Source organism: Solitalea longa (assembly GCF_002920915.1).
GTDB lineage: Bacteria > Bacteroidota > Bacteroidia > Sphingobacteriales > Sphingobacteriaceae > Solitalea > Solitalea longa.
Genome location: NZ_PQVF01000004.1, coordinates 288,357 through 346,027 on the forward strand (window position 1 = coordinate 288,357; position 57,671 = coordinate 346,027).

54 protein-coding genes (2 of these 54 cut by a window edge) are annotated in these 57,671 nt (G+C 37.1%); 31 read left to right on the forward strand and 23 right to left on the reverse strand.

Features of this window, described 5'->3' with window-relative positions; all coding sequences use genetic code 11:
• Positions 1 to 115, forward strand: the 3' portion of a protein-coding gene (locus tag C3K47_RS06995; protein WP_103788410.1) for a methionine aminotransferase. Its footprint begins 1,031 nt before the window's first position; the window shows 115 of its 1,146 coding nt (coding positions 1,032-1,146); its start codon lies off the left edge, out of view; the stop codon is at positions 113 to 115.
• A 72-nt stretch (positions 116 to 187) separates the two neighbouring features.
• Positions 188 to 973 (forward strand): amidohydrolase, encoded by a 786-nt coding sequence (locus C3K47_RS07000; protein WP_103788411.1) that lies wholly within the window; start codon positions 188 to 190, stop codon positions 971 to 973.
• Between the two features lie 76 nt (positions 974 to 1,049).
• Here C3K47_RS07000 and C3K47_RS07005 read toward each other — a convergent pair whose 3' ends face one another.
• Complete coding sequence (locus tag C3K47_RS07005; RefSeq protein ID WP_103788412.1) at positions 1,050 to 1,487, reverse strand: acyl-CoA thioesterase; 438 nt, start codon at positions 1,485 to 1,487, stop codon at positions 1,050 to 1,052.
• Between the two features lie 221 nt (positions 1,488 to 1,708).
• Here C3K47_RS07005 and C3K47_RS07010 point away from each other — a divergent pair, with 221 nt between their 5' ends.
• Positions 1,709 to 2,890, forward strand: coding sequence for an esterase-like activity of phytase family protein (locus C3K47_RS07010; protein ID WP_103788413.1), 1,182 nt, complete (start codon positions 1,709 to 1,711; stop codon positions 2,888 to 2,890).
• A 38-nt stretch (positions 2,891 to 2,928) separates the two neighbouring features.
• On the opposite strand, the gene msrA is transcribed toward C3K47_RS07010, so the two are convergent.
• Entirely contained in the window at positions 2,929 to 3,618 is a 690-nt protein-coding gene (msrA, locus tag C3K47_RS07015) for a peptide-methionine (S)-S-oxide reductase MsrA (RefSeq protein ID WP_103788414.1), read from the reverse strand.
• A gap of 277 nt (positions 3,619 to 3,895) precedes the next feature.
• Here msrA and C3K47_RS07020 point away from each other — a divergent pair, with 277 nt between their 5' ends.
• The 3 genes from C3K47_RS07020 (at position 3,896) to pafA (ending at position 11,164) form a co-directional block, all read left to right on the forward strand.
• Positions 3,896 to 6,238: a penicillin-binding protein 1A gene (locus C3K47_RS07020; protein ID WP_103788415.1), complete on the forward strand. Its 2,343-nt coding sequence runs from the start codon at positions 3,896 to 3,898 to the stop codon at positions 6,236 to 6,238.
• A 119-nt stretch (positions 6,239 to 6,357) separates the two neighbouring features.
• Positions 6,358 to 9,444, forward strand: coding sequence for a PD40 domain-containing protein (locus tag C3K47_RS07025; protein ID WP_103788416.1), 3,087 nt, complete (start codon positions 6,358 to 6,360; stop codon positions 9,442 to 9,444).
• 91 nt (positions 9,445 to 9,535) lie between these two features.
• Entirely contained in the window at positions 9,536 to 11,164 is a 1,629-nt protein-coding gene (gene pafA, locus C3K47_RS07030) for an alkaline phosphatase PafA (protein WP_103788417.1), read from the forward strand.
• A gap of 88 nt (positions 11,165 to 11,252) precedes the next feature.
• Here the strand turns inward: pafA and C3K47_RS07035 are convergent, their stop codons facing one another.
• The 10 genes from C3K47_RS07035 to C3K47_RS07080 all read right to left on the reverse strand — a co-directional run bounded on the left by C3K47_RS07035 (position 11,253) and on the right by C3K47_RS07080 (position 21,314).
• Positions 11,253 to 11,954, reverse strand: coding sequence for a sulfite exporter TauE/SafE family protein (locus C3K47_RS07035; RefSeq protein WP_103788418.1), 702 nt, complete (start codon positions 11,952 to 11,954; stop codon positions 11,253 to 11,255).
• Between the two features lie 12 nt (positions 11,955 to 11,966).
• Positions 11,967 to 12,410 (reverse strand): FixH family protein, encoded by a 444-nt coding sequence (locus C3K47_RS07040; RefSeq protein WP_103788419.1) that lies wholly within the window; start codon positions 12,408 to 12,410, stop codon positions 11,967 to 11,969.
• A 10-nt stretch (positions 12,411 to 12,420) separates the two neighbouring features.
• Complete coding sequence (gene ccoG, locus C3K47_RS07045) at positions 12,421 to 13,827, reverse strand: cytochrome c oxidase accessory protein CcoG (RefSeq protein WP_103788420.1); 1,407 nt, start codon at positions 13,825 to 13,827, stop codon at positions 12,421 to 12,423.
• Between the two features lie 22 nt (positions 13,828 to 13,849).
• The gene (locus C3K47_RS07050) at positions 13,850 to 14,869 is read right to left on the reverse strand and encodes a cbb3-type cytochrome c oxidase N-terminal domain-containing protein (RefSeq protein WP_207765248.1); all 1,020 of its coding nucleotides are present in this window, start codon (positions 14,867 to 14,869) and stop codon (positions 13,850 to 13,852) included.
• An 11-nt stretch (positions 14,870 to 14,880) separates the two neighbouring features.
• Entirely contained in the window at positions 14,881 to 15,069 is a 189-nt protein-coding gene (locus tag C3K47_RS07055; RefSeq protein WP_103788421.1) for a CcoQ/FixQ family Cbb3-type cytochrome c oxidase assembly chaperone, read from the reverse strand.
• A 4-nt stretch (positions 15,070 to 15,073) separates the two neighbouring features.
• Positions 15,074 to 17,209, reverse strand: coding sequence for a cytochrome-c oxidase, cbb3-type subunit I (gene ccoN / locus C3K47_RS07060; protein ID WP_103788422.1), 2,136 nt, complete (start codon positions 17,207 to 17,209; stop codon positions 15,074 to 15,076).
• A 34-nt stretch (positions 17,210 to 17,243) separates the two neighbouring features.
• Entirely contained in the window at positions 17,244 to 17,408 is a 165-nt protein-coding gene (gene ccoS / locus C3K47_RS07065) for a cbb3-type cytochrome oxidase assembly protein CcoS (protein WP_103788423.1), read from the reverse strand.
• Between the two features lie 213 nt (positions 17,409 to 17,621).
• Positions 17,622 to 20,021 carry a heavy metal translocating P-type ATPase gene (locus C3K47_RS07070; RefSeq protein WP_103788424.1) on the reverse strand — a complete coding sequence of 800 codons (2,400 nt, stop codon included), beginning with the start codon at positions 20,019 to 20,021 and terminating at the stop codon, positions 17,622 to 17,624.
• Between the two features lie 90 nt (positions 20,022 to 20,111).
• Complete coding sequence (locus C3K47_RS07075; protein WP_243392506.1) at positions 20,112 to 20,738, reverse strand: Crp/Fnr family transcriptional regulator; 627 nt, start codon at positions 20,736 to 20,738, stop codon at positions 20,112 to 20,114.
• 180 nt (positions 20,739 to 20,918) lie between these two features.
• Entirely contained in the window at positions 20,919 to 21,314 is a 396-nt protein-coding gene (locus tag C3K47_RS07080) for a GIY-YIG nuclease family protein (protein WP_103788426.1), read from the reverse strand.
• Between the two features lie 130 nt (positions 21,315 to 21,444).
• On the opposite strand from C3K47_RS07080, the gene C3K47_RS07085 reads away from it, so the two are divergent.
• The 8 genes from C3K47_RS07085 to C3K47_RS07120 all read left to right on the forward strand — a co-directional run bounded on the left by C3K47_RS07085 (position 21,445) and on the right by C3K47_RS07120 (position 30,002).
• Complete coding sequence (locus C3K47_RS07085; RefSeq protein WP_103788427.1) at positions 21,445 to 22,242, forward strand: XRE family transcriptional regulator; 798 nt, start codon at positions 21,445 to 21,447, stop codon at positions 22,240 to 22,242.
• A 25-nt stretch (positions 22,243 to 22,267) separates the two neighbouring features.
• Positions 22,268 to 22,822, forward strand: a complete 555-nt coding sequence (locus C3K47_RS07090; RefSeq protein WP_103788428.1) for a GNAT family N-acetyltransferase — start codon at positions 22,268 to 22,270, stop codon at positions 22,820 to 22,822.
• Positions 22,823 to 22,890: 68 nt separating this feature from the next.
• The gene (locus C3K47_RS07095; protein WP_103788429.1) at positions 22,891 to 23,298 is read left to right on the forward strand and encodes a hypothetical protein; all 408 of its coding nucleotides are present in this window, start codon (positions 22,891 to 22,893) and stop codon (positions 23,296 to 23,298) included.
• 80 nt (positions 23,299 to 23,378) lie between these two features.
• The gene (locus tag C3K47_RS07100; RefSeq protein ID WP_103788430.1) at positions 23,379 to 24,503 is read left to right on the forward strand and encodes an aminotransferase class I/II-fold pyridoxal phosphate-dependent enzyme; all 1,125 of its coding nucleotides are present in this window, start codon (positions 23,379 to 23,381) and stop codon (positions 24,501 to 24,503) included.
• A gap of 74 nt (positions 24,504 to 24,577) precedes the next feature.
• A complete protein-coding gene (gene nagA / locus C3K47_RS07105) occupies positions 24,578 to 25,699 on the forward strand; it encodes an N-acetylglucosamine-6-phosphate deacetylase (protein ID WP_103788431.1) in 1,122 nt (373 codons plus the stop codon).
• A gap of 62 nt (positions 25,700 to 25,761) precedes the next feature.
• Entirely contained in the window at positions 25,762 to 26,385 is a 624-nt protein-coding gene (gene bioD / locus C3K47_RS07110; protein WP_103788432.1) for a dethiobiotin synthase, read from the forward strand.
• 38 nt (positions 26,386 to 26,423) lie between these two features.
• The gene (locus tag C3K47_RS19735) at positions 26,424 to 27,707 is read left to right on the forward strand and encodes a M20/M25/M40 family metallo-hydrolase (protein ID WP_103788433.1); all 1,284 of its coding nucleotides are present in this window, start codon (positions 26,424 to 26,426) and stop codon (positions 27,705 to 27,707) included.
• Between the two features lie 108 nt (positions 27,708 to 27,815).
• A complete protein-coding gene (locus C3K47_RS07120; protein ID WP_103788434.1) occupies positions 27,816 to 30,002 on the forward strand; it encodes a S9 family peptidase in 2,187 nt (728 codons plus the stop codon).
• Between the two features lie 62 nt (positions 30,003 to 30,064).
• Here C3K47_RS07120 and C3K47_RS07125 read toward each other — a convergent pair whose 3' ends face one another.
• The 4 genes from C3K47_RS07125 to C3K47_RS07140 form a co-directional block, all read right to left on the reverse strand.
• The gene (locus C3K47_RS07125; RefSeq protein WP_103788435.1) at positions 30,065 to 30,715 is read right to left on the reverse strand and encodes an outer membrane beta-barrel protein; all 651 of its coding nucleotides are present in this window, start codon (positions 30,713 to 30,715) and stop codon (positions 30,065 to 30,067) included.
• Between the two features lie 149 nt (positions 30,716 to 30,864).
• The gene (locus C3K47_RS07130) at positions 30,865 to 33,003 is read right to left on the reverse strand and encodes a S46 family peptidase (RefSeq protein ID WP_103788436.1); all 2,139 of its coding nucleotides are present in this window, start codon (positions 33,001 to 33,003) and stop codon (positions 30,865 to 30,867) included.
• Positions 33,004 to 33,136: 133 nt separating this feature from the next.
• Entirely contained in the window at positions 33,137 to 33,580 is a 444-nt protein-coding gene (locus C3K47_RS07135; protein WP_103788437.1) for a DoxX family protein, read from the reverse strand.
• 63 nt (positions 33,581 to 33,643) lie between these two features.
• Entirely contained in the window at positions 33,644 to 33,874 is a 231-nt protein-coding gene (locus tag C3K47_RS07140; RefSeq protein ID WP_133159344.1) for a hypothetical protein, read from the reverse strand.
• Between the two features lie 174 nt (positions 33,875 to 34,048).
• On the opposite strand from C3K47_RS07140, the gene lpdA reads away from it, so the two are divergent.
• From lpdA to C3K47_RS07165, 5 genes are all read left to right on the forward strand, one after another.
• Positions 34,049 to 35,437: a dihydrolipoyl dehydrogenase gene (gene lpdA, locus C3K47_RS07145; RefSeq protein WP_103788439.1), complete on the forward strand. Its 1,389-nt coding sequence runs from the start codon at positions 34,049 to 34,051 to the stop codon at positions 35,435 to 35,437.
• Between the two features lie 120 nt (positions 35,438 to 35,557).
• Entirely contained in the window at positions 35,558 to 36,082 is a 525-nt protein-coding gene (locus tag C3K47_RS07150; RefSeq protein ID WP_103788440.1) for a hypothetical protein, read from the forward strand.
• 106 nt (positions 36,083 to 36,188) lie between these two features.
• Positions 36,189 to 37,028 (forward strand): MBL fold metallo-hydrolase, encoded by an 840-nt coding sequence (locus C3K47_RS07155; protein WP_103788441.1) that lies wholly within the window; start codon positions 36,189 to 36,191, stop codon positions 37,026 to 37,028.
• 360 nt (positions 37,029 to 37,388) lie between these two features.
• Positions 37,389 to 38,252: a sigma-70 family RNA polymerase sigma factor gene (locus C3K47_RS07160; protein ID WP_103788442.1), complete on the forward strand. Its 864-nt coding sequence runs from the start codon at positions 37,389 to 37,391 to the stop codon at positions 38,250 to 38,252.
• A gap of 93 nt (positions 38,253 to 38,345) precedes the next feature.
• Positions 38,346 to 39,791: a glyceraldehyde-3-phosphate dehydrogenase gene (locus tag C3K47_RS07165; RefSeq protein ID WP_103788443.1), complete on the forward strand. Its 1,446-nt coding sequence runs from the start codon at positions 38,346 to 38,348 to the stop codon at positions 39,789 to 39,791.
• 86 nt (positions 39,792 to 39,877) lie between these two features.
• Here the strand turns inward: C3K47_RS07165 and C3K47_RS07170 are convergent, their stop codons facing one another.
• Both C3K47_RS07170 and C3K47_RS07175 read right to left on the reverse strand, forming a co-directional pair.
• Positions 39,878 to 40,327, reverse strand: coding sequence for an SRPBCC family protein (locus C3K47_RS07170; RefSeq protein WP_103788444.1), 450 nt, complete (start codon positions 40,325 to 40,327; stop codon positions 39,878 to 39,880).
• A 116-nt stretch (positions 40,328 to 40,443) separates the two neighbouring features.
• A complete protein-coding gene (locus C3K47_RS07175) occupies positions 40,444 to 41,427 on the reverse strand; it encodes a potassium channel beta subunit family protein (RefSeq protein WP_103788445.1) in 984 nt (327 codons plus the stop codon).
• 163 nt (positions 41,428 to 41,590) lie between these two features.
• On the opposite strand from C3K47_RS07175, the gene C3K47_RS07180 reads away from it, so the two are divergent.
• On the forward strand, positions 41,591 to 42,784 hold the full coding sequence (locus C3K47_RS07180; protein WP_103788446.1) for a multidrug effflux MFS transporter: 1,194 nt from the start codon (positions 41,591 to 41,593) through the stop codon (positions 42,782 to 42,784).
• Here the strand turns inward: C3K47_RS07180 and C3K47_RS07185 are convergent.
• Positions 42,781 to 43,353, reverse strand: a complete 573-nt coding sequence (locus C3K47_RS07185; RefSeq protein ID WP_103788447.1) for a hypothetical protein — start codon at positions 43,351 to 43,353, stop codon at positions 42,781 to 42,783. The genes C3K47_RS07180 and C3K47_RS07185 overlap by 4 nt on opposite strands.
• A gap of 176 nt (positions 43,354 to 43,529) precedes the next feature.
• Between C3K47_RS07185 and smc the strand changes: the two genes are divergently transcribed.
• The 7 genes from smc to C3K47_RS07220 all read left to right on the forward strand — a co-directional run bounded on the left by smc (position 43,530) and on the right by C3K47_RS07220 (position 50,752).
• Entirely contained in the window at positions 43,530 to 47,072 is a 3,543-nt protein-coding gene (gene smc, locus C3K47_RS07190) for a chromosome segregation protein SMC (protein WP_103788507.1), read from the forward strand.
• Between the two features lie 110 nt (positions 47,073 to 47,182).
• Entirely contained in the window at positions 47,183 to 47,737 is a 555-nt protein-coding gene (locus C3K47_RS07195) for a YdeI/OmpD-associated family protein (RefSeq protein WP_103788448.1), read from the forward strand.
• A gap of 117 nt (positions 47,738 to 47,854) precedes the next feature.
• Complete coding sequence (locus tag C3K47_RS07200) at positions 47,855 to 48,340, forward strand: heme-binding domain-containing protein (RefSeq protein ID WP_103788449.1); 486 nt, start codon at positions 47,855 to 47,857, stop codon at positions 48,338 to 48,340.
• Between the two features lie 141 nt (positions 48,341 to 48,481).
• The gene (locus C3K47_RS07205) at positions 48,482 to 49,747 is read left to right on the forward strand and encodes a peptidase U32 family protein (RefSeq protein ID WP_243392507.1); all 1,266 of its coding nucleotides are present in this window, start codon (positions 48,482 to 48,484) and stop codon (positions 49,745 to 49,747) included.
• Positions 49,748 to 49,837: 90 nt separating this feature from the next.
• Positions 49,838 to 50,068: a ferredoxin gene (locus C3K47_RS07210; RefSeq protein ID WP_103788451.1), complete on the forward strand. Its 231-nt coding sequence runs from the start codon at positions 49,838 to 49,840 to the stop codon at positions 50,066 to 50,068.
• Positions 50,069 to 50,090: 22 nt separating this feature from the next.
• Positions 50,091 to 50,477: a hypothetical protein gene (locus C3K47_RS07215; protein WP_103788452.1), complete on the forward strand. Its 387-nt coding sequence runs from the start codon at positions 50,091 to 50,093 to the stop codon at positions 50,475 to 50,477.
• Positions 50,478 to 50,554: 77 nt separating this feature from the next.
• Complete coding sequence (locus C3K47_RS07220; protein ID WP_103788453.1) at positions 50,555 to 50,752, forward strand: hypothetical protein; 198 nt, start codon at positions 50,555 to 50,557, stop codon at positions 50,750 to 50,752.
• 36 nt (positions 50,753 to 50,788) lie between these two features.
• Here C3K47_RS07220 and C3K47_RS07225 read toward each other — a convergent pair whose 3' ends face one another.
• From C3K47_RS07225 to C3K47_RS07240, 4 genes are read right to left on the reverse strand one after another with little or no spacing between them, the layout of a single operon-like run.
• Positions 50,789 to 51,397, reverse strand: coding sequence for an HAD family hydrolase (locus C3K47_RS07225; RefSeq protein WP_103788454.1), 609 nt, complete (start codon positions 51,395 to 51,397; stop codon positions 50,789 to 50,791).
• 1 nt (position 51,398) lies between these two features.
• Positions 51,399 to 52,271: an ATP-grasp domain-containing protein gene (locus C3K47_RS07230; protein ID WP_103788455.1), complete on the reverse strand. Its 873-nt coding sequence runs from the start codon at positions 52,269 to 52,271 to the stop codon at positions 51,399 to 51,401.
• Between the two features lie 6 nt (positions 52,272 to 52,277).
• Positions 52,278 to 52,961, reverse strand: coding sequence for an ABC transporter ATP-binding protein (locus C3K47_RS07235; protein ID WP_103788456.1), 684 nt, complete (start codon positions 52,959 to 52,961; stop codon positions 52,278 to 52,280).
• A gap of 32 nt (positions 52,962 to 52,993) precedes the next feature.
• A complete protein-coding gene (locus C3K47_RS07240) occupies positions 52,994 to 53,326 on the reverse strand; it encodes a DUF3817 domain-containing protein (RefSeq protein ID WP_103788457.1) in 333 nt (110 codons plus the stop codon).
• A 164-nt stretch (positions 53,327 to 53,490) separates the two neighbouring features.
• On the opposite strand from C3K47_RS07240, the gene C3K47_RS07245 reads away from it, so the two are divergent.
• From C3K47_RS07245 to C3K47_RS07260, 4 genes are all read left to right on the forward strand, one after another.
• Positions 53,491 to 54,303: a hypothetical protein gene (locus C3K47_RS07245; RefSeq protein ID WP_133159345.1), complete on the forward strand. Its 813-nt coding sequence runs from the start codon at positions 53,491 to 53,493 to the stop codon at positions 54,301 to 54,303.
• 131 nt (positions 54,304 to 54,434) lie between these two features.
• Positions 54,435 to 55,625 (forward strand): ADP-forming succinate--CoA ligase subunit beta, encoded by a 1,191-nt coding sequence (gene sucC / locus C3K47_RS07250; RefSeq protein ID WP_103788459.1) that lies wholly within the window; start codon positions 54,435 to 54,437, stop codon positions 55,623 to 55,625.
• 101 nt (positions 55,626 to 55,726) lie between these two features.
• A complete protein-coding gene (gene asnS, locus C3K47_RS07255) occupies positions 55,727 to 57,163 on the forward strand; it encodes an asparagine--tRNA ligase (protein ID WP_103788460.1) in 1,437 nt (478 codons plus the stop codon).
• A 196-nt stretch (positions 57,164 to 57,359) separates the two neighbouring features.
• Positions 57,360 to 57,671, forward strand: partial view of a GNAT family N-acetyltransferase gene (locus tag C3K47_RS07260; protein ID WP_103788461.1) — the 5' portion only. The gene runs 213 nt beyond the window's last position; the window shows 312 of its 525 coding nt (coding positions 1-312); the start codon lies at positions 57,360 to 57,362; its stop codon lies beyond the right edge, outside the window.

Consider the following 57,671-nt stretch of genomic DNA (forward strand, 5'->3'; position numbering starts at 1 on the left):
CATTCCTACCTCAGTATTTTATACCAGCAATGCTGATCATAAGGTAATACGCTTTTGCTTTGCCAAAACTGAAGACACATTGCATCGGGCGGTTGACCGTTTGATGAAGATATAGAAAGTCTATAGTTCGTAGTTCATAGCCTACAAACCGACTATGAACTATGAACTAAGAACTATTTACTACAAAATGAAGAATAACCTCACCATAACCACTATACAAACTACCCTTCACTGGGAAAACATTGACGCTAACCTTTCGATGCTTGGGCAAAAAATGCTGGGCATTAAAGAAAAGACCGATTTAATTGTATTGCCTGAAATGTTTAGTACAGGTTTTACCATGAACGCGGCTATGTTGGCTGAACAAACCAAAGGCAAAACCGTAAGATGGATGGCAGAAATGGCGGGTCACATGAATGCAGTGATTACCGGAAGTATTGTTGTTGAAGATCAAAACCGTTTTTATAATCGATTGATTTGGATGCGACCTGACGGTAGTTTTGAAACCTATGACAAGCGACATCTTTTTGGCTTGGGTAAAGAGGACGATACTTATTCGGCTGGTGCTAAAAAACTAATGGTTGAATTGAATGGTTGGAAAATTTGTCCGATGATTTGTTATGATCTTCGTTTCCCTGTTTGGGCACGCAATTTAAAAGACGATCCATATGATTTATACCTGGTAGTTGCCAATTGGCCTGAAAGACGTTCATTGCATTGGCGAACTTTATTACCAGCCAGAGCGGTTGAAAATCAAAGTTATGTTGTTGGACTGAACAGGGTTGGAAACGATGGTAATGAAATTTATCACAGTGGCGACAGTATGGTTATAGCCCCTGATGGAACCGTTTTATATGAGAAATCTCATGAGGAGGATATTCAGACGCTTGAACTTTCGGGAGAAACATTAGAATTTGTGAGAAGAGCCTTCCCTTTTCTTAAAGATCAGGACGGGTTTGAAGTACAAAGTTAAAAGTACAAAGTACAATTATGACTTACGATTTTAGATTGTAGACTGAAGACTGCGTACTGGAGACTGAGGACTCTCTTCAATCAATCCATTCAAAGTTTTCATCTTTTGGCATTTCTACCAACATATCAATCGCAATTTGCGGAGGCAATGTGAGTTTGCGAATGTGAGTGTCCATCCATGCTCCGTCAACTGTTATTTTAGCGCAAAGGGTTCCATCTTCTCTAATGATCTCATGAGCAATTGAAAAGCGGGAATGATCTTTTTTAAGCTTCAAAACTTTAACATTAATACTCAATTTATCACCAAACTTAAGCTCTCTTCTAAAAACTGCTTCTTCTCTGAAAAGTACCGGGCCGAAATGATGTTTGGCTAACACTTCAGAAGTCAAACCTTTTTCAACAAAAAAATTAATCCGTATCTGCGCCGCAAAGTCATAATAAGCCGAATGACGAACGTGAAAATTCGGATCTAAATCAGCCCAACGAATGCTTACCGGAATTGAATATTCTTTCATATAAACCTATTTCAAATTATTTAAAGACAAGGTAGAAATAATTTACAAAATGAACGAACATTCATTTTAGGTCATTTAATTTTAAGTAAGGTCTTAGAGTGGACTATTAATTGCAACAATGCTAAGACATTTAACAATTTTATAAAAGTCAGGGTCCATTTACTGCATTGTAATGTTGTACTTTTACTATATCCGAAAAACATTCTTATCCAAGTAAGTTCATGAATAAAACAAAAAAGGCCGCTTTTATATTTACCATAATTACAGCATCTGTTCTTGCCATTATATTTATTTCCTGCCGGAAGAACCTTTATATAAATGATAATTCTTTAAAAGATACCACACAAACTACAGGATGGCGTTTTATTGGTGAACAGGTTTTGGCAAACGATATGACATTTCAAAATACCCCAGTAGGAGGTCTATCAGGAATTGATTATGATCCTGCTTCAAATGTATATTATATCATTAGTGACGATCGCTCTGAAAAGCAGCCGGCTCGATTTTACACGGCCAAAATTTATTTTAAACCTAATTCATTCGATAGTGTTAAAATAACTGCTGTATCCAATTTAAAACAGCCGGATGGAAATTTTTTTCCAAATAAATATGAAGACGAAACAAAAGTATGCGACCCAGAATCAATACGGTTTGTAAAATCAACAGGAACCTTACTTTGGAGCAGCGAAGGAGAACGAAAACCAAGCAGAGGGGACACGATCCTGATCGATCCGTTTTTACGTGAGATGAAAACTGATGGAACATTCGAACAAGAATATCCGATTCCTTCTGTTTATAAAATGTACAAGAAAGAGTATGGTATGCGTCAGAATTCGGCATTAGAAAGTATCGCGCTTTCTCCGGATGAAAAATACATTTTCATAGCCAATGAGGAACCTCTATATCAGGATGGACCGCCTGCCGATACAGAGGAAACGAAATCGTTTATACGTATCACAAAAATAGACCGCTTGACCAAAGAAATTGTAGCCCAATATGCCTATAAGCTGGATAAAATTCATTCCTCTCCATTAATTCCTGGTGGATTTAAAATGAATGGAGTGGATGAAATTTTATCAATTACTGAAAATAAACTGTATGTAATGGAAAGGTCCTTTGCGGTTGGGGCACTTCCTTCTAATTCAATCCGTATATATGAGGTTGATCTACAAACAGCAACCAATGTAAAAGATGTAGGTGCTTTGACCGGACAACAATTTACCCCTGCAACAAAGAAACTTGCCTACAATCTTTCAAGTTTAAATACAAGCATTGATAATGTAGAAGGAATTACGTTTGGACCCAAATTGCCAAATGGCCATAGCACCATCGTTTTTGTTTCAGACAATAACTTCTCTGTCATTCAAAAAACCCAGTTCCTTGTTTTTGAACTTTTAAGATAAAGAATCAGGTCATTACCATCTGATAATGACCTGCCTTTTTATTTTATCCTGTCCTTAAATACCTTCTTAAATTTTTCGAGTTTAGGCGCTATAACAAATTGACAATACGGAGCATCGCCGTTTAAATTATAATAGTTCTGATGATAGTCCTCGGCTTTATAAAATTTAGAAAATGGTGCTATCTCGGTTACTATAGCTGCTCTAAACGCCCCTGAAGCATCCAACTCCTTTTTATATTTTTCAGCAAGTTCCTTTTGTTCCTGATCATGATAAAAAATAACTGAACGGTACTGGGTTCCCTGGTCGGCACCCTGGCGATTTAATGTTGTTGGATCATGGCTACCCCAAAAAGCTTCCAATAGCTCTGGAAACGATATAACGTTAGGGTCATAAATGATCTGAGTTACTTCAGCATGGCCCGTTTCTCCGGTACATACTTCTTTATAGGTTGGATTATCGGTAGTTCCACCTGAGTACCCCGATTCGACTGATTTCACACCTTTAAGCTGTTGAAATACTGCTTCTACACACCAAAAGCATCCAGCACCAAAAGTAGCCGTATCTGTAGTTTTGTGAACATTTACAGTCATATTACTTAGTTCGTTTTTTGTTTCCATGGGTTTAATTCGTTTATTTTCTACATTATGACCACAAGCGCTAAGACTTAGCAATAAGCTCCATAACCCAATTAAGCTAATTCTACCATAATTTAAAACTGAATAATTCATTTTACAAGAGTTTAGTTAAAGAACGTAGTTTGGCCACACAGGGTTTTTCTATTATAAATCTGTTACATTCTTTTAAATTAAGGACCGAAACATCAACGGTAATCAACATCATAATTAACAAAATTGAAATATAAAGACCGAGGCTTAATAATCGATATTTTATTAAATTAAAAGTCTATTAAAGCAAAAAAGTAGTTTTCATTTAACACAAATTGTTTTTTGTAAATTAAAAGAAAGCCTTACTTTGTAACTCAAATCAATTAAACATAACCAACTGATGTTCAATAAGATTATTTCTTCAATTAAGAATTTCTTTAAGAAAATCAACAGTTTTCTACCTAAAAATAAGTTTGTAAAAGGGTTTATCTATTTAATTACAATAATAATCGTCTTTTTTATTGCGGTTGATTTTAATCTTTTTTGGCTGTTTGGTTACTCACCTGGCTTTAAAGATTTAAAAAATCCTCCTTTGGCTACAGCTTCGGAGCTGTACAGTGCCGACAGTGTGTTAATAGGAAGATACTATACCGAAAATCGTACGCCGGTTCAATTTAAAGACTTACCTGACAATCTTAAATATGCATTGATCGATACAGAAGATGCTCGTTTTTATAAACATTCTGGCATTGATCTTCGTTCATTATTCTCCAGTATATTTTCTACTTTAAGCGGAGATCGTCGCGGAGCCAGCACCATTACCCAGCAGCTTTCAAAGAACCTGTATCAAACGCGCAGGCAAAAATCTTTTGGTTTGTTAACTCATATTCCGGTTATAAAAACCCTTATCTACAAAACCAAGGAATGGATCACAGCGGTTAAACTCGAAATGGTTTATTCAAAAGACGAAATTCTCACCTTATATCTAAATACGGTTCCATTTGGCAACAACTCATTCGGTATTAAGGTGGCCGCTAATAAGTATTTCAACAAACAGGTAAACCAATTAACCCCGGAGGAATCGGCTGTATTAGTGGGTATGCTCAAAGCTACTTCAACTTATAATCCGATAACAAATCCGGTAAAATCAAGAGAAAGAAGAAATATAGTTCTTTCTCAGATGGTTAAGTACAATCACTTACCAAGACCCGAATATGAAAAACTACTGTTAACTCCTATTGTTCTTGATCTTTCTTACAAAGAAGATAATCAGCAGGAAAAAGATTCTTATGTACGAAATGCCGTTGCTAATTGGATTAAAGACTGGGCAAAGGAAAATGACTATGATATTTACGCTGATGGTTTGAAGATTTACACAACCATTGATTCGCGTATGCAAAAATACGCCGAAGAAGCGGTAGAGGATCGAATGGCGGCTTTACAACGCAGGTTTTATGGATATTGGCAAAACAGAAATCCATGGACCGATGAAAATGGTGATGAGATTCCAAATTACATGGAAACCATGGTGGAGCGATTGCCTGTTTATAAACAATTAACTAAAAAATATAAGGGGAATATCGACTCGATAGACAATGCCCTAAACCAAAAGAAGAGAATGACCGTATTTACCTGGAAAGGTGAAAAGGATACAACCTTCTCGACGGTTGATTCGATGCGTTATTACTCTCAGATACTTCAAACTGGATTAATTACCATCGAACCTTCAACATCAAGGATCAGAGCCTGGGTTGGTGGTATTAACTATGATTACTTTAAGTTCGACCACGTTATTCAATCTAAGCGTCAGGCGGGTTCAACCTTTAAACCATTTGTTTACTTAACGGCTATCGACTATAAAAAAATGTCGCCTTGCGATAAAATCAAAGACCAGCCAGTAACCATTAACTATGTTGAAAACGGAGAAAAGAAAAGTTGGTCACCCAAAAACGCCGATTGGCATTTTACCGGTTATGACATGACCTTACGCTGGGCCTTGGGCAAATCTTGTAATTCAGTTACTGCTCAGCTTACACAAATAGTTGGATGGGATAATGTGGTTAAATACGCACATACCTGTGGAATTGAAAGTCCATTAAAATCTGTTCCTTCAGTTGGTTTAGGATCAAATGATGTTTCATTGTTTGAAATGGCTACGGCTTATAGTGTTTTTTTAAACAAAGGAATGTATGCCAAGCCGCTATTGGTTACCAGAATTTATGATAAAGATGGAAAGCTCATTAAAGAGTTTAAGCCTGAACCCAAAAGAGTATTAAGTGAAGAAACAGCCTGGTTAATGGTGTATATGCTGCAGGGGGGTATGCAGGAACCCGGAGGAACTTCGCAAGCATTATGGGAATATGACCTCTTTAAGAAAGGCAATGAAATTGGTGGTAAAACAGGTACAACTTCAAATTATTCTGATGGTTGGTACATGGGAGTAACCAAAGATTTGATTACAGGTACCTGGGTTGGCTGTGAAGACAGAAACATACACTTTATGTCGGGCGAATATGGTGAAGGTTCAAAAACTGCACTTCCAATTTTTGGAAAATACATGGAGAAGATTTATTCTGATCCAACTTTGGGTATAACTATGGGTAAATTTCCTAAACCAGATATTAAAATTCAAACGAAATATTATTGCCCAAATTCCGTTCCTAGGAGAGACACAACATCTGGCATAGATAGTGTGAACGTTGAAGAAGAAACTTTGCCAGACAGTATAGATACTGGGTTTTAAGTTTCACTTTAAACGTTTTTTTTCGTATATATGTTTAAACGCTGGGTTAAGTTTGAAGTCTAATTTCAACTTAACTTATAGTTTAAGTTTTACGGTTAATATATAAACTTCCCTATAACATGCATCGGCTTTTTAAACTTCGGTTACTCACTCTTATCTTTTCGATAATATTTCTTTCGACCGGCTACTCCGTTCAAGCCCAATACTTTGGAAGAAACAAGGTTCAATATGAAAAATACAAGTTTAAAGTCTTAAAAACACCCCATTTCGACATTTACAATTACATGGACAATGATACCGTGATAAGGAAATTTGCCGACATGAGTGAGCGTTGGTATAATAGACATCGGAACGTTCTAGATCATCGATTTGATAATAAGAACCCGATCATGATCTATAATAACCACTCTGACTTTTCACAAACCACGCTATCAAGTGAAAACATTGGACAAGGCACAGGTGGTGTTACCGAGGGTTACCGCGGCCGTGTATTTATGCCATTTTTTGAGGCTGCCGCTCAAACCGACCACGTCCTCGGTCACGAGTTGGTTCACGCCTTTCAATACGATATTCTTAAAAGTGCCGACTCACTAAGTCTTTATAGTATTCAAAACCTCCCATTATGGATGGTAGAAGGTATGGCTGAGTATTTATCGATAGGCCGCAAGGATTCTCATACAGCCATGTGGATGCGCGATGCCGTGGTTAGTAAAGATTTCCCAAGTTTACGTGACCTAACTGTTACCAATAAGTATTTCCCATATCGATATGGACAGGCCTTTTGGGCTTTTGTAGCAGGGGTTTGGGGCGATACCGTTGTAAAACCATTGTTTGTTAATACAGCCAAATTTGGTTATCAAATGGCAGTTGACAGTACATTAGGTTACGAAGAGAAAGTTCTCTCTAACATGTGGAAAACCCGAACCATCGAAAATTATAAACCCTACATGAAAGATACCATTGCATTGGTAGGAAAGAAATTGGTTCGACAAGAGGATTTGGGAGAAATGAACATCTCCCCTGTTTTGAGTCCGGATGGTAATTTTGTTACTTTCTTTAGTGAGAAAAACCTCTTCTCAATAGATTTATTCCTAGCAGATGTGAGAACAGGTAGAGTGATCAGAAAACTGTCATCACAAGCCGAAAAATTACATGTGGATGATTATAACTACATTCAAGACGCTGGAACCTGGTCACCGGATGGATCAAAATACGCCTACATTGTAATGATTAAGGGTAAAAGTGTTTTGATTATTGTTGATGTAAGAACAGGACGAACCCTGGATGAGATTAAAATTCATGGTCTCCCCTATTTCTCGAACCCTTCCTGGGGGCCTGATGGCAAACAAATGTTGTTAACGGCTATGATCGAAGGTAAATCAGATCTGTTCATTTACAATCTTCAAACTAAAAAAACTCAACGATTAACAACCGATTTCAATTCAGAATTCCACGGTAGCTGGTCTAATAACGGCAAAACCATCGTATTTTCTTCAGATAGAGGCAGTGATACTAATTTACGTGAACTGAAATATGGTTCATATAAAATTTGTTTGCTCGATGTTGCTAGCGGCAAAATTGAAGTTCTTGACTTTTTCCCTGGAGCCAACAACTTTAACGCCCAGTTTTCACATGACGACAAGAAAGTATTCTTCCTTTCAAATGCTGATGGCTTAAGAAATTTGTATGAATACAACATTGAAACAAAGGAAATTAACAAACTCACCAAATACTTTACAGGTATTAGTGGTATAACTGAAGACGCTCCAGCATTTAGTGTTAGGGGAAAAAATGATATGATTGCTTATTGTTTGTTCCGTCATGGTGATTACAACTTATACAAAGCCGAAGCTTCTGACTTCCCTAGATTTAAAGTAGATCCACAGGCAACCGACTTTACAGCATCCTTACTTCCCCCGTTCGATATTCCGAAAGAGAGTGTGCTTACCAAAAACCTCGAAAACATTAGTATCCCATACTCAGAAGCGGATTATTTGAAGGTTCCATATCGTCCTAAATTCAGCTTGGTTACGGTTTCACAATCAGGTGTTGGTATTGGCTATAACTCACAATACGGAACCGGAGTTGCAGGTGGTATAGGCTTTTTATTTGGAGATATCTTAGATAGGAATCAGCTATATGCTGTTGCTCAGGTAAACGGAGAAATATATGATATTGGAGGTGGCGTTACTTATATAAACCGGGCAGGACGCGTAAACTGGGGTCTGGGTGTTTCACACACTCCTTACTTCAGCTCTTATTATGGTAATTTAACCTATGATCAGGAGCTAAATCTTGTTGAAAGCCCTTTTTATAAACAGCGAACTTTTGTGGAAGAATTGGCTTTATACAGTTATTATCCAATTTCACAAACGTTACGTTGGGAGTTAAATACTACATTAAGCCATTATAGTTATCGGATTGACAAATACAGTGACTATTATACTGCAGAGCAGGATAACCAAGGTAATATTTACCCAGGTTATTACGTGGGCCAGGAAAGATCTAAAGTTAATGCTAAGGCCTTAGGTTTTACCCCATTCAATTTAGTAGCTTTCCAGGGAGCTTATGTTGGTGATAATTCACAATTTGGATTAACAGCGCCTGTAAAGGGTCAACGATTCAGATTACAACTGTCACAAACTCTTGGAAATTATAACTTCACATCAGTTACCACCGATTATAGAAGATACCTTTATTCAAAACCCTGGACATTTGCTTTCAGAGGTATGTATTATGGTCGTTTTGGAAATACTCAGGATTTAAGAGCCTTGTACCCTATTTATTTAGGTTATGATCAATTAATACATGGTTATAATAGTAATTCACTTTACGAAAATTATAGCCCGGATGGCAAAACAGGAGTTGACCCATATGACTTATTAGGTGATCATATGGCTGTTGCGAATTTCGAAATCCGTTTCCCGTTAACTGGTCCTGAAAAACTTTCGAAGATCAAATCTGGATTCTTATTTTCTGATTTGGCATTTTTCACTGATGCTGGTTTAGCATGGGCCAAAGGACAGCCAGTTGAATTTACCTGGAAACATGTTCCAGGCCAGGCTTCTCCAATTGTAAGTACAGGTGTTACATTGCGTATTAATCTATTTGGTTATGCCGTAATAGAACCCTATTTAGCTATACCTTTCCAACGCTACAATCCTAAACCTTATTTTGGTTTATTCCTCTCAGGCGGCGGATGGTAATGTTTTTGTTAAGAAAACAATAAGAATAAGAGATTGCTCCTTTAACGGAGCAATCTTTTTTATTTTTGAATCACAACTATTCAATTAAAAAATGAGAAAGTATTTTACGTTTACCCTGGCATTTTTGGTTACCGTTTGCTTGCCATCATTTGCTCAAAAAGCAGCAAAAACAATTCCTTCCAAACCTAAACTCATTGTAGGTATTGTGGTTGATCAAATGCGTTACGATTATTTGTATCGCTATTATTCTAAATATTTGGATGGAGGATTTAAACGATTGATGAACGAAGGTTTTAACTGTAAGAATAATCATTATAGCTACGTTCCAACTTATACCGGCCCAGGTCATGCCTCCATTTACACGGGTAGCGTGCCCTCTATAAATGGCATTGCCGGTAATGATTGGTACGATCGCGTTTCACAAAAAAGCATGTATTGCGCCGAAGACACTTCTGTTACAACTGTTGGAAGTAACTCAAAAGCTGGCTTAATGTCGCCTAATAACCTGTTGGTAACTACAATTACGGATCAATTACGCTTGTCAAACAATTTTGGATCAAGAGTAATAGGCATTTCTCAAAAGGACCGTGGTTCTATTTTACCAGCGGGACATACCGCAAATGCTTCTTACTGGTTTGACTCATCGGCAGGAAATTGGATCACCAGTTCATTTTATATGAAAGAACTACCAAAATGGGTTCAAACTATAAATGAAAAACGCCCGGCTGATGAATATCTGAAACGCAACTGGACAACCTTACTACCTATTGAAGACTATAAAGAAAGTACCGCAGACGATCAACCCTATGAACGTCCACTTCCTGGTGAAGAAAAGCCAGTTTTCCCGCATAAACCGGCTAATTACGAAGTGATACGGACAACTCCCTGGGGTAATACCCTAACAAAAGATTTCGCCATTGAAACCTTAAAAAATGAACAACTTGGAAAAGGAAGCTTTACTGATTTTCTGGCTATAAGCTTTTCTTCTACTGATTACGTCGGCCACTCTTTTGGACCTAATTCTATTGAAGCTGAGGACACTTATTTGAGATTAGACAAGGATATTGCAGAATTATTGACTTATTTGGATAACTACCTAGGAAAAGACAATGTACTGGTGTTTTTAACAGCCGACCATGGCGTTGCCAATATTGCTGCCTTTAATAAGAGTTTTAAGATTCCTGCAGGAGTTTCAGACGATAGAAAAGCAATTAAAGCATTAGGCACTTTTTTAAACGAAAAACTTGGCGAGGGTAAATGGATTGAATATGCCATAAATGATCAGCTATATGTTAACATGAACTTGCTAAAACAAAAAAATGTTAAATATGATGATGTATTTAATCTTTGTAAGGAGTTTATTATGCAGATGGATGGCGTAGCAAATGTTATTGACCTGCACAATTTATCAGATGCGCTAATACCTGATTATCAACTCTCAGTAATTAAAAACGGGATGAATGCAAAAAGATCAGGTGATATTTATGTATTGGAGCGGCCAAACTGGATGTCGGGAACAAAAATGCAAGGAACAACCCATGGTAGCATTTATACAAGTGATACGCATGTACCTCTATTATGGTACGGATGGAATATACAAGCAAAATCAACAACTCAACGGACACAGATTGTAGACATATCGGCTACACTTGCTGCTTTGCTCGAAATTTTGGAGCCAAATGGATGTATTGGAACCCCAATTCAAGGATTAACTAAATAAATTCTAGAAGAATTATCAATTGTATCAAGGATAGATTGAATAGCAAAAAAGCTTCGAACTTAGTTCGAAGCTTTTTTGTTGCTCTGCATTAATGACATTCGGTAGGTGCTATAGTTTCTGATCTAGTTTCTAAGTGTGGACTTAAATAAGGTATACCCAGATTTAGCCCCCTTATAATTAGCAAACAACCCATTAAAAGCATAAAGGCTGGTATGGCCCTTTTAATTTTATTTCTCAGTTTAAGATCGATTATATTACCCATTAAACCAACTCCTAACATTGCTGGAATAGTGCCTAACCCGAAGAAAACCATAAATAAGGCTCCTTGATATGCACTTCCAAGCGAAGTGGTCCAAATAATACCCAAATAAACAAAACCACATGGCAACAAACCATTCAACAAACCAATTGAAAATAAAGAACTGAGTTGTGGTTTACTGAACAGTTTCGCTATGGCATTTTTAATCAAACCTATAGGTTTAAATAAGATATAACTGGTATTGAGTCTGAACTTACTGAAATAGGGAAAAATGGCTATCATTAAAATTAAAATACCTAAAGCAATGGAAAGGCTTTGTTGAAATCCGGCCAATTTAAACCCTAAACCCAGTAATCCAAATAGCAACCCAATTAGCGAATAAGAGATTACCCGGCCCAAATTGTAAATAAGAACTGAAACAACTCGATTTATCAGTAAATCATTCTTTACGGGTAATGACAGCGCTATCGGGCCACACATACCAATACAATGAAAACTACCTACAAAACCAAAAATTAATGCTTCAATCATCGATTGATCTTATTACAAAAAAATATTTTGTTCTAAATAATAATCTTTGCCTTCACATTTCCAATCTATCCGCAATATGTACAAACCCTTTACAAAACTGGAAGAATTTATTACCTGTACACCATTATTATCAGCTTCTAACGCAACTTTTAAGTCTTTACTCTCATCCGAAGGCCGAATTAAGGCAATAGTTCCCTCAACTTTTTTGCCGTCAAAATCTTTTGGCAGGTCAATTGAGACTTGTTTCGCTGATAGTTCAACTTTGGTTTGCTCACTCAGTTTTGCCACATTCTCTTTACCATCTATTTTATGCTGATACTTCAGTTCTTCGGCATAATAATTAGGGGTAATCAATTCAAATTTTTCATGCATGGCCTTGTAAGCCAACCACACAATAAAAACCACAAAACTCAAATAAAATATGGCTGCAATATAACTCCAACTCAATTTAAACATCTTATAAGTATTAATCGCTTACCGGCCCCATAAATGAGGTCTTAATGGTTTGCATCTTTATATTACCATTATACACGCCAATCTTAAGATTAGTTTTGCGTGAATTGATTTCTTTTTTCGGCAGTATAATGAAGAAAGTACCATTCGCTGACTCTTCTCCGTTAACAATAATATTTTTGCCTATAATTTTAACATCCGCAATAGCGTTCTCTACTTTAATAGTAATTGGTATCTTCTCCTGGCTTTTATTCAGAATTTTAATATTATAAAGATTACTGATGCTATCGTTACCCTGTTTTTGGTAAAGCATACCTCCTACCCTTGTAACCGTCGTATCCAGGTCTTTACGTGATGCCAGTAAAAACACCATAACACCAATTAAAACAAACAATACAGCTGAATAACCTTTTATACGTGAAGTAAATTTAAACTTCTCTTTTCTAATAATGTTATTCTCCGATGCAAATCGAATTAAACCACGAGACAGGCCTACTCTATCCATCATATGATCGCAAGCATCAATACAGGCTGTACAGTTAACACATTCCAATTGAGTACCGTTGCGAATATCAATTCCTGTTGGACAAACTTTTACACACTGATAACAGTCAATACAATCACCAATAGTTCGTGTTTCATTTTTCCTGAATTTCCCGCGACTTTCACCTCTCACTCTATCGTAGGCAACAACTATTGAATCTTTATCCAACAGTACGCCTTGCAATCTTCCATAAGGGCAAATTGCTATACATACCTGCTCTCGCAGGTGAGCAAAAACTCCATAGAAACATAAAGTAAAGGCTAAAAGGGCAATGAAACCAGTCAAATGCAGACCAATAGGTTCCATTATTATTTTAATGAGATCATCAAGACCTATAACATACGCTAAAAAAGTATTGGCTATCAAAAAAGAAACAGCAAAAAAAACAGTATGCTTAGCTGTCTTTTTAAAGATCTTATCCTTCGTCCAGGGGCCATTATTTAAAGCCCGCTGTTGGTTATGGTTACCCTCAATCCAATATTCAATTTTACGAAAAACCATTTCCATAAAAATGGTTTGAGGGCAAGCCCAACCACAAAAAACCCTTCCGAATATTACGGTAAAAAGAACAATGAAAACTAAGAAAGTGATCATCCCCAGCCCGAAGATAAAGAAGTCCTGAGGCCAAAAAGTAACTCCAAAAAGGGTAAACTTTCTATCTAAAATATTAAACTGAAACAGCTGATGTCCATTAATCTTTATAAAAGGAAGAGCAAAAAAGATCACAAGGTAAACCAAACTTAAAACTGTCCGTACATTGTAATACCAGCCTTCCGGCTTTTGAGCATAAACCCATTTACGTTTACCTTTTTCGTCAACAGTTGCTAAATGATCCCTAAAACCATCCTCTTCATATAAAACATCGTCTTGCGCCATTTCAATCTTCTCTTGTTTCGAGTTACATTTTAGCGGTTGTTACCGAATCTTTTTTTACTTGTGTATCAGTTGAATCTGCTGGCTTAGAATTAGCATCCGCAGTTGCTCCTTCTTTATACAATTCACCTTGCTTTTCTTTTGCATTAGGAGGATTTGTACCATGAAGTGTTTGAATATAGCTTGCAACTTCTTGTATTTGAACCGGAGATAAATCCTGCTGCCATGATCTCATCCCTTTTTCAACAACACCATATTTTATTGTTTTGAAAATGTTCTTAATACCGCCTCCGTGTAACCAATAATCGTCGGTAAGATTAGGGCCAACACCTCCTTCTCCTTTGGCTCCGTGACAAGCCACACAGTTGGTTTTAAAAACATCGGCACCTTTACTAACCTGGGCAGCCTCGGTTAAAAGTACTACGCTGTTTTCATCAACCAGGTTGGCAGATTTCTTTTGATATTCTTCCATGTGTTTTTCTGCCACGGCTAGCTCATTTTTGTATTCATCAATTTGCAATGGAGCAGCTTTTATAACGTGGAAAACAAGCAAATAAATAACTGATATACCTATAGTTACATTAAATAACCAAATGAACCATGGTGGCATTTTGTTATCTAGTTCATGGATCCCATCATAGTCATGTTCCATCAACAACTCTCCCTCTTTTTCAATAGGTACTGTGCTGTTAATACGTTCAAAAGAATACCATTTTTTCTTTGGAGTAGCAGCTAAGACTGCTTCTTTTTTACCAGTAATAAGTGTTTTAAGCTCAATGCCAAAATACACTCTAATGATCTTCATTATTGAAAATGCCAAAAGTATAATGACAATCAATTCAATAACAGCTGCAGCAGCCAGTGAATAAAAGATCAAATCTGTACTTCCAACTGCACCTCCGGCCGACTTAGCTGGTGTTCCGGCACCCGACCCAAATTGTCCAAGTTCTTGAACAGCAAACGCTGCATTATTCAATAACAAAAGAAATAGTAAAACCAGTAACGGTTTTAGTTTATTTTTTATATCTGTAGTTCGAAATTTCATTCTCAAACTGATTAAAGGTTAGTTAAACTATTAGTTTCTGTTCCATCCAATGGAATATGACTCGCTTCATCGATGTATTTCTTTGGTGCTTTGATCACATATAGCGTAAGCAAAACAAAAAAGATAAAAAAGACCAACAATGAGATCAAAGGGTAAATACCTACTCCTGCTATCGTTTCGAGATAATTAATAAATTTCATTGCTCTATTTTTTAATTACTTCAGCGGTTTTGTTTTGGGCTTTTATATCAGTTCCCATTCTTTGCAGGTAGGCAATAAGCGCAACAATCTCTCGATCGCTTTTTGTTTCAATTCCATCTTTTTTAAGTCTTTCAACAATCTCGCTTGCCTGTTTCTTTAAATCATCATTTGCTATCTGATCATAACCCTGAGGATATGGAACACCAAGTGTTTGCATTGCTCTGATCTTAGCAGAAGTTGAAGATACATCCAACTGTTTATCAAGCAAGAACGGATACGCAGGCATAATTGATCCAGGAGACATAGATGATGGATCAAACATATGATTATAATGCCATGAATCAGGGTATTTACCACCTATACGATGTAAATCAGGACCGGTACGTTTAGACCCCCACTGAAATGGGTGATCATAAACAAATTCGCCTGCTTTTGAGTATTCACCGTATCGAACTGTTTCATCCCTGAAAGGACGGATCATTTGAGAGTGACAGTTGTAACAACCCTCACGTAAGTAAATATCACGTCCCTGAAGCTCTAATGGAGTATATGGTTTTACACTGGCAATGGTTGGAATATTTGATTTAACCAAAAATGTTGGAATCATTTCAACCAATCCGCCAATTAAAATTACAATCAAGCTACCCACCAACATTAAAGTAGGTTTGCGCTCTAAAACACGGTGCCAGTGCTCGCCGGCATGAGACTCATGTTTTGTTAAAGCAGCAGCCTCAGCGGCTTCGTCAGCAACAAATGAACCTGCTTTAGCAGTTTTTACAAGATTGTAGGTCATCATTATTACCCCAGCCAAATAAAGTACACCTCCTAATGCCCGCATTGCGTACATTGGAAGAATTTGCTGTACCGTTTCAAGGAAGTTTGGATATTTTAAAATGCCCTCTTCTGTAAACTCTTTCCACATTAAGCTTTGGGTAAAGCCGGCAAAGTATAAAGGAACAGCATAGAAAATGATACCTAATGTGCCGATCCAGAAATGCCAGTTAGCCAGTTTTTTAGAGTATAGCTGCGTTTTGAACATTTTAGGGAACAACCAGTATAAAACAGCAAAGGTTAAGAATCCATTCCATCCTAATGCCCCAACGTGAACGTGAGCAACAGTCCAGTCGGTAAAGTGACTAATTGCATTAATATTTTTCAACGACAGCATTGGGCCTTCAAATGTGGCCATACCGTAAGCGGTTAATGCTACGACAAAAAACTTAAGTACTGGTTCTTCTCTTACCTTATCCCAGGCACCTCTTAAAGTTAATAGACCATTAAGCATACCACCCCATGATGGAGCAATAAGCATGATAGAAAATACAGTTCCAAGAGATTGGGCCCAATCAGGTAAAGCTGTATATAACAAATGGTGAGGACCTGCCCATATGTAAAGGAAAATCAGGGCCCAGAAGTGAACGATAGATAGTTTATATGAATAAACTGGTCGATTGGCTGCCTTAGGTAGGAAATAATACATTAAACCTAAATAAGGTGTTGTTAAGAAAAATGCCACTGCATTATGACCATACCACCATTGCACCAACGCATCCTGAACACCCGCATACATAGAGTAGCTTTTTAAAGCGCTAACAGGAATTTCCATTGAGTTTACGATATGTAAAACGGCAATGGTAATCAGCGTTGCAATGTAAAACCAAATAGCTACATAAATATGTTTCTCGCGACGTTTGATAATCGTTCCAAACATATTGATACCAAAAACTACCCACACAAGAGTAATTGCAATATCAATAGGCCATTCTAGTTCAGCGTATTCTTTACCGGTGGTGTATCCCAATAACAACGATACAGCAGCAGCTACAATAATTAATTGCCAGCCCCAAAAATGAATCTTGCTCAATGCATCACTAAACATTCGAGCTTTACAAAGTCGTTGAAGGGAGTAATAAACACCCATGAAAATACCATTTCCAACGAAGGCAAAAATTACAGCGTTCGTATGCACGGGTCTAACCCTGCCAAATGTGCTGTACTCCAAACCCAGATTTAATTGTGGGAACACCAATTGCAAGGCGGCGAAAAGTCCGGCTGTCATACCCACAATGCCCCAAAAAATCGTTGCATTCGCAAATTGCTTTACAATCCGGTTGTCATAATAGAATTTTTCTATTTCCATATATACTCAGTAAGTTGCTTTTTTTGATTTGATTTTATATTCTATCTTCTGATTCAGGGTCTTTATCGTCGAACAAAATTCTTATTGAAGGTGTATAATCATCGTCGAATTGTCCGTTCCGAACTGAAAAAATAAAGGCTAGCAGAAAGCCTCCCGCTACCAATAAACTGATAATTAACAGAATGATTATTGCGCTCATATTGTCAACAAATTGTCACAAAAGTATAGTCGTCAGCTATCATAAAACATGATAAATATCATGTTTGAAAGGTTCTTAACTAATAGTTATGAGCTTGGGTCGCTGATTTTGGTAAGAAAAATAGTTTTGATTTGATTAGTAACCAACTTACTATTACCTATTTAAATTAAGAAATTTTAAGCTAAATCTAAATTTAAAATGATTAAAAGTTGATTATTTCATTTGCCAAATTTTGGCAATAAAACTACTAATACTGGTAGTAAATAAAATAATAGTTAAGGAACTTGCTGGCATGAGTATGGCCGCTATCACAGGTGAAAGTGTTCCCTGCATTGCGAATGATAAGCCAATAAAGTTGTATAAGATACTTATAACGAAGCTGGCCATTACAATTACCTTTGTTGCTTTAGCATATCGGATAAAAGTTGGTAGATTTTTTAATTCATCTCCAGCCAAAATTGCATCACAAGCGGGCGAAAAGTTATTTATCTCGTCAGAAACGGCGATACCAATATTGCTTTGCTTTAAAGCACCAGCATCATTCAAGCCATCCCCGATCATCATAACTTTCTTGCCTTTTGCTTGATAGTTTTTTATAAAGTCCAGCTTGGTTTCAGGTGTTTGATTGAAATTAAGAACTGATTCATCACTGAAAACACTCGACAAATAGTTTTTTTCTGCTTCATTATCTCCCGAAAGCAATAAAAGTGAATAATGATTTTTAAGCTTTTGAATAAGCTTATCGATACCTGACCTGTATTGATTAGTAATAGTAAAACAACCTAATACTTGCTCGTTTATGGCTATGTATACTTTACCAGCGGTATTCACCGAATCATCATTTACACCCAAATAATTTGCAGAACCTATTCTAATTAATGTAGAATCAACTTTAGCCTCGAGACCAAAGCCTGGCACCTCCGTTAAACTGTTTATTGCAAGGCTATTTACTTTTGGCAAATAAGCTGAAATTGCTGTGCTGTATGGATGAACTGATTGGTTTGTTACTGTCCGGATCTGTTGTTTTTCAACTTCTAAAAGAGCCTTACCAATATAATGCACTTTCGTTTCACCGGTTTGAGTAATGGTACCTGTTTTATCAAAAATTATAGTATCGGCCTCTGCAATTGATTCAATAACAGTGGCATTTTTCAAATAGAAGTTATTACGACTAAAAATGCGCAAAACATTTCCATTCGTAAAAGTTGAAGATAGTAACAGTGTACAAGGACAAGCAATGATCAGCATAGCCGAAACAGCGTTTAGTATACGTGAGGAATCATAAATACCCCAGTAAATAGCTGTTAGGCCTGCAAGACTAAACAAAACCACAGTAAAATAGCGGCTAATAGCATGAACATAGGATTGTTTTTTGTCCTCATGGTCATTAAAAACATCTTTATTCCACAACTGGGTGAGGTAACTATTAGACACCTCCTTAACCACCTCCATCTCCAATGCACTACCAACCTGTTTACCCCCTGCATATATAATTTCACCCGGCATAACCCTTACAGGAACCGATTCGCCGGTAACAAAGCTATAATCAATATTAGCCTGCCCAGTAAACAAAATTGAATCTGCCGGTATCATTTCATGATTTTTTATAACAATCCGGTCACCAACCTTTACATCTGTAATAGGAAGATTTTCTTCTTCATTAGAAGCAGTTTTAACTGTAACAGCTATAGGGAAATATGATCTATAATCTCGTTCAAATGACAATTTTCTATACGTTCTATCCTGAAGATAACGGCCCACAAGCATGAAAAACACGATACCACTCATCGAATCAAGAAAGCCTGCGCCTGTACCGCTTACTATTTCATAAACACTACGTAGAAAGGTGATCACCACTGCCAGCACAATTGGTGCATCGATGTTTAAAAATTTGCGTTTTAAACCTGCCCAGGCAGATCGATAGAATAAGGAAGCGCTATAAAAGAATACGGGTAAGGATAACCCTAAGTTCAGGTAGTTGAAAATAGTTTTAAGTTGATGGTCAACTGTTCCATCTGAGAAATACTCAGGGAAGCTTAACATCATTATATTAGCAAAACAAAACCCAGCGATACCTAATTTGTAGATCAAACCTCTTTCAACCGTATCAGTCTTTTTTGAAGCTATATCATTAAAATTAAGATAAGGTTCATAACCAACGCTGGCCAGTAATTCGGCTATTTGCTGAAGATTCGTTTTGCTTTCGTCATAAATAATTGAAATTTCTTTTATGGTAAAATCAACACGAGAACTTAAGACACCCGCATTTAACCTGTTTAGGTTTTCTAACAACCAAACACATGAACTGCAGTGAATTTGTGGTAAAAAGAAGGCTATATGTGTTTCTGTACCATTGGTAAACCGAACAAGTTTCGATTTAATTTCAGGTTTATCTAAAATTGAAAACTTTGCAGATGATTTATGTTTAGACTTTTGAGACTGTCCAGGAAACTTGGTGATGTCGTAATATTCGCAGAGTTGATTTTCGGAAAGTATTTCATAAACTACTTTGCAGCCATTACAGCAAAAAGCCCTATTATCAAACTCGATTTGTTCTTCTTCACATTCCAGGCCGCAATGATAGCAAGTAATTTTAGTATCAGTTAGTTGCATATGTCCACAATTACATTACCGGCCATAGTACCGGTAAGGACAAAACTATTCCCGAAAAATCAAGAAAAACATGATATAAATCATGCCTTTCTAATTATAAATATTGGCTCTTTTGAGCAGTTCTTTAGCGTTTAGAATTTTGATCTTTTTACCGACGAATTCAATAAGCCTATCAGTTTTCAATTCTGAAAGCAGTCGAATAGCCGTTTCTGTAGCAGTACCGGTTAAATTGGCAATTTCTTCTCTGCTTAAAATAATTTTGATACATCCAGAGTCTTCATCTTCTCCAAATGTTTCTTTTAGAACCAACAAATTCTCGGCTATACGCTCTCTAACAGGTTTTTGAGCAATATCGGTTAATTTATTTTCCGCTCGTTTTAGATCAGAGGATAAAAGTTTCACTAAATTCAGTGATAAAGATGGACTATTATCAAAAATCTGAAAGAAATCCTTTTTAGGAATAAAACAAACCTCTGTAGCTTCTAAAGCTATAGCACTACAGTCGTAAACTTCATTTCCAAGTAAAGCACGGTAACCTAACACATCACTTTCCTTAGCGAATCGGACAATTTGTTCTTTACCTGATTCACCATGTTTCGAAAGTTTAATCTTTCCTTTATGAATACAATAAATGCCAAAAGGTCTATCACCTTCAACAAAAATCTCTTCGCCTTTATTGAAAGTTATGTGCCCTTTATGAGAGTCAATTACTTCCAATTCATTATCCCTTAGCCCACAAAAAACCGAATTATCGCGAAATTCACAGTTTTTACAGCTAAAAGCATCATCATGTTTTTTTGACATAACAAACAGTATAATATATATTTAAAGCGTTTCCAAAAATAGCATTAAACTTTATTTGTTACTACATAAGTATGTCAAAATAATATTTTAATCCTATTGAGCTGAAATCATACGATAATTTGAACGCGAATAAGTATAGTTATTATCAAGAATATTTTCAAAATCTACAGCTAAAGAAAGGTCTATCCAATCGGCATTAATAGACCTAATGATCTTTTCTTTTTGAGCCTTTGTCAAATACTGCAATTCTGCAAAGCGCTTTTGTAAAAGCGATTCATTCTCAAATTGCTCGAAATAAACCAAGCGTGAATAATGATCATTTATGCCAAAATGCAAATTAGGGATCGACCTGAACTTATTAATAGTATTGATCAAATTATCACTCGTCCCAACAACAATACTTGAACGATTCCGATCAGTCATAAAATAGATGTAACGTTTTCCAACTTTACTATTATTCTCTTTTGCGAAACTGTTAAAAAGTGCCATAACCAGGTTTATAAGGTGTTTTAGTATTAGTTTTTTTTATTATTTCTTGACAATACCAAAATTGTCACTAACTTTATTAGCAAATATATGCTATTATTTTTAGTATAATAAAATTTTTGGCAAAAAATTTATGGGAATAATTTCACAAAACTTAAAATACCTTCGAAAACGAAAGGGCATCACTCAGCAGCAATTAGCTGATAATTTAGAGGTTAAAAGGGCCGTAATTGGTGCTTATGAAGAAGACCGGGCTGAACCTAAGACCGAACTCCTTATTAAAATGGCTAATTTATTTAGCATATCAGTTGATGAGTTTATTTCAGAACGCATAAATGATAAATGGTTCGCTAAAAAAGAAAAAACTGCGGAGGAGGAAAAAAACAATGCTGCATCAGGTTTACGGATTTTAAGCATTACGGTTGATTCTGAGCAAAACGAAAACATCGAATTAATTCCAGCCAAGGCCAGCGCGGGCTACCTTAATGGTTATGCCGATCCACAATATGTTGCTGAATTACCTAAATTCCATCTTCCTTTTTTAAAAGGAGGAACCTTTAGGGCTTTTGAATTAAAGGGAGATTCTATGCTTCCATTGGAACCCGGAACCATTGTGGTTGGGGAATACATAGAAAACTATGGCGAAATTAAATCGGGAGACACCTATGTTGTTTTAAGTAAAGATGAAGGAATTGTGTACAAACGTGTGACCAATAAAATTAAAGAAAACAAAAAGCTGTTTTTGGCTTCTGATAATAAGCAGTATGAAACTTATAGCATAAACGCGGAGGATATTCTTGAAGTTTGGAGAGCCAAAGCCTTTATCAGCACCGCCTTCCCTACCCCTTCTACTGAACCATCTTTAGAAAAGTTAACTGAAATGGTTGAACAATTGCAAAAAACAGTAACAAAGCTTAAAACAAATGATTAACCGCTAAACTGTTGAAAATAAAAACATGCTGGATCTAAACTTTGGTGAATTTCCAATTTTAACCACGAAAAGGCTCAGGTTACGACAGGCTCAAACTAAAGACACAGATAAACTTTTTGAGCTCAGAAGTCATCCGTATGTATTAAAATACCTCGACAGAGTTCCACCTAAATCAACTGATGAAATAAGAGAATTAATCAAACAGATTAAAAAAATATATTCATCAAATGATGGGATAAACTGGGTAATAACCATCATTGGAAACGATGAAATAGTCGGAACAATCGGATTTTGGAAAATTCAGAAGGAACACCATCGGGCAGAAATTGGCTATATGCTTCACCCTGATTTTTGGAGGACGGGAATAATGTCGGAAGCTTTAGATTGTGTTTTGGCATATGGTTTTAACCAACTGAATTTTCATTCTGTTGAAGCTAATGTAAATCCTGCTAACAACGCCTCTATAAATCTTCTTAAAAAATTGAACTTTATTCAGGAGGCTTATTTCAAAGAAAACTATTATGCAAATGGTAAATTTCTTGATTCAGTAATTCTCTCATTATTAACACCTAATAAATAAAGACAGTTTTTTAAGCAGTGCTTTAAACCTTTCTCAATCAGTTTCATCAAAAAGTAAAATTTATTAAGATGAAAAAACTGATTATGGCTGTTGCAGCCTTGTTAATAACGGTTGCAGCCTATTCACAAGAAAGAACTCCTCGTGGTGCAGAAGAAAGGGCTTCTATGCAAACACAAAAAATGACAAAAAGCTTGTCATTGACTGATGACCAGCAAAAGAAAGTGCAGGACATTAACTTAATGTATGCCAAAAAAGTAGACGAATTGAGGGAAGCCAATGCCGGTGACCGGGAAGCGATGTTTAATGGCCTGAAAAAAATTGATGGAGAAAAAGATGCGGCATTAAAGGTTGTGCTTTCTGAAAAACAAATGGCCGATTATGAAACTCTAAAAAAAGAGCGAATGGATAAAATGAAAGACCAAATGAAAGAAAGAAAAGGATATAAAAATACCCCTAATAAAAAAGATACAGTTTAATAATTCATCCATTTTGTTTTAGTGAAAAAGACATCCAGCGGATGTCTTTTTTTATAACTTGCAGTTCCCAAAACAAACGCATGTCTTCAATTGAGAAATTTTTAACTAGTCAAATTAATAAGCTTAAAGACAACCATTTATTCCGAACCCTAAGTGCAAATTCGGATTTGGTTGATTTCTCTTCAAACGATTACCTTGGGTTTTCCCGGTCAAATCTACTGAAGAATGCAATTGAAGAGGAACTTGCCAAACAGGCCAGTTGGATGATTGGATCAACGGGCTCCCGGTTGATCTCAGGTAATACACAATATGCTATCGATCTTGAAAATGATTTGGCAAAGTTTCATAATGCAGAAGCGGGCTTATTGTTTAACTCTGGATATGATGCCAACCTGGGTATATTTTCATGCCTCCCGCAAAAAGGAGACACTATAATTTTAGATGAAAAAATACATGCCTGTATAATTGATGGTTCTCGCTTAAGCTATGCTAACAGATATAAATTCAGACATAATGACCTAGGCAGTTTAGAACAAAAGTTAAAAATTGCAAAGGGAAATATTTTCATTGGAATTGAAAGCGTGTATTCGATGGATGGCGATTCTCCTGATCTAGTTGGCATGGTTGAATTAGCAGAAAAATATGAGGCGAACATTGTTATTGATGAAGCTCATGGAGCTGGCGTTTTTGGACCAAATGGAAAAGGCTTGGTTAGTGAACTAGGACTTGAAAAAAAAATTTTTGCACGCATTCATACTTTTGGTAAAGCAATTGGTGCTCACGGCGCTATAGCTATGGGTTCAAAAGCACTACGTGACTTTTTAATTAATCATTCCAGAAGTTTTATATATACTACAGCTGCTCCTTTTCATAGTTTGGCTGCAATTAAACTAGCATACAAAGAGTTAAACAAACAGCCTCAATTGCAAACTGATTTGCAGAATAAGATCTTACTTTTCAAATCAAATCTTGTAAAAAACAACCGTTTAATTGAGAGCTATTCCCCCATTCAATCGGTGGTATTTTCAGGTAATGAAAACGTATTGAAAGTATACGAAGCGCTTAAAAATAAAGGATTTAACGTGGGAGCGGTTAGATCTCCAACTGTTGCAAAAGGAATGGAGCGAATTAGGGTTTGCCTGCACCTGTTTAATTCAGATGATGAAATTTACAGATTGGTAAATGAATTCAATCAATACTTATAAAAAATAACTAATGGTAGTTGGTAATCAGGATTCTATTTACTCTATTTATCCCCCATAAAACCAAACCATTAAGTATGTATGCGCTAAGAAATTCTACTATTTACACCGGAACCAGCATTGAGCAACGAAAGGCCATTTTAATTGACGAAAGCAACATTATTGATATCATTAACGAAAAAGATCTTCCTTCTGATATAAAGTGTTATAATTTAAATGGATTAAATCTGGCGCCGGGCTTTATTGATCTACAAGTTTATGGAGGAGGAAAGGCTTTACTATCAGTTAATCCCACTGTTGAAGCTCTTCATACGATCAATGAAAGTTTTCAAAAATCAGGAACCACACGCTTCCTGATTACCATTCCAACAAGTTCACCAGAAATCATTTCGGCTTGCATTAAGGCCACCAAACAGTATTTAGACGAAGGTGGTTCAGGGCTAATAGGGCTCCATCTGGAAGGACCTTTTATTAACTCTGAGAAAAAAGGTGCTCATAATGAACATTACATTCAATCTGTTTCATTAGCTGATTTAAAAAAATTAGTAGAAGAAGCCCAGGGTGTTGTAAAAATGATCACTCTTGCCCCTGAACAGTGCAATGCTGAATGTATTGAATTTTTACAGGACAATAATATTATCATTTCAGCAGGCCATAGCAATGCAACCTACCAACAAGCTAAAGATGCATTTGATTTGGGAGTGAATACCTGTACGCATTTATTCAATGCCATGTCGGGTTTTTCACACCGTGAACCAGGCCTTGTTGGTGCCATTTATGACTCAGATAATGTATATGCCAGCATCATTCCAGACGGTTTTCATTCCGATTTTGCAGCAGTAAGAATCAGTAAGAAGATCATGAACAATCGTTTATTTATTATCACCGACGCAGTGGTTGAAAACCTTAAAGGTGATTTTATTTACAGAGCTGAATCAGGAAGATTTGTTGATGGGAAAGGTACTCTTGCCGGATCGTCATTAACAATGATGCAAGCAGTGAAAAATTGTATTGAAAAAGCAGACATTGATGTAGACGAAGCCATTCGGATGGCAAGTACTTATCCTGCAAAAGTTATAGGGCTTCAGCATCATCTTGGAAAAATTGCCCCTGGCTTTGCTGCTGACTTTGTAGTTTTTGATGACAGTTATCATGTTCATAATATTGTTTCAGAAGGCAGGTTCATTGCCATTGATTAACTAATAATTTGACAAGTAAATCATACCTTTGGCTTCCTTCTATGCAGAGGAGGAAGCTAAGTATGATTACGCAACCTAAACCTTATTTTATTACCGGAATTGGAACCGGAATTGGGAAAACGCTGGTTTCGACAATATTGATTGAAAAGTTTGGTTGGGATTACTGGAAACCGATACAGTCCGGTGATCTCGAAAACTCCGACACGCTTTCCGTTCAAACGCTATTAAGCAATAACACAACAAATTTTCATCCCGAAACATATAGGTTAACTCAACCTTATTCCCCTCATAAATCAGCACGAATTGACGGTATTACTATTGACTTAAATAATTTCAAACTACCTCAAACTGATAACCAACTTTTAATTGAAGGCGCAGGAGGCTTGATGGTACCATTAAATGAACACTCACTAATTATCGATCTGATCCAACAGCTTAATGCCGATGTTATCTTGGTTTCGCAAAATTACCTTGGAAGTATCAATCACACGCTCCTTTCATTCGAGATCTTGAAAAAAAGAAATATCCCCGTAAAAGGCATCATATTTAATGGAGCAGCTGACCCAAGTACCGAAGAATTTATTTTGAACTACACCAACACACCCTGTTTAGGAAAAATACCAATACTCGAACCGGTCAATAAAGAATCTATCCAATCGGCCGGAAAATTTATTATCGAATTTTAAAAATCAATATAAAACCTAATTAATTAATATAAAGCCAAATGAAAAAGCTGCTAATTTCCTGCTTACTAATCGCAGTAAATACATTTGTATTTGCACAAAAAGTTTCTCCAAAATTTAATCAGAAAGAGGTAGAACGTATTATTTCCACTCTTGCCTCCGACAAAATGCAAGGTCGGGCTTCCTTTACACCTTATATTGACAAGGCAGCTAATTTTATCAGCACTGAATTTAAAAAAATAGGCCTCAAAACTTTCAACAACAGTGGAAGCTATCTTCAGTCATTTAAAATGGTTCAACCTAAAACTATTAAAACGATTGCGACATGGAATCAGCAACCACTTAATGAAAATCATATAATTGCATTTACGTCAAGGCCTGAGCTTAAAATCAATGAAACCTCGGGATATGAAAAGGTATTTATTAAGGCCTCTGATAATTTTTTCACTGTTGCGCGTCAATTAATACCCGGCAAAAAAAATTGCCTGGTAATGGTAGATTCAGAGCATGCGAAAAAATTTGACCGTTTAAACTATCTGAAGGAGTACCTATTTAAAAGTGAAAACAGTGTAGTTTTTGTACTTACTAACGAAGAACCAAAAACGTTTTCAATAGAAATCTCTCATGAAATTAAAGAACTTAAGCTGGCTAATGTGGTGGGCGTTCTTCCAGGTAAAAAGCTAAAAAATGAATATGTGATCTTTTCAGGTCATTATGACCACTTGGGCATAGAAAAACCGATTAATGGAGATTCGATTTACAATGGAGCAAATGATGATGCTTCTGGTATTACCGCCATTATTTCGTTGGCAAAATATTATAAAGAGCTAAACAACAATGAACGAAGCATCATATTTGTTGCTTTTACGGCCGAAGAAATTGGCGGCTTTGGTTCTCAATATTTTTCAAACCAGTTAGATCCCCAAAAAGTAGCGGCAATGTTCAATATTGAAATGATTGGAACTGAAAGCAAATGGGGAACAAACTCAGCCTACATTACCGGTTACGAGAAAACCAACATGGGCGAGATCTTACAAAAGAATTTAAAAGGAACAAACTTCACTTTTTACCCCGACCCATACACTGAGCAACAATTGTTTTATCGTAGTGATAATGCAACCCTCGCACGTAAAGGTGTTCCGGCACATACCATTTCTACTTCCAAAATGGATAATGAACCGAATTACCACAAATCAAGTGATGAAGTTAAAACACTGGATTTAACCAATATGAATAACATCATTAAATCAATTGCAATTAGTGCCGGTACAATTATTAGCGGAAAAGACACGCCTACTCGGGTAGATGCTTCGCAATTGAAATAATATTACTGTGGTGGATAAGTCACGAATAAAATACAAGCAGAACGTTAAAAATTGATAGTTAAGCCAATAGAATGAATATTTTTGGCTAGAAGTTTAATAAACCTTTCAATGAAGTTTAGTTATAAAATTATTGCCATTGCTTTCCTATTAACATCGGGAGCAATAACCAGCTTTGCACAGCAAAAAGAAATTTCATTACAAGATGCCATTCTTGGTCGTCAGTCAAAATTTGGAGAAGAACGCTTACGGGGTTTACAATGGGTAAAAAACAGTAGCAGTTATTCTTATTTTGATGGAAAAAATCTGATGATAGGATCTGTAGCCAATACCAAAGCAAATCCGATTTTATCATTGGATGAATTGTCAACTATTTCGGGAGAATCATTTAGAAGCTGGCCACAATTAATGTGGGTTGATGCAGATCATTTCAAACTTACAGTAAATGGAAAATTCATCTTAGTTGATCTGAAATCAAAATCGGCTCAAACACTAAATTCATTTACTAAGGTAGCTGAAAATCTAGACATTGAGCCCTCTACCGGCAATGCCGCTTTTACCAAAGGAGATAACCTATTTGTTAGTATTAATGGTAAAGAATCACAAGTTACAAACGATACACAATGGGGAATTAAAAACGGAAAAAGTACGCACCGTGAAGAATTCGGCATTGCAAAAGGAACTTTTTGGTCACCAAAAGGAAACTTATTAGCATTCTATCGTGAAGATGCGACTATGGTAACTGATTATCCATTGGTTAACACTGATGTTCGTCCAGCAAAACTGGAAAACATTAAATACCCTATGGCTGGTATGAAAAGTCATGAAGTTACTGTTGGCGTTCATAACCCTAGCAACGGTAAAACTGTTTTTCTACAAACAGGTGAACCTAAAGAACAATATTTGACCAATATTCATTGGAGTGAGGATGAAAAATCGGTTTTCATTGCGGTATTGAACCGTGACCAAAATGAATTGAAATATAACCAATACGATGCAGCAACCGGAAGTTTTATAAAAACGCTGTTTACTGAAACACATTCAAAATATGTTCATCCCGAGCATGAAGCCATTAATCTTAAAAATTCATTTTTATGGCAAAGTGAAACCAAAGGTTTCAGCCATTTTTATCAATATGATTTAAATGGAAAGTTGATAAAAGATATAAACACAGGAAAGATCATTGTTAGAAAATATCTAGGCATTGATGCTACAGAAACCAAGCTTTATTTCACTGGTAATCATGCGGACAGCATTGACATCCAGGCGTATGTGGTTGATATCACCAAAAAGGCGAATAAACAAGGAGAACTTGTCCCAACTCGTCTTTCTAAAGAAAATGGATTTCATGATCAAGTGAGTTTATCAACCGATGCGAAATTCATTATCGACCAATTCAGCAGTACCAATGTTCCATTAAAGATCAACCTTATATCTGTGGATGGAAAAACAACTTCTACCCTATTGAATTCAAAAAATCCCTTAAGTGATTATAAGTTTGGCTCTAATGAATTGGTTAAATTAAAAGCCGATAATGGAACACTTCTTTATGGTCGAATGATTAAACCGTTTGACTTTAATCCGAATAAAAAATACCCGGTTGTGGTTTACGTTTATAACGGACCGAACGTTCAAATGGTTACAAATACCTGGACTACCGGTGCGCCTTATTGGATGTATTACCTTGCCAATAAAGGATACATTGTATTTACTGTTGATGGACGCGGAAGTAAAAACCGTGGACAAGCATTTGAGCAGGCTACTTTCCGTAATTTAGGTCAAGAAGAAATGAAGGACCAATTAGTGGGAGTAAATTATCTTAAATCTTTGCCATTTGTGAATGCCGATAAAATGGCAATCCACGGTTGGAGTTACGGTGGATTTATGACTACGAGTTTAATGACTAAATATCCTGATGTTTTTAAGGTTGGTGTTGCAGGCGGGCCGGTAATCGACTGGAGCTATTATGAAATTATGTACACAGAACGTTATATGGATACTCCTCAGGCAAATCCAGAAGGTTATGCTCAAACATCGTTGCTTGACAAAGCTAAAAACCTAAAAGGAAATTTATTGCTTATACACGGAACTGTTGACCCGGTTGTGGTTTGGCAACACAGCCAAAATTTTATTAAAAAGTGTATTGAGAATGGAATTCCGGTAGATTATTTCGTTTATCCGGGTCATGAACACAATGTTAGCGGTAAAGATCGTGTGCATTTGTACAATAAAGTAATTGAATACATCGACGAGAAATTAAATAAACCTGAAGCTAATACAAAAGCAGCAAGTAACTAATACAAAATGGCCCCAAATTGGGGCCATTTCATTATAAAAAAAATACTGTTTAACTACTTTTTTTAAAATCTATATCCAATATAAAAATTCATAACGGAATTACGTGTAGAAAAACTCGGTAATGTTATAGGTAACTCATCCTCATTCTGGCTGTTTGATTCGTTAACAATGTTGCTTAATCCCATATAATATTTTAAACCCATAACGAACCCTTCTGCAATAGCTTTAGATGTAAATTCAACCCCTCCATTCAAACCATAATCAAACTTATTAAAGTGATGGGTAATTGTAGACTGGTAATCAGTATTTCCACAACCGCAATTGGCTTTTAACAATATACCGAATTGCATTCCAGCAAAGAAACTGGCCCATGGAACCGGCTGATAGTTTACCGAAGGAGTTAAATAAGCGTAACTACTCACAAGAAAACCATCATTGGTACCATACTCATTATATCCATAACCCTGTCGCGAAAATATTAAATCCGACTGAACACCAAACTTATCCCAAGCCCGCCAAAGAGCTGATGCCCCCAATGAATATCCTGAATAATTCTCTATAGTATATGATGGCTGACTGTTGGTAATGCGAGAAAGATTATACCCGCCAACAATCCCGATTTTAATAGGTGCAACTTCCTTATAACGATAGTTTTGAGCGAAGATCATTAAGGGCATTGCGATTAGAAAGAGCGAAATTTTTAGAGTTTTCATAATGTAAGAGCGATAATTACTGTAAAGAATATGTTAGTTCAAGATGTTTCCATATGAAAAGATTATATATAATTTAGGGAAAAATAATAAAAAAAGCCCCAAAATTGGGGCCATTTTTTATTTAAAGTTAAATAGTTTAGAAAAAAGTATTATTTCACAATTTTCATTTCTTCAACAATGTGAGGAGCGCCTCCTAATTTATCAATGCACCATAGAACATAACGGATATCGGCACAAATTGTACGCTTATATTTCTGATCAAAAACAATATCTCCTGACATTGCTTCCCAGTTTCCGTCAAATGCCAAACCGATCAGCTCTCCTTTACCGTTAATTACAGGACTTCCTGAATTACCACCGGTAATATCATTATTACTAATGAAGCCAACAATCAATTGTCCTTTTTCGTTTGCATACTGTCCGAAATCTTTCTTATTATACAGTTCAATATAATTAGCAGGTAAATCAAACTCCGAATCTTTAGGAACATATTTTTCCATCACCCCGTCAATGGTGGTTACGAAATCATACTTCACCGCGTCTTTAGGGGCATAAGCTTTAATATTACCATAAGTTAAACGCATAGTTGAATTGGCATCAGGATACATCAACTTGTTTGGATTCATTTCCATAATCCCTTTAACATATTTTTGTCCCAATGTTGCATTGGTAGCGTTAAAATCATTTACGCTTTTCATAAAATATGTTTGGTATGCTGAAGTGAACGCCATCATATACTGATATGCCGGGTCATTTTGCAATTTTGCTAAATCTGGTTGAGCTAAAAAAGCTTCAGTTTTCGCTTTTGATGCAAACATGGTAGTGGCATATAAGTCATCGCTATATTTTTTGAATGCTGTTTCCGGATCGTCAGCTCCGTATTTGTTCAAAATATCGCCAATTAACGATGGATGTTGTCCTTTTGGAATATCATTGTAAAAAGCTAATAATGTTCCTGCTAAAATCTTTTTATCAGAAGGAATGTTAAACGATTTGAAATATTCTTCGGTTGCATCTTTCATTGAAGCTGCAGTATTGGTTTTACCTGATCTCAAACCATTTTCAACAGTCATAAATGACCTGGCAAAAGCAATTGCAGAAGCACCATTGATACCTTGCGACATGTAAACAGGGTACAATGCATACGGTGTATACGCTTCGTAAGCTTTACCGAAATCAGCTAAAATCGATGAATATTCAGGTTTATCAGCTGCCCAAGTCTGAAATTTGGCTTCTTCAGTTTTTTTGTAGTCATAAACCTTTAAGTGTTTTAACTGTTCAGTTTGACCAATAAAATATTTCCAGTAGTTGGCAATATTAGCATAGTCGGCAGAAAGCAATAAGCGAACGCTGTCACTTTTCTCCATTTGTTCTTTCCATGCTTTTAAACGAATATCACGAAGTTTTACAATAGCTGGGTTTACTTTCTCTACGGCCAACTTAATACCATACGAATTTTCATAACGGTTGGTACGACCAGGATAACCAAACACCATACTGAAATCGCCCTCTTTAACACCTTTTAATGAAACAGCTAATGAACGTTTAGGAGTAAAAGGAACGTTATCTTTTGAATAATCAGCAGGCTTATTGTCTTTGCCGGCATAGATACGGAACATTGAAAAATCTCCTGTATGACGTGGCCAAATCCAATTGTCGGTATCTCCACCAAATTTACCTACTGATTGTGGAGGAGTACCCACCAAACGGATATCAGTATATTTTTCGGTAATGAAAACAAAATACTGGTTGCCTTTGAACATATCACGAACAAATGCTTCATATTTTGTTCCTGCTGTAGCCTTTGTTGTAATTTCTCTACTCACTTCGGCATATTTAGCAGCTTTTTCTTCGCCTTCCAAACCTTTAGTTGCCTCATTTACCTGTGCAGTTACATCTTCCATTCTTACTAAAAACGAAACGAACAAACCTTCAGCCGGCTTCTCATCTGCATTACTTTTAGCCCAAAAACCATTATCAAGGATGTTATCCTGAGGAGTACTTTTTGATGCGATTACATCATACCCACAATGGTGATTGGTTAAGATGAGTCCTTTATCAGAAACTATTTCGCCTGTACAAAAGCCACCAAACCAAACAATAGCGTCTTTTAAACTGCCTTTGTTGATATCATAAATATCCTTCGCAGTTAATTTAAAACCCTGGCGTTTCATTTGATCATAATTTTTATTGATCAACATAGGTAGCCACATCCCTTCATCGGCTTTTACTACATTAGTAAAACCAATAACAGCTAGCGCTATTAGCAGAACTTTTTTAAACTTCATAAAATTAATTTGAAGGTTGAAAAATAGGGGTTTCTGAATTTCTAACAGTGATTATTACTTAATTGTTACATTCTAAAAATAATAAGGCTGTAACTTTTACAAGCTACAGCCTTTATAAGGATTCGACATTATTTTATACTTCCCTGTGTCTAATATGGGTTTTCATGTATTCGTCAACCGACAGTGGGCCCGATCCATAAACAAAGTAGAACACCAATAAACACAAAACAACAATCGACAACCACAGTTCTGAATTCAGAGCATCAAAACCCGGAGCCATATTGATAAAGAACACTGCCCCTATTAATATCGGAATTTGAAGAACCGCAGCAAATCGGGTTAGCAACCCAACTGCGATCAACGGGCCGAAAACAAGGTGAGCAAAACCAATGTAGTGAACAACAAATACCGGAACGTAATTAAACGTTCTACTTATTAATTCTTGTAATGGTTGAATGTCGCTAACAAACGTAATTCCTTTAATGAAAATAAAAAGTCCTAAAATCATTCTGACAACATCGAGCCAGCGGGTATGATGGGTATCCCCCCAGTGCTCTGCTTTTTGAACCAAATTCATTGTTTACCTCCGTTTTAATAGATAAAATTTAGCATTAATAATCCAAATATCAAATAGTTCTCTTTACACTTTAGTTGAAAACAACGGAATAAAGGATAGCCTATCAAAAAAGTTAGTAATAGAAACGGTTCCGGCACCATAAATTCTGTTAGCTACATAATTAAATACTGATCCCCCAACAACATTAGTCATAACAAATGGAAAACTCGTATTTGTATCAAGGTTGATATTTTCGAATATACCAATGTTATCCCCTGGGCTTAGCATTAAATTTTGGTTAATTCGGAAAATCATTTTCATAAGATTTGCAATGGCCGCTATTTGCATTGATTAGCTGAAATGCAGAATGATTTGTTACATTTGCACTGCTAAAAACCGCATGTATAATTTATTGTTATAGGGCATGAGGTCTCCCTAAACCGGGTTAGCTTATTAAACAAACACATTCATAAAATTTCTGAACGAACTATGAATTACGATGTAATTGTAATCGGTAGCGGACCAGGCGGTTATGTAACTGCTATCAGGGCTTCGCAATTAGGACTTAAAACTGCAGTAGTAGAAGCTGAAAACCTTGGTGGTATCTGCTTAAACTGGGGATGTATTCCTACTAAAGCATTACTAAAAAGCGCACAGGTATTTGAATACATTCAGCATGCAGCCGATTACGGTGTTAAAGTAAACGGTCACGAAGCCGATTTTTCTGCTATTATTAAACGTAGCCGTGGTGTTGCCGATGGCATGAGCAAAGGCATCCAGTTCTTAATGAAAAAGAACAAAATTGATGTTATCACCGGTTGGGGTAAAATTAAAAAAGGCGGCAAGGTTGAAGTTAAATCAGCCGACGGTAAAATAGCCGAATATAGTGCAAAACATATCATTTTAGCCACCGGTGCCCGTTCTCGTGAACTCCCTAATTTACCTCAGGACGGTAAAAAAATCATTGGATACCGTCAGGCAATGAATCTTGAGAAACAACCTAAATCAATGGTAGTTGTTGGTTCAGGTGCTATTGGTGTTGAGTTCGCTTATTTCTATAATTCACTCGGAACAAAAGTTACGGTTGTTGAGTTTTTACCTAATATCGTTCCTGTTGAAGACGAAGATGTTTCTAAAAACCTTGAACGCAGTTTCAAAAAATCGGGAATTAATATCATGACCAATGCCTCGGTAGAATCTGTAGATAAATCGGGTGATATATGCAAAGTGAATGTTAAAACCGCAACAGGAACCCAGGTTCTGGAAGCTGAGGTTGTATTATCGGCTGTAGGTATTACGCCAAACATCGAGAACTTAGGTTTAGAAGAAGTTGGTGTTAAAACTGACAAAGGCCGCGTGGTTGTAGACGAGTTTTACCGCACAAATATCCCTGGTGTTTATGCTATTGGTGATATCGTACCTGGTCAGGCACTTGCTCACGTAGCTTCTGCCGAAGGTATTATTTGCGTGGAGAAAATTGCAGGTCACCATCCGGAGGCATTAAACTATGGTAACATTCCGGGATGTACTTACTGTACCCCTGAAATTGCATCAGTAGGTTTAACTGAAAAAGCAGCAAAAGAAGCCGGTTATGAAATAAAGGTTGGTAAATTCCCGTTCTCGGCATCAGGTAAGGCAAGTGCGGCCGGTGCTAAAGATGGTTTCGTAAAAGTGATCTTTGATGCTAAATACGGAGAGTTCTTAGGTTGTCATATGATTGGTACCAATGTTACCGAAATGATTGCAGAAGCTGTGGTGGCTCGTAAACTTGAAACTACCGGATTGGAGGTTTTAAAAGCGGTGCACCCTCACCCAACAATGAGCGAAGCTATTATGGAAGCTACCGCTGATGCTTATGGTGAAGTTATTCACTTATAATAAAAAACTAAAACTCTGAGTTTTAATAACTTCTTATTTTTTACATAAAGGAGATGGAGAATTATATAAATTATCCATCTCCTTTTTATATTTTGGAGGCAAAATTTAGATCAAACTGCGATGCAAACAACAACAAAATCATCCTTGTTTCTAACATTCGTTCTCTTCTTGTTTTCCGGTAACATCGATGCAAAACCTATTTTAAACAGTGTTGAGCAGCAAATTGCAGCTGTTAAGCCTGTTTCAAACATTGAGAGCTTTGCTGGCAAATGGGTACTTGACAAAATTATCGACAAAGACAAAAAAGCCACTACAGAATTACCGTTAAGCAAATTGGAACTGGACTTAATGTTAAGTGGCAAATGCAAAATTTCTTATGGAACCAGCCAGGGAACAACCGATTTTGCTGACATTGCATGGTCAACCAAAGATGTTTTTGGTGTAGAAAATGCATGGATAAATAAAGACATTTTAGGTGATGCCAAGCTAAGTGGTTTCACAGCTCCTTTCCCATTCTCTCAATTTACTGGCCCGGTTCTTACGCCTACTAAAGTAAACGGAGCAACGTTATTTGAACACCTGGAATGGGTGATAGAATACAAGGGACAGCAATATACCGTTCAATTGAAGAAAGCTTCTGCTTAAGCATACACAATTTCATATAAAAAACGCCCCGAATTGCTCGGGGCGTTTTTTATTTTAGCGCCCTGCTAAGTTAAATTCATTTTATATCAATCACTAAATTTGACGCATGAAGTTACACACGATCAATACCGGTTATTTTAAACTCGATGGAGGGGCAATGTTCGGCGTGGTTCCAAAGTCGATATGGCAGCGAACCAACCCTGCAGATGGAAACAATTTATGCACTTGGGCCATGCGCTTGTTATTAATTGAAGACGGCAACCGATTGGTTCTAATTGACACAGGAATTGGCAATAAGCAAGATGATCGTTTTTTTAGCCATTATTATCTCCATGGCAATGATACATTAAGCTCTTCCTTACAAAATCTTGGGTTTGATAAAGATGATATAACTGATGTATTTCTAACGCATTTCCATTTCGACCATTGCGGTGGAGCTATTGAACGGAAAGGAGAACAATTGGTACCGGCTTTTAAAAATGCAACATTCTGGAGCAATGAAGATCACTGGAATTGGGCTGTTCAACCAAACGACAGGGAAAGAGCATCGTTTTTAAAAGAAAATATTTTACCAATTAAAGAAAGTGGTCAACTAAAGTTCATTCAGCATTCAGAAGGAATTGAGTTTTCACCTGATTTTAAGATTCGCTTTGTCTCGGGTCATACCGATGCCATGATGCTTCCACAAATCAGTTACAAAGGCAAAACAATCGTTTATTGCGCTGACCTACTTCCTTCTGTTGGACATTTACCCATTCCTTATGTAATGGCCTATGATACTCGTCCTCTTGAATCATTAAAGGAGAAGAAAGCCTTTGTTGAAGAAGCCGTAGCAAATGATTATATCCTATTTTTCGAACACGATCCTTTAACCGAATGCTGTACACTGCAACAAACCGAAAAGGGGATCAGAGCAAAAGAACTTTTCAAACTAGAGGATATTTAGACCGCCATATTAATTAAAAAGGAAATGTGAAAATTCAGTACACGTTTCCTTTTTAACATTGTGCTGCCTTCTGAGAGTAAAAACAGCTTTAAAAATAAATCATCAGCTAATTTAATGTTTAAACAAATTAAATATTGAGATTTTATTTTTCACAATAAATTTGTTTTTTCAAAATTGATTTTGTTAAATTGTAAATTGTAATCGCTCTCAAACAATATACTCCTATTGACTTTTTTGACTCACTACCGTGTATTTTTTTTAAAACTTTTTAAAACATTTTCTACGTTTTGTCGTATAAGATGTATACTGTTTTGCGATTCCACGCCTAAATCAGCATTATTTTTCACTTAACGACACATAATGAGACAACTAAAGATCACTCAATCTATCACTAATCGTGAAAGTCAATCTTTAGACAAGTATTTACATGAGATCGGGAAAGTTGATCTGATTACCGCCGAAGAGGAGGTAATACTTGCCCAAAAAATTCGCGAAGGCGACCAAGTAGCCTTAGAGAGGCTTACAAAAACCAATTTACGTTTCGTGGTATCTGTTGCCAAGCAATACCAAAATCAGGGACTTACTCTTGGCGATTTAATTAATGAAGGTAACTTAGGCCTTATCAAAGCTGCAAAGCGTTTTGATGAAACTAAGGGTTTTAAATTTATTTCATACGCCGTTTGGTGGATCCGTCAGTCAATTCTGCAGGCCATTGCAGAGCAATCTCGTATCGTCCGTTTACCATTAAACCAGGTTGGTTCGCTTAGCAAAATCAGCAAAGCATATTCAAAATTGGAACAGGAATACGAGCGTGAGCCTTCACCTGAAGAACTTGCTGACATTTTAGAAACTACTGTTGATAAGATCTCTGACACTCTGAGTAATTCCGGCCGCCATGTTTCTATGGATGCCCCATTTGTTCAGGGTGAAGAAAACACTTTGTTAGACGTTCTAGAGAACACAGACACCGCCGCTACCGACAGCATGTTGATCAGCGAGTCACTTTCTGAAGAAATTAAGCGTGCTCTATCAACTTTAACAGAACGTGAACGAGAAATTATTGTACTTTTCTTCGGTCTGGGTTCAAACCATCCCCTTTCGTTAGAAGAGATAGGTGAGAAATTTAATTTGACGCGTGAGCGTGTACGCCAAATTAAAGATAAGGCATTGCAACGTTTGCGTCACACATCAAGAAGTAAGATCCTTAAATCATACTTAGGATAGAAGATTTTTTGACTCTTATATTGAAAAGTCCTGATTGAACATCAGGACTTTTCTTATTTTTGGCCCACCAATCAATCAATATTTACTTGCATTATGAAGCACAAGTATGAGTCGGAGCTCAACTCCTGGATTCAAAAAGAAAAGAAAGCTTTAGAGCTTATTAACGTCGTGGGAAAATTGTGGTACGACAAATCGATCGAGCTAGTGATTTTCAGAAAACCTGTCATCGACATTGGTTCAAGCGAAATTCTTAAAAATCATTTGTACGCACAGGAAATCAGTCAAAAGCCCATCACTATTGATGAAACTTTAGGTCTGGCCAAAGAAATTGAAAAAATTGAAATGGCTCCTTCCCGTATCGATCTGGGTCGTTTAGCGGAAGAATGGCTTAAAGAAAAACAATGGTTTGATACCATGGGTGGCTTTATAAAAGCAAAACTTGCCTCGCATATTGGCAAGAACAAAATTGACCTGAAGCCTAAAGATGTGGTTCTATTTGGATTTGGACGTATTGGTCGTATTGCTGCGCGCGAATTAATTGTTCAGGCGGGCAAAGGAGAACAACTTCGTTTAAGGGCTATTGTAACCCGCAGTAATACCGATGATGACATTATTAAACGTGCCGAATTATTACGCAATGATTCAGTTCATGGTCCTTTTTCGGGAACAATTGTAGAGGATCTATCAAATAAAGCCTTAATCATCAACGGTCAAACAGTGAACATGATTGCGGCTAAAGATCCTTCAGATATTGACTATACTCAGTATGATATTCACGATGCATTAATCATTGACAATACCGGTATTTCCCGTGATCGTGAAGGCTTGGGCAAACACCTGAAAGCAAAAGGCGTTGACAAAGTATTACTAACGGCGCCAGGCAAAGGTGACGTTCCGAATATAGTTTTTGGTGTTAATCAAGCTGAATTCAACGGCACTGAGACTATTTTCTCTTCAGCCTCATGTACAACCAATGCCATTGTTCCTGTATTGAAAATTGTTAGCGATAAATTTGGTATCGAGAAAGGGCATATCGAAACAGTGCACTCTTACACCAACGACCAGAATTTATTGGATAATTACCATAAGAAATCTCGTCGGGGACGGTCAGCAGCCTTAAACCTTGTAATTACTGAAACAGGAGCTGATAAAGCCGTTTCAAAGGTTTTACCACAATTAGCAGGACGCTTAACCGGCAATGCAGTTCGAGTACCTACTCCAAATGTTTCTTTGGCTATCTTAAATTTAACCTTAGATAAGAAGATCTCTAAAGATGAGATTAACCATGCATTGAAACATGAGTCGTTTCATGGTGAATTAGTTGAGCAGGTAGAATTTTCTATTTCAAACGAATCTGTTTCAAGCGACATGATCGGCAACTCACATGCTTCAATCGTTGACGGACCGGCAACTATTGTTTCTAAAGATGGAAAATCGGTTGTTCTTTACGTTTGGTATGATAACGAATATGGCTACACTCGCCAGGTAATACGTTTGGCTAAGCATATTTCAGGAGTTATTCGTTTGAGGTATTATTAGAAAATGATCTAAATGATATTATAAGGAAACACCGATGCAAATTTGCATCGGTGTTTTCATTTAGAGTAAATTATCCTTTCGGATGATCAATTATCCGGAATTTCTGGTTCCACTAATTTTGCCAGTTTTTCTAAAGATTCCTGCCAACCCAAATAACACATTTCGGCAGGTATCACTGATGGAATATTTTCCTGAATGATTTTAATTTCAGTCCCAACCAGTACCTTTTTCAACCATACTGAAGTGATCATTTCGCCAGGCAAATTGGGATCGTCAAATTTATCGGTATACTTAAAAAACTCACCTGGTTTAATCTCCAGGTATCTTCCACCAAAAGAATGACTATTGCCCGTTGAAAAGTTATGGAATGACATTCTAAAAGTACCATCAACTTTCACATCCATCTCATGTACCGTACAAAGAAATCCATAGGGCGGTAACCAGGATGCAATTGCAATTGCTTCGGTAAATGCCCGAAACACCTTTTCGGGGGCTGCTTTAAGCACACGATGTAAAGAGACACTGTTGTTTGACATATTAAACTGATTTATAGACTGTTGCACCTATAGATAATCACTAACACTCATAAATTTACAAATAACACAATGAATACACTATTTAAATTAGTTTAATCATTATTAATCTGTATAATCTAGTATTCGGGTTGTACTGGCTTATTTCTTAGAATGTTTTCAATACTTGCCATTACTTTGGGCGTTAACTTCTCCACCACTTCTATTGCTCCCAGGTTCTGTTTCAATTGATCCACTTTTGATGCCCCTAAAATAACGGTGCTTACATTCGGATTTTTTAAACACCAAGCCAAGCCCAGTTGCGCCATCGGCACTTCCAATTTTTCAGCCAATTGTCCCAAACGTTTTACTTTTTCAATGCGCTCCTTCACCAGGGTACGATTTTTTAGCCAGTCCATTCCTTCTATCGATAAACGTGTATCTTTTGGATCGGCATTATTATACTTGCCCGAAAGCAACCCAGAAGCCAAAGGTGACCATATGGTAGTTCCCATACCAAAATCGCGGAACAATAGCGTGTATTCCTTTTCTAATTTCTCACGTTCAAACATATTGTACTGCGGCTGCTCCATTAACGGACCAATTAAACCGTTTTTAGCGGCATAATAATGCGCCAAGGCGATCTCAACCCCACTCCACTCTGAAGTTCCCCAATACAAAATTTTACCCTGCTGAATTAGTGTGTTCATAGCCTGAACTGTTTCTTCAATAGGGGTGTTTTTATCTGGCCGGTGGCAAAAGAATAAATCAAGGTAATCAACTTGCAAGCGTTTCAATGCGGCTTCACAAGCTTCGAAAATATGTTTGCGGGATAAACCACGTTGGTTTGGCAGATCCTTCTCCCATCCAAAGAAAACCTTACTCGAAACTATGTAGGTACTTCTCGACCAATCTTTAGATTTCAATATCTTACCTAAAACCAATTCCGCTTTTCCACGGGCATAAATTTCGGCCCCGTCAAAAAAGTTCACTCCATGTTCATAAGCTGTGCTTAAAAGTGTGTCGGCAGTTTTGTCATCAATTTGCTTTCCAAAGGTCAGCCAGGTTCCAAATGACAATGCACTTACCTGCAGGCCCGATTTTCCTAGTCGTCTGTATTCCATTTAATTATTTATTGAATGATAGAATTAATTATCGAATTATATCAGGGATGATAGTTTTGCAACTACAATATACATGCTCTTCATTAATCTTTTAAAGCATTCTTTGTCATCTATTTCATTTCCTACTTTTGGAGCTTAACTCTCCTCCTCCTTTTAACAGCAGATGCAATATAAACGTAAAGAATTTATAGTTGTTTTAACACTTGGCTTATTAACTGCGCTCGGTCCTTTTTCCATTGATATGTATTTGCCGGCATTTCCTACGCTGGCATTGGCATTAAATAGCTCAATTGAACATATACAACTCTCATTAACAAGCTTTTTTATAGGCATTTCTTTCGGACAATTAATTTACGGTCCCATTACAGATCGTTTTGGAAGAAAAAAACCATTGATCTTTGGATTGGCAATTTATGTCCTGGCTTCTTTAGGCAGCTTATGGGTTCATAATGCCGAACAGCTAATTGCCTTAAGATTCATCCAAGCCTTGGGAGCCTGTGCAGGAATGGTGGTTTCACGAGCAATGGTACGTGATATTTTTCCATTAACTGAATCGGCCAAAGTATTTTCAATGCTTATGTTGGTAATGGGCATAGCGCCAATTGTGGCCCCTACTGTAGGAGGTTTTATGTTGAAGCTGGGTGGTTGGCAGGCTATTTTCCTCACGCTTGCCGTTATTTCATTTTCCATGCTGTTAATGACGTTTTTTGTGCTTCCGGAAAGTAAAGCCGCCGACAGTTCCATTCAGTTAAAACTTTCATCCGTTATAAAAGAATATGGGGAAGTTATCCAAAACAGTATTTTCTTAAAATTTAGCGTTTTAGGCAGTTTGGTATCGGCCGGATTATTCTCCTACATAGCCGGATCGCCATTTCTTGCTATGAAGATCTATAAGATCTCTGCTGAAAACTACGGGTTACTATTTGGTTTAAATGCAATTGGGATAATTGGGGGAAGCCAGGTAAACAGGCTTCTTCTAAAGCGATTTGAAAGTATTCAAATTATTAAATCAATGGCCATTGTGATGATCATTTGTGCGATTTTATTACCGGTTTCGGCTTATTTTAATGCCCATATGACCGTGGTGCTGACCATTCTATTTTGTTTTATTTCTTGCTACGGTTTTATTAATCCGAATGCATCGGCCATCGCTTTATCCCCTTTCAGCAAAAACGCCGGTTTTGCTTCAGCACTTCTGGGTTCGTTGCAAATGTTGTTTGGAGTATTGGCTTCGGCCTGCATAAGTTTTTTTCATAACGGTACCGCCATGCCAATGATGTTCATTATATCTGTTTGCGGTGTTTGTGTATTCTTTGTTAGCCGTATAGCTGTTAAGGAGCAAATAAAGTTTGCTTAATACTGATATCGTTCAAGAACAACTGATTTTATTACGGCATCTCGCAGATCAAAATCAACGTGTTCTTCGTGTTCTCTATAGGCATCGAAAGACTCAAATTTATGAGCATGCCCGCTATGTGCTGCCTTAGCTCTTACAACTTCCTCTACCTTATTCTCAATGTTGGTGTAGTCTGTAGTTTTTATTTTAGCAGGCTTTATCTCATTGGTATCAACCCTTACAATGGGCTTTTCGTGTTTAGGTTCTCTGTAGTCTCTTTTATATTGAGGCTCTGCAGGTTGATCTGTTTTCGTTGAAGGAATCTCCATAAACTCTTCCATAATCACTTCAAAAGGAGATTTTTTTACAGGTGGCGGACCTACAGTTTGATAGGGTGTTGCACTTTTAGATGGAGTTGGTTGCCCAGCCGGAGCCGACCATGTAGGTTTTGCTTTAGGTTGTGCAGTTGGAGAGTTTGAAATTTCTTTAGAAGACTTTTTAGCTTTTTCCTTATTAGCCTGATTTAATCCACGTAAAATGGCAATTATGGCAAATATGATAAATGGAATAAACTCTTTGAACTGCTCCATGAACGATGTTTATAAAAAAATTCTACTAAAAATGATTTAGTAAATATATTTAAACCCTTTGAGCACACAAAAACATTCTGCTAAATTCGCAGTCCTTAAAATTGGGCAGGCAGGCAGAAGAAAATCAGTGTTATTTTAACTATCCGGCCCTGCTCAAATTAATTTTAAAAAACTGCATGAAATTAACAAAACTCGAGGTACGTGGATTTAAGAGTTTCGGAGATAAGATAACCATCAACTTCGATGAAGGCGTTACGGCCATTGTAGGCCCAAACGGCTGTGGTAAATCGAACGTGGTGGATTCTATTCGCTGGGTACTTGGTGAACAAAGCGCCAAATACCTTCGTTCCGACAAAATGGAGAACATCATTTTCAATGGTTCGAGAACTCGAAAACCAAGTAACCTTGCTGAAGTATCGCTTACGTTCGACAATACAAAAAATGTATTGCCTACTGATTTTAGCAGTGTAACCATTACCCGTAAATTGTACCGTAGCGGAGAAAGCGAATATCGTTTAAATGATGTAACCTGCCGCTTAAAGGATATTACCGACCTTTTTCTGGATACTGGCATTGGCCCTGACTCTTATTCTATCATTGAATTAAAAATGATTGAAGAGATGCTAAATAATAAAGATGGGTCGCGCCGTAATTTATTTGAAGAAGCATCAGGAATTTCGAAATATAAAATCCGCAAAAAGCAAACTTTTAATAAGCTGAAGGATACCGAAACCGATTTGAATCGCGTGGAGGATATTTTATTTGAGATTGAAAAACAGCTCAAAACTCTGGAAACGCAGGCTAAAAAAACCGAGCGTTACTATCGGTTAAAAGAACAGTACAAAGAAGTAAGCACACAACTTGCTACTTTCCGAATTCAATCTTTTAAAACATTATTAGAAGATATTGAAAAGGAGGAAATAGCTCACAATGACCAGCGAATGGGCTTTCAGGCGGAAGGGGATAAAATTGAAGCCCAGGTTCAGGCCGAAAAAACAGAAACTTTGGTAAAGGAAAAAAATCTTTCTGTTCAACAAAAAACCACTAACGATTTCGTAAACGGCATTCGGCAGTACGAAAACGAGAAAAAGGTTAAGAACGAACAACTTAAGTATCTTCAGGAAAAAGAAGCGAGGTTATCGGCTGAATTGATTAACGACAGAAACTGGCTTGAAGGAGCTAAAGAAACGTTGCTTCAGTTGGAAGAAAGTCGTGCTACTGAACAACAATCTTTAGACACCATTCAGCGGATTCTTGAAGATTTAAAGTTTGAACTGGAAGATAAACGAGCCGAGCAAACGGAGCTAAAAACTCAAGTGGACAGCCTGACTACCAAGAGCAGAAATTTGCAGGACGATATCTATAAAATCGAGAAGGAAAGAGATATCATTGAAATTCAGTTTGAATCGCTTCAACAGGAACTAAACCGAAATGAAGGCGAAACCCAGCAAAAGCAACAGGAGCTTGATGAGTTTAATGCTGCTATCAAACGAACAAATGAAGCTTTTGCAGGTAAAGAAGAAGAGCTCAATAAAGCAATAGCCGAAGAAGAGGCTCTTCAGCAACGCATAGTTGAAACTGAAACGGAGTTGCAACAAACTAAAGATAAGATCTCGCAGGAAGGCCGAACGCTTGATGCAAAACAAAACGAATACAACCTTACCAAGAGTTTGGTCGATAATTTAGAAGGGTATCCAGAGTCGATTAAGTTTTTGCGCAAGAACGCGAGTTGGGCCAAAAACGCACCTCTCCTTTCTGATGTTTTCTTCTGTAAGGAAGATTACCGTATCGCGATAGAAAATTACCTGGAGCCTTACATGAATTACTATGTGGTTCAAAATCATGAAGAAGCTTTAGCTGCCATCAAATTATTAAGCGATGCTGCACGCGGAAGAGCCAACTTCTTCATTCTTGATTCCTTTTCGGCTTTTGATGCAAAGGATATTAAAACCACACCAGAAAACTGCATCCCAGCCCTTTCGATCATTGAATCGGAAGAAAAATACCTAAAACTTTGTTCGTTCTTATTGAACAACGTTTTTATGGCTGAAAAGGATGAAGAAAATACCATAAAGGCAAACTCAGGTTCCGAAGCTGTTATTTTAAGTAAATCAGGTCGCTATTCGAAAACCCGTTTTAGTATGGCTGGCGGCTCAGTAGGTTTATTTGAAGGGAAGCGTATTGGTAGGGCTAAAAACCTGGAAGTATTGCAAAAAGAGATTACCAAACTGCAGGCTTTAATTACTGAATTAAAAGGTAAAACCGAGTTTTTAGCAGAAGATCTGCAACGATTAAAAGGCAGCACCAAAGCCGGAATTATTGGCCAGTTGCGCCAGGAATTGAACAAGCTGAACAATGAGTTGGTAACATTGGAAGCTCGCCAGGAACAGCATAAAAACTTCATCAGCAATTCAAATCTGCGCAAGGAAGACATCGAGCAAAAGATAAACAGCTATCGGAAACAACTAGCAGAAATTAACCCTCAGGTTGATGAATTGACTGTTCAAAAGGAAGATACTTTAAAGCGCCTGAACACTCTTCAGTATGATTTCAATATCATTTCTGAAAGCGTAACTAAATATTCGAGCAACTTCAACAACCAAAACATTGCGTTTCACCAGCAACAGAATAAACTATCGGTAATCCTTAAAGATATTGAGTATAAAAACAGTCAATCAAAGGTTGCGAGCGAACGCATTGAAAAAAATCAAGCAGAGCTAACTGATGCTAAGACGAAGATATCAGAGCTATTGCAAAACACAGATGAAGGTGATGAGAACCTGATCGCCATGTATGAGCAAAAGGACAACCTGGAAAAAGCTTTAGTGGAAGCGGAAGAAGATTACTATAAATCGAAAGGAAAAATAAACGAGCTGGAGTCCTTTTTTAATGAACTCCGCCGTAAAAAAGACAATATTGAAACGATCATTAATCAGTTACGCGACAAAAAAACGCATTTAATGATTGACATGAATGCCCTAAAAGAGCGTTTATCGGTTGAGTTTAGTATTGAGATCGATGATTTGATGGACCGACCATTGCCGGAAGAAAATGAAGAAGAACTGAAACAAAAGACGGATAGGGTCAAAAATCAGCTGGATAATTTCGGGTCGATCAACCCAATGGCAATGGAAGCTTATAACGAGATGAATGAGCGTTATTTGTTTATCATCACACAAAAGCAGGATCTTTTGGATGCTAAAAATTCGTTAATGGATACCATCAACGAAATTGATGGAACGGCCAAGACCCAATTCTTTGATGCCTTTACCCAAATTCGCGATAATTTCCAGAAGGTATTCCGTTCATTATTTAATGAAGAAGATTCATGTGACTTGGTATTGGTTGATCCTAATGATCCGCTTGAATCAGATATCGATATCATAGCCCGCCCTAAAGGGAAGCGCCCATTAACGATCAATCAGCTATCAGGGGGAGAAAAAACCTTGACTGCGACTGCAATTCTGTTTTCGCTTTACCTGTTAAAGCCTGCTCCTTTCTGTATTTTCGATGAGGTGGATGCTCCTTTGGATGATACGAACATTGATAAGTTCAACAACATTATCCGCAAGTTTTCGGATCAATCGCAGTTTATCATTGTTTCGCATAACAAACGTACCATTGCCAGCACCGATATTATTTATGGTGTAACAATGGTAGAGCAGGGAATTTCACGTGTAGTTCCAGTGGATTTGCGTAATGTGGAAAATGTAGCGTAAAATTATTCAACCACAGATTTACACTGAATTCACAGAGTAAATAACTTCGTGAAACTCAGTGTAACTCTGTGGTTAATATCTTTCTTTTGTTCTAAAGCAACTTCTTCCTTATGAAACCTACCTTCTTCCCTACTCCCGATGATTTTAGAAAATGGCTTGAACAAAACCACGAAACTTCAACAGAGTTTTTAGTTGGTTTTTATAAGGTTAACTCCGGAAAACCAAGTATAACCTGGCCGGAATCGGTTAATCAGGCTTTATGTTTTGGTTGGATAGATGGAGTACGAAAATCGATTGATGAAGAAAGCTACTGCATTCGTTTTACTCCCCGCAAACCAACAAGTATCTGGAGTGGAATAAACATTAAAAAAGTGGAAGAACTTAGCAAACAAGGGCTCATGCAGCCTGCAGGACTTGCAGCATTTAAAAAAAGAACCGAAGCTAAATCAAGGGTTTATTCGTTTGAAAAGGATCCTGTTAATCTTAGTGCCGAGTTTGAGAAAAAATTCAAAGCGAATTCGAAAGCCTGGGACTTTTTTCAGTCACAAGCTCCATGGTACAAAAAAAACGCTATCCATTGGGTTATGGATGCAAAACAGGAGGTAACAAAACTTAAGCGTTTAGAAACATTGATCACCAAAAGCGCTGCCGGCGAAAGACGTTAACGGTTTAATGTTTCGGTTAATTTATTAAAGAAATAAGTAATTAATTTAATTTAAATTGATTATTGAATCTGAATTAAACATATTTGACCAGATTCCTAATTAATTTATTCTAACAATATGAAAAAGAAGATTTTATATGGATTGCTTATTCTATTGGTGGTTATTCAATTCATCAGGCCAACTAAAAATCAAAGCAACGATATTTCAGCCAACGATATTTCAAAGCATTACGCGGTTCCTACCGATGTTCGAGAGTCTTTAAAAGTTGCCTGCGCCGACTGTCATAGCAACAATACTGTTTATCCATGGTATTCAAAGGTACAACCGGTTGCCTGGTGGCTGCAACATCATGTTAACGAAGGAAAAGAACACCTGAATTTTTCTGATTTTGCCAGTTATTCACCTAAAAAGGCTAATCATAAACTTAAGGAATTGATCGAATCACAAGAAGAAGGCTGGATGCCACTAGACTCTTACCTTTGGATACATAAGAATGCTGTTTTAAATCCTTCACAAAAAGAAGCCATAATAAACTGGGCAAAGAGTACTCAAAAACAAATTCAAGCCGCGAACCCAGGCGTGGATTTTACTTCGAAAAAATAAATCAGTCGGCTGTAATCAGTCGGCAATCAGCAATTGTTTAACCTCTTGAGTTTTGAGGACTGCTGACTACGTACTGTCGACGGAGTACTGAGTACTGCCAACTGAACAAACGCTTCCAAATCCGCGTTAAAACACCTATCTTTGCAGGCTGAAATTTTTGTAATGCAACACATTGACAGACATATAGAACTGATGGCGCCTGCCGGCAATTTTGAATCGCTGCAAGCGGCCATTGATAACGGAGCAGATTCGGTATATTTTGGAGTTGAGCAATTGAACATGAGGGCCGTGTCTTCTATCAACTTCGTTTTAGAGGATATACCTGAAATTGTTGCACGTTGTGCTCCGAAAGGAATCCGTACCTACATCACCCTAAACACAATTGTTTACGATCATGACATGAACATGGTGAAAAACATTGTTGGGGAAGCAAAAAAACATGGCATTACCGCAATTATTGCCGCCGACCATGCTGTAATTGCTTTTGCACGCAGTATTGGTATGGAAGTGCATATTTCAACACAAGTAAACGTTACTAATGTTGAAACTGTAAAGTTCTATGCTCTATTTGCTGATACTGTAGTTTTGAGTCGCGAGTTGAGTCTTAACCAAATTAAAAAGATCACTGATGCGATTGAAAAAGAGCAAGTAAAAGGTCCATCTGGCAAACTGGTTGAGATTGAAATCTTCGGCCACGGAGCTCTTTGTATGGCAGTTTCAGGCAAATGCTACTTAAGTCTTCATACACATAATTCATCAGCCAACAGAGGAGCTTGTCGCCAAAATTGCCGTAAAAAATATACTGTTACTGATGAAGATGGTATTCAGCTTGAGATTGACAATGAATACATCATGTCGCCACAAGATTTATGCACCATTGATTTCCTTGATAAAGTATTGGATGCCGGAGTAAGCGTACTTAAAATTGAAGGTCGCGGACGTGCAGCTGATTATGTAGCCACCACCATTAAATGTTACCGCGAAGCCATTGATGCTTATAAAGAAGATACCTATTCAAAAGAAATGGTAGAAAGTTGGATGGAGCGTTTGGCTACTGTTTATAACCGTGGTTTCTGGAGTGGTTATTACTTAGGCCAGGAATTAGGCGAGTGGACAAAAGATCATCCTGGATCGCATGCAACACGTAAGAAATTATTTGTTGGTACAGGCGAGCATTACTTTACAAAAGCAGGAATTGCTCAATTTAAACTCGAAGCATTTGATATTAAAATTGGTGATAAAATGCTGATCACAGGCCCTACCACCGGAGTGAAAGAGTTTGACATCGATAAATTGATGGTGAATGATATTTTTGCTGATCAGGCGGTAAAAGGCGATCAAGTGACCATACCATTAGATTTCAAAATTCGCAAGTCGGATAAGTTATATAAGTTAGTAGAAGCGTAAAGAGGATTACTCCGATTTTAAAGTGATTACACCGATTAATAACCTACTAATCGGTGTAATCAAACCTAATCGGTGAAATCACATTATAATATGGTTATCATCACCTTACAACGCGAAAAATGTATTGGCTGTAATTATTGCGCCGAACTTGATCCAGAGCATTTCCGAATGTCAAAAAAAGACGGCAAATCAAACCTTCTGCATTCTGTCGACAAAAAAGGATTTCATACCGTTCGTGTTCCACATGATTTTGTATTTGAGCAGGTTGAAATTGCTGCAAATGCTTGTCCGGTGCGAATTATTAAAGTAAGCAAGATCTGATGTAATTACTTATTTTAGAGTTATGAATACACGCAATCCCTCTAAAAATAAACTTTCGCAATGGCTGCTCTCTGCAGCACTGTTTTTAAGTTTATTTACTTTCCAGGGATTTGGTGCCCATTCCGATTCTTTCCCTGCCAAACTAACTACTACCGAGTTAATAGTTACCACAAAGCAGGAAACTAAGACTTCTTTCTATTTTAAATTTAAAAAAGGCCTGAATGACCAGCTTGCAAATGAGGGAAATACGTATCAGGCCTTTCAATCGTATTTGCGTTCAGCAAATTCCCTGACTACTTTACGTTTAAAACTCCTCAAAATCTATAATTCCCAATTCGATAATTTCTTCTTCTTAAAAACAAGAATCGGCACTAAAGGCATTAAATCCACTTACGAATTCAACTGTTAACCCTTCTCCTATTACCAATTCGGTATTTCTTCTGATCAAAAATTAAACAGTTTTTAACCAGTATTTTAAAAATACTTATGGCCAAACTTAAAAAGTTACTAAAACTTTGCGGGTTGGGTGCACTTATTATTCTGGCTTGTTTTGGAGTTGGAATAACCGGAGCAGCTCCGGTATTACCCAAAAACCGTGAAAACAGCATTATTGAAATCAAAGTAGAACTTGATGAAGAAAAGGAACAGAAAACAGACCTTCTATTTACTGAACACATAAATTAAACTAAAAATGCCCTTGGAATTCAAGGGCATTTTTGTTTATAGTTTAACTAAATCCGAGACCGGAATAAAATCAATTTGAGGAAGCTTAAATGGCAAATGTCCAACCATAACTGTTGACTGGGCTGGCAAATCATTTTCGAAGAACAGCTTTGCCATTGTTGATTCGATATCTTTCGGTTCTGATTCCTCAACAAAATAAACCTTTAAATATGCTTCTAATCCATTCCATTCTATCTGCCTGATCTTATTCAATTGCTCTTCCGGATTTCCTTTGGTAACAATAAAAATTTGCTTTCTGTCTGTGACCAATGTTTGCATAAACTCCAGCGCCTGCTTAAACATCAGCAGTTTTAATGGCAAACGGGCAATTTTAAAAAGGCGCTCAAAGTTTTCTTTAAGTTCCGGTGGAATAGCAAAATATTCTATTGTGGCATCGATCAATTCGGCCCGAGACATGGCATCATGCTTTTTCACCAGGTAATCTAAGATTCGTTTACCTTCATGAATGCCGGGAAGGGTGAATTCCATGAACTGGCCAAACAGGTAATAAACCTGTAAATCATAGTCTTTTTCGGGAAAAATAGTATTATCTAATTCGAAAATATAGGCGGTTTTATTCGGATACTTATCAATCAACTCCTGCATCTTAATCGAGTTTGCTTAGTTCGGTATTTAAGAGATTAACTAAATCTTTAGGGTTATTTAATGTGGTTGGCTGCAAATTAGTAAGGCAATAAGCTTGCGCTGTTTGAGTAAAGCTAAACTCAAAACTGCCGCTTAAATCCAACAGGTACGCAATTCCCTTGGCAAGCTCCTGAATCACCAGCTCATCAGTATTCGTCGAACTTATTAATTTCCCATTTTCAAAATATGCCTCAAAAGAAAACTCAGTTCCGTTAATACATTCTGATAATATTAGTGAAGGGAAGTTTCCAGCTGAAATTATTCTTGACAACTGCGTATAGCTGATCAAAGGATTGTTGAAATCCGGAAACAAGGTATTATAAACTGTTACACTATCGTCCACAATTCTAAAATCGCCCTCATTTAAAGCCTTTAAAGGACTAACCTTGATTTTTTTTGAGGGATAACCGAGCTGAAGCATTGAAGCGGCAAAATCTTCCTGTTTTTCCAGAAGCTTCGTTTGAGGAACAGCAATTTGTTTTGACTGTAAAAAGCTGAACAAGGCTGTTTTATCACTGATTAATGCCCATTGATTCATATCAGGGCAAATAATGGATATGCCATATTCCGAAAACAATGTTTTTGCCGGAGCTAAGGCATCAACTTCGAGTGCTAACTGAGGCACCAATGCTTTAAAATCATGATCGAGGCATATTTTAAGCATTTTATGGGCAAATGAAACGTCTGATGCTTCTGGTATTTGTACAAACAGCTCACCTTTCAAAGCCGAAGAATTGGCCAGGTATGTAGAAAAACCGGCGGCAACTAACTCCGTGTAAATTGTTTCGGTTTGAAGTAATTCAGCACCGGTAAGAAGTATTTTAATTTGGGGCATGTGGGTTTAATTAGATTTGATTTCGGCACTTGAATTTGCATGCACAATTTTTCCATCCTTCATTAACAGCTTCCTATCGGCCATATTGGCCAATTCTTCATTATGTGTTACCACCACAATAGTTTGATTAAAACGATCACGAAGGTCGAAAAACAAACGATGAAGCTCTTTGGCATTTGCCGAATCGAGGTTGCCGGAAGGTTCATCGGCTAATAAAATTGCCGGTTTATTTATCAATGCCCGGGCTACGGCAACACGTTGTTGCTCACCACCTGAGAGCTCGGTCGGTTTATGGTGCAAGCGATGACTTAAACCTAAAATATCCAATAGTTCAACTGCATATTTTTCAGCTTCAGCTTTTGATTTTCTGGCAATAAAAGCCGGAATACAAACATTTTCGAGCGCGGTAAATTCGGGTAGTAAATGATGAAACTGAAAAATGAAACCGATTTTTTGATTCCGAAATTCACTTAATTTCTTTGAATTAAGCTTGGAAACATCGGTTCCATCTAAAATCAGAGAACCGTTATCATGATTATCAAGAGTGCCTACAATATGCAGTAAAGTACTTTTTCCAGCTCCCGAAGCTCCAACAATTGAAACTACTTCTCCTTTTTTAACATGCAGATCAACCCCCTTAAGGATTTCCAACTTGCCATATGATTTATGAAGATTATTGGCTAATAGCATACCCAAAAATAGAAATAGTTCGCCATTTTCAGCTACTTGTTACCAATACTGAGTTCTTGCTCATGAATCGCTCGCAAAACTTTATCGTCGAGCAAAAACGTTCCACCTGGCAACAACGAAGCAATAAAAGCAAGTATGGTTCTTCCTGCTTTCCATTGATACTCAATAACAGCCTGAATAAGCAGAAAAACATAGGCAATGAATAGTAAACCATGAAACCAGCCACACACCTTAACCAATTCCGGAAACCCTAGCAGGTACTTAACCGGCATGGCTACAAACATTAATAATAAAAAAGACACTCCTTCAAGAAAAGCAATAGCTCTGAAGCGTCCAATAAGGCTCTGACCGTATTTTTTTATCATCCTTTATTTTTTTGAATGCAATTATAATCAGTCAATTTCTATATCAGACAAAAAATTAGAAATATGACAGCCATATTATACGAAGTGATTTGTTTTTCCTAAAACCTATAGAAAACAATATAACAGCCTTGTATTCAGAATTTATTAAATTTAATGCTAATCAAATGCTCGATATGAAACCTTTAGCCATATTGCTGGCATTATTGCTACTTTTTGGTGCTTGTTCAAACCAAAGCAAGAACAAAAGTGATGAAAAACTTATTGCTGATTCAAGCGCTACCACAGAAAGTGAATCGGACACCGTAGCGATTGACCGCTATGTAAAAGAAATCAAATCGAAAATTCCGAGGCTTAACTATAAACGAAGCTTACAATACAATCTGGGCGATTACACTTTTGACATAAGTACCTATTTTGACAATGATAATAAACAAATTGCTCTTATTGAAGATGGCCATCGCGGTGAATATGGCTACCGCAGGCTAAGTGTTTATTATAAAAATGAGCATCCTGTTTTTGCCGAAGTTAATGAAAAGGCAGCCATGGGTAGCAATAATCAATATACCGAGGCAAAAGTATATTTTAAACCAAATCTGAAGGTTATTAAAGCGCTGGAACGAAAAAGCCTTATTGAGAACAACATCCAGGATATACCTTTCACCCCGTTTGTACCCGACACTTTGGGTTATGTCGAAAAAGCATCATTCTTTAAGCGCGTCATTGATCAAACGGGAGAGTTCGACCTTCCGTTTGAAGAAATAAAGAAAATTGATAGTCGAGAGTATTTAATTCTTGGCAAAAATGATCCGAATAGTTACCATGTAAAATTGCTGATCCTAGCACCCGATTCAACAATTAAAAAATTAAAAGCCAACCAAGCTGCATTTAAAGGCAAAAAACTTGGCCTGACCTGGGATTATGAGAACAGTAAAGGATATGAAAGTTTGGTTTATAAAAGCGGGCAAATACACTATTAAACATTATTTTTTTAATGTAGTTAAAAATTTTAGGATAGGTTTTAAAAATAAGTGATAAATACTACTTTTACGGCGCAAATGAAATACGCCTGTTGTGTTGTATTTCCCCAAAAAAGTAAAATTATCCGCAGATGAACATTCACGAATACCAGGGAAAATCCATTCTGAAGAGTTTTGGAGTTCGCATTCAGGAAGGCATTGTAGCCGACACTCCTGAACAAGCAGTTGAAGCCGCTAAAAAATTACAAGCTGAAACCGGTACAGGTTGGTGGGTTGTAAAAGCACAGATCCATGCCGGAGGCCGTGGTAAAGGCGGAGGTGTAAAACTGGCAAAATCATTAGATGATGTTAAAGCATTATCTGACCAAATCATTGGAATGCAATTGGTTACTCCACAAACCGGTCCTCAAGGTAAAAAAGTAAATAAAGTGTTAATTGCGCAGGATGTTTACTATCCGGGTGAAAGCAAAACATCTGAGTTTTACATGAGCGTTTTGTTAGACCGCGCTAAAGGCCGTAACATTATCATGTATTCTACCGAAGGTGGTATGGATATCGAAGAGGTTGCTGAGCACACTCCTGAGAAAATTTTCAAAGAAGAAATTGATCCTAAAGTAGGTTTACAAGGATTCCAGGCTCGTAAAATTGCCTTTAACTTAGGCTTAAGCGGCGATGCTCATAAAGACATGGTGAAATTTGTTGCTGCTTTATACAAAGCTTACGAAGCAACTGACTCATCAATGTTTGAGATCAACCCTGTATTAAAAACTTCTGACAATAAAATTTTAGCCGTTGACGCCAAAGTAAATTTGGATGAAAACGCTTTATACCGTCATGCTGATATCGCTGCTATGCGCGATGAAAGCGAAGAAGATCCAACAGAAGTTGAAGCTGGTAAATCAAACCTTAACTACGTTAAATTAGATGGTAACGTTGGTTGTATGGTTAACGGTGCCGGTTTAGCAATGGCTACTATGGATATCATCAAATTAGCCGGTGGTGAGCCTGCTAACTTCCTTGACGTAGGAGGAACTGCTTCTGCAAAAACGGTTGAGGCTGCTTTCCATATCATCTTAAAAGACCCTAACGTTAAGGCTATCCTGATCAATATCTTCGGTGGTATTGTTCGTTGCGACCGTGTTGCACAAGGTGTTATTGATGCTTATCAAAACATTGGTAATATTCCTGTTCCAATTATTGTTCGTTTACAGGGAACTAACGCTGTTGAAGCTAAGAAACTGATCGACGAATCAGGATTGAAAGTTTACTCAGCAATTCAATTGAAAGACGCTGCGGAACTTGTTACTAAAGTTTTAGCATAATTTATCGGACTTATAGTTCATAGACCATAGTCCATGGTTTATAGTCTAAATTCTATCGACTATGAACCATGGACTATTAGCATATAATAATATTCACATTTATGGTAAAAAGAACACGCATCAAAGAAGTCCTTGATTCTACTGCTTACGGATCAGAGGTGACTATCAAAGGTTGGGTGCGCACTTTCCGCAACAACCAGTTTATCGCCCTTAATGACGGGTCGACTATTAATAATATTCAAGCGGTTGTTGATTTTAATAATACAGATGAAGCATTATTAAAAAGGATAACTACCGGTGCGGCTGTTTCTGTTACCGGCGAATTGGTTGAATCATTAGGTAAAGGCCAAAAAGTTGAAATTAAAGCAAAAAACGTAGAAATTTTGGGGGATTGCGATCCTGAAGCCTACCCTATTCAACCTAAAAAACACAGTTTAGAGTTTTTACGCGAAAATGCACACTTACGTTTCCGTACAAATACTTTTGGTGCGGTGTTCCGTGTTCGTCATGCCTTAGCGTTTGCTGTTCATGAGTTCTTTAATCAAAAAGGATTCGTTTACATGCATACACCGATTATCACTGCTTCAGATGCTGAAGGAGCGGGTGAAATGTTCAAGGTAACTACTTTGGAACTTGGCAATCCTCCTCGCAATGAAGAAGGCGAAATCGATTATAAACAAGATTTCTTTGGACGTGCCACTAACTTAACCGTTTCGGGTCAGCTGGAAGGTGAATTGGCGGCAATGGCTTTTGGAGAAATTTACACCTTCGGACCTACTTTCCGTGCTGAAAATTCAAACACCACTCGTCACTTAGCTGAGTTCTGGATGATTGAGCCTGAAATGGCCTTCTACGACCTGGTTGATAATATGAACCTTGCAGAAGAGTTCATTAAATATGTGATCGGTTATGTATTGAAAAACAACCGTGAAGATTTGGAATTCCTGGGCCAGCGTTTGGCAGAAGAAGAAAAACAAAAACCTCAGAACGAACGCAGTGAATTAGGTTTAATTGAAAAATTAGAGTTTGTTACTAACAACAATTTCGAGCGCGTTACTTACACCGAGGCTATCGATATTCTGAAAAACTCTAAACAAAATAAAAACAAGAAGTTCCAGTACCTGATTGAAGATTGGGGAGCTGATCTTCAGTCGGAGCACGAGCGTTACTTGGTGGAAAAACACTTTAAAAAGCCGGTAATTTTAACGGATTATCCTAAAGACATTAAATCGTTTTATATGCGTCTGAACGAAGATGGTAAAACCGTTAGGGCGATGGATATTTTGGTGCCGGGTATTGGTGAGCTGGTTGGAGGTTCTCAGCGTGAAGAGCGTTTAGATAAATTAACTAAACGTATGGACGAAATGGGAATTCCTACCGAAGAGTTATGGTGGTATTTAGACACCCGTCGTTTCGGTGCTTGCGAACATTCAGGTTTTGGATTAGGGTTTGAACGATTGGTATTATTTACTACCGGAATGACCAATATTCGCGATGTGATTGCATTTCCGCGTACACCTAAAAACGCCGAATTTTAAACGAAATAAAACAATTGAAATAAAAGGCCTTCGGTAAAAATCCGAAGGCCTTTTATTTTTTTAAAAAAAATTATAATTTGATTTTTAAATATTATTCAATATTTATATCTTTATTTCAATATAAAATCAAGTTTATATTTTGATTTTAAATAAATAACTAGAACTATATTTCAACAACAATTAATTCTGAAAGTTTATGGCAAACGCTCAAGTTTTATTTGAAACCAATCGTCTGAAATTACGCGAGTTTAACGGTAATGATGCAGAAGGCTTATTTCAGCTTAACCTTGCACCCGAAGTACAACGATTTACCGGTGATATGCCTTTTAATTCAGTGGATGAAGCTCGGTCATTTATTAATGACTATTCGCATTATCAGGATTATGGTTACGGAAGATGGGCAGTTTTACTTAAAGAAACTAATGAATTTGTGGGCTGGTGCGGCCTGAAATATATACCCGAATTCAACGATGTAGATTTAGGATATCGCATTCTGAGAAAATTTTGG

What these genes read in the sequence shown, in the direction of transcription:
- C3K47_RS07000 (WP_103788411.1), top strand. Translation starts at nt 188, where the DNA reads ATGAAGAATAACCTCACCATAACCACTATACAAACTACCCTTCACTGG.
- C3K47_RS07005 (WP_103788412.1), bottom strand. Translation starts at nt 1,487, where the DNA reads ATGAAAGAATATTCAATTCCGGTAAGCATTCGTTGGGCTGATTTAGAT.
- C3K47_RS07010 (WP_103788413.1), top strand. Translation starts at nt 1,709, where the DNA reads ATGAATAAAACAAAAAAGGCCGCTTTTATATTTACCATAATTACAGCA.
- msrA (WP_103788414.1), bottom strand. Translation starts at nt 3,618, where the DNA reads ATGAATTATTCAGTTTTAAATTATGGTAGAATTAGCTTAATTGGGTTA.
- C3K47_RS07020 (WP_103788415.1), top strand. Translation starts at nt 3,896, where the DNA reads ATGTTCAATAAGATTATTTCTTCAATTAAGAATTTCTTTAAGAAAATC.
- C3K47_RS07025 (WP_103788416.1), top strand. Translation starts at nt 6,358, where the DNA reads ATGCATCGGCTTTTTAAACTTCGGTTACTCACTCTTATCTTTTCGATA.
- pafA (WP_103788417.1), top strand. Translation starts at nt 9,536, where the DNA reads ATGAGAAAGTATTTTACGTTTACCCTGGCATTTTTGGTTACCGTTTGC.
- C3K47_RS07035 (WP_103788418.1), bottom strand. Translation starts at nt 11,954, where the DNA reads ATGATTGAAGCATTAATTTTTGGTTTTGTAGGTAGTTTTCATTGTATT.
- C3K47_RS07040 (WP_103788419.1), bottom strand. Translation starts at nt 12,410, where the DNA reads ATGTTTAAATTGAGTTGGAGTTATATTGCAGCCATATTTTATTTGAGT.
- ccoG (WP_103788420.1), bottom strand. Translation starts at nt 13,827, where the DNA reads ATGGCGCAAGACGATGTTTTATATGAAGAGGATGGTTTTAGGGATCAT.
- C3K47_RS07050 (WP_207765248.1), bottom strand. Translation starts at nt 14,869, where the DNA reads ATGAAATTTCGAACTACAGATATAAAAAATAAACTAAAACCGTTACTG.
- C3K47_RS07055 (WP_103788421.1), bottom strand. Translation starts at nt 15,069, where the DNA reads ATGAAATTTATTAATTATCTCGAAACGATAGCAGGAGTAGGTATTTAC.
- ccoN (WP_103788422.1), bottom strand. Translation starts at nt 17,209, where the DNA reads ATGGAAATAGAAAAATTCTATTATGACAACCGGATTGTAAAGCAATTT.
- ccoS (WP_103788423.1), bottom strand. Translation starts at nt 17,408, where the DNA reads ATGAGCGCAATAATCATTCTGTTAATTATCAGTTTATTGGTAGCGGGA.
- C3K47_RS07070 (WP_103788424.1), bottom strand. Translation starts at nt 20,021, where the DNA reads ATGCAACTAACTGATACTAAAATTACTTGCTATCATTGCGGCCTGGAA.
- C3K47_RS07080 (WP_103788426.1), bottom strand. Translation starts at nt 21,314, where the DNA reads ATGGCACTTTTTAACAGTTTCGCAAAAGAGAATAATAGTAAAGTTGGA.
- C3K47_RS07085 (WP_103788427.1), top strand. Translation starts at nt 21,445, where the DNA reads ATGGGAATAATTTCACAAAACTTAAAATACCTTCGAAAACGAAAGGGC.
- C3K47_RS07090 (WP_103788428.1), top strand. Translation starts at nt 22,268, where the DNA reads ATGCTGGATCTAAACTTTGGTGAATTTCCAATTTTAACCACGAAAAGG.
- C3K47_RS07095 (WP_103788429.1), top strand. Translation starts at nt 22,891, where the DNA reads ATGAAAAAACTGATTATGGCTGTTGCAGCCTTGTTAATAACGGTTGCA.
- C3K47_RS07100 (WP_103788430.1), top strand. Translation starts at nt 23,379, where the DNA reads ATGTCTTCAATTGAGAAATTTTTAACTAGTCAAATTAATAAGCTTAAA.
- nagA (WP_103788431.1), top strand. Translation starts at nt 24,578, where the DNA reads ATGTATGCGCTAAGAAATTCTACTATTTACACCGGAACCAGCATTGAG.
- bioD (WP_103788432.1), top strand. Translation starts at nt 25,762, where the DNA reads ATGATTACGCAACCTAAACCTTATTTTATTACCGGAATTGGAACCGGA.
- C3K47_RS19735 (WP_103788433.1), top strand. Translation starts at nt 26,424, where the DNA reads ATGAAAAAGCTGCTAATTTCCTGCTTACTAATCGCAGTAAATACATTT.
- C3K47_RS07120 (WP_103788434.1), top strand. Translation starts at nt 27,816, where the DNA reads ATGAAGTTTAGTTATAAAATTATTGCCATTGCTTTCCTATTAACATCG.
- C3K47_RS07125 (WP_103788435.1), bottom strand. Translation starts at nt 30,715, where the DNA reads ATGAAAACTCTAAAAATTTCGCTCTTTCTAATCGCAATGCCCTTAATG.
- C3K47_RS07130 (WP_103788436.1), bottom strand. Translation starts at nt 33,003, where the DNA reads ATGAAGTTTAAAAAAGTTCTGCTAATAGCGCTAGCTGTTATTGGTTTT.
- C3K47_RS07135 (WP_103788437.1), bottom strand. Translation starts at nt 33,580, where the DNA reads ATGAATTTGGTTCAAAAAGCAGAGCACTGGGGGGATACCCATCATACC.
- C3K47_RS07140 (WP_133159344.1), bottom strand. Translation starts at nt 33,874, where the DNA reads ATGATTTTCCGAATTAACCAAAATTTAATGCTAAGCCCAGGGGATAAC.
- lpdA (WP_103788439.1), top strand. Translation starts at nt 34,049, where the DNA reads ATGAATTACGATGTAATTGTAATCGGTAGCGGACCAGGCGGTTATGTA.
- C3K47_RS07150 (WP_103788440.1), top strand. Translation starts at nt 35,558, where the DNA reads ATGCAAACAACAACAAAATCATCCTTGTTTCTAACATTCGTTCTCTTC.
- C3K47_RS07155 (WP_103788441.1), top strand. Translation starts at nt 36,189, where the DNA reads ATGAAGTTACACACGATCAATACCGGTTATTTTAAACTCGATGGAGGG.
- C3K47_RS07160 (WP_103788442.1), top strand. Translation starts at nt 37,389, where the DNA reads ATGAGACAACTAAAGATCACTCAATCTATCACTAATCGTGAAAGTCAA.
- C3K47_RS07165 (WP_103788443.1), top strand. Translation starts at nt 38,346, where the DNA reads ATGAAGCACAAGTATGAGTCGGAGCTCAACTCCTGGATTCAAAAAGAA.
- C3K47_RS07170 (WP_103788444.1), bottom strand. Translation starts at nt 40,327, where the DNA reads ATGTCAAACAACAGTGTCTCTTTACATCGTGTGCTTAAAGCAGCCCCC.
- C3K47_RS07175 (WP_103788445.1), bottom strand. Translation starts at nt 41,427, where the DNA reads ATGGAATACAGACGACTAGGAAAATCGGGCCTGCAGGTAAGTGCATTG.
- C3K47_RS07180 (WP_103788446.1), top strand. Translation starts at nt 41,591, where the DNA reads ATGCAATATAAACGTAAAGAATTTATAGTTGTTTTAACACTTGGCTTA.
- C3K47_RS07185 (WP_103788447.1), bottom strand. Translation starts at nt 43,353, where the DNA reads ATGGAGCAGTTCAAAGAGTTTATTCCATTTATCATATTTGCCATAATT.
- smc (WP_103788507.1), top strand. Translation starts at nt 43,530, where the DNA reads ATGAAATTAACAAAACTCGAGGTACGTGGATTTAAGAGTTTCGGAGAT.
- C3K47_RS07195 (WP_103788448.1), top strand. Translation starts at nt 47,183, where the DNA reads ATGAAACCTACCTTCTTCCCTACTCCCGATGATTTTAGAAAATGGCTT.
- C3K47_RS07200 (WP_103788449.1), top strand. Translation starts at nt 47,855, where the DNA reads ATGAAAAAGAAGATTTTATATGGATTGCTTATTCTATTGGTGGTTATT.
- C3K47_RS07210 (WP_103788451.1), top strand. Translation starts at nt 49,838, where the DNA reads ATGGTTATCATCACCTTACAACGCGAAAAATGTATTGGCTGTAATTAT.
- C3K47_RS07215 (WP_103788452.1), top strand. Translation starts at nt 50,091, where the DNA reads ATGAATACACGCAATCCCTCTAAAAATAAACTTTCGCAATGGCTGCTC.
- C3K47_RS07220 (WP_103788453.1), top strand. Translation starts at nt 50,555, where the DNA reads ATGGCCAAACTTAAAAAGTTACTAAAACTTTGCGGGTTGGGTGCACTT.
- C3K47_RS07225 (WP_103788454.1), bottom strand. Translation starts at nt 51,397, where the DNA reads ATGCAGGAGTTGATTGATAAGTATCCGAATAAAACCGCCTATATTTTC.
- C3K47_RS07230 (WP_103788455.1), bottom strand. Translation starts at nt 52,271, where the DNA reads ATGCCCCAAATTAAAATACTTCTTACCGGTGCTGAATTACTTCAAACC.
- C3K47_RS07235 (WP_103788456.1), bottom strand. Translation starts at nt 52,961, where the DNA reads ATGCTATTAGCCAATAATCTTCATAAATCATATGGCAAGTTGGAAATC.
- C3K47_RS07240 (WP_103788457.1), bottom strand. Translation starts at nt 53,326, where the DNA reads ATGATAAAAAAATACGGTCAGAGCCTTATTGGACGCTTCAGAGCTATT.
- C3K47_RS07245 (WP_133159345.1), top strand. Translation starts at nt 53,491, where the DNA reads ATGCTCGATATGAAACCTTTAGCCATATTGCTGGCATTATTGCTACTT.
- sucC (WP_103788459.1), top strand. Translation starts at nt 54,435, where the DNA reads ATGAACATTCACGAATACCAGGGAAAATCCATTCTGAAGAGTTTTGGA.
- asnS (WP_103788460.1), top strand. Translation starts at nt 55,727, where the DNA reads ATGGTAAAAAGAACACGCATCAAAGAAGTCCTTGATTCTACTGCTTAC.